Genomic DNA, 57470 nt, shown 5'->3' with positions numbered 1-57470 from the left:
TGACCAGTCGATCGCCCTGAACACCACCAACCTGATCACCTTCGACAGCGTAGGCACCACGCTGGCCGACGGCGATGACGTCCTGTCCTTCACCGGCCTGGGCGCTGGCGTTTACAACATCTACATCACCCTGAGCTCGCAGAACGTGAAGTGGGGTAGCTCGGTTCTGAGCGGTGGTTCGAGCAGCGTAGTCGGCACCATCTCGGGCGGCAAGCTGCAGTTCCTGGACTTCGACTACACCGGTTCCGGCCCATTCTCGCTGAGCCTGGTTGGCATCAAAACCCCTGGCTACACCGGCACCAAGTTCGGCTACTCGGGCGAAATCAGCGTGAGCGCTGTTCCAGAACCAGCAACCTACGGCATGCTGCTGGGTGGCCTGGCACTGGTTGGTGCTGTTGCTCGCCGCAAAGCCAAAAAAGCAGCTTAATTTCTGCTAGCGTAAAAAAACCCGCTTTTGAGCGGGTTTTTTTTCGTCCGGCGTTTTGTGGGCTTAGCGGGCGATGCGCTTGAAGTCGCGCAGGCGGAAGCCCATCGCCAGCAGCGCGCCAAAGTAGACCGCGCCGCACAGGCCGACCAGCAGCAGCAGGGCGCCCAGGCGCAGGAAGGCATGGTGCTGCAAGCCGATCCAATCGATTTGCTGCGAGCCGAACCATGCAGCCGCGCCCATCAGGCCGCAGCCGATCACCAGCTTGACGCAGAACAGCGGCCAGCCCGGCAGCGGGCGGTAGATATTGCGCTTGCGCAGGCCGGTGTACAAGAAAGCCGCGTTCAGGCAGGCGCCGAGGCCGATCGACAAGGCCAGGCCGGACACCCGCAAATAAGGCACGAACAACAGGTTCATCAGCTGGGTAGCGATCAGCACCACGATGGCAATGCGTACTGGAGTGCGGATGTCTTGCTGCGCGTAGAAGGCCGGCGCCAGCGTCTTCACCAGGATAATGCCAAGCAGGCCGGCACAGTAGGCAATCAGCGGGCGCGCCGATTGCGCCGCCGCCTCGTCGGTGAAGGCGCCGTAGTGGAACAGGGTGGCGATCATCGGCTCGGCCAGCACCGCCAAGCCCACCGCCGCCGGCAGCGCCAGCAGGAAGGTCAGGCGCAGGCCCCAGTCCAGCAAGTCCGAGTATTCCTGGGTGTCGTCGTCGGCCTTGGCCTTGGACAGGCTGGGCAGCAAGATGGTGCCCAGCGCCACGCCCAGCAGGGCTGTGGGGAATTCCATCAGGCGGTCGGCGTAGGACAGCCACGAGATGCTGCCGGTCTCCAGCCGCGAGGCGATGCTGGTGTTGATCATCAAGCTGATCTGCGCGGCCGAGACGGCAAACACGGCTGGCCCCATCTTCTTCAGCACGCGGCGCACGCCGGGGTCGCCCAGTCCTGCTGCCGGATTCCACGACAGCGTCGGCAGCATGCCGATTTTCACCAGCGCCGGCACCTGGATCGCCACTTGCAGCACGCCGCCCACGAACACGGCAATCGCCATGGCGTAGATCGGCTGGGCCAGGTGCTGTTGCAGGAACAGCGAAGCCAGAATCGACGAAATATTCAGCAGCACCGGCGTAAAGGCCGGGATTTTGAACTCGCGCCAGGTGTTGAGCACGCCGCCCGCCATGGCCACGAAGGCCATGAAGCTAATATATGGGAACATCAGGCGCGTCATCCAGACCGCCGCGTCGAACTCCTTGAGGCCGCTGGCAATCAGGTAAATAAACAGCGGCGAGGCTATAATGCCGATCACCGTGACGATCAAGGTGGCCCACACCAGTGTGTTGGCGACGTGGTCGACCAGCTTTTTGCTGGCTTCCTGTCCCTGCTGGTTCTTGTACTCGGCCAGGATCGGCACGAAGGCTTGCGAGAACGCGCCCTCGGCAAATAAACGCCGCAATAGATTAGGGATGCGGAACGCGACCGTGTAAGCGTCGGTCATGGCGCCGGCGCCAAAGGCGCGGGCGATCAAGGTTTCACGCAGGAGGCCGGTGATCCGGGACAGCATGGTCATGCTGGAGATGGCGGTAAGTGTCTTAAGCAAGTTCATGGGACGTGATTATAGTTGCTCCTGCCAATAAATATCGCTATAATCACAGGCTGTACAAAATTCTGTTGCGCAGACATTAATGTTTGGCAGGCAGTAGTTTGACTCACACGGTTCGCTCTTATGGCAACCTAGGACGCACCTGTTTGCCAAACATTAACGTTTGCAAACGCATCATTTACCTGTTTAGGAAATTTCATGGCAAATACCGCACAAGCGCGTAAACGCGCTCGTCAAGCAGTTAAGCAAAACGCTCACAACTCGGCTCAGCGTTCGACCCTGCGTACCGCTATCAAAGCTGTGCGTAAAGCGATCCAAGCTGGCGACAAAGCTGCTGCGACGACCATCTTCCAAGCTTCGGTGTCGACTATCGACAGCATCGCTGACAAGAAAATCATCCACAAAAACAAGGCAGCTCGCCACAAGAGCCGTCTGGCCGCTGCTTTGAAAGCACTGGCAGCTTAATTTTCCTTTTCAGGAAGACCAAGCGAAAAGCCGCGCTGGCATTGCCAGTGCGGCTTTTGTCGTTTGTGCGTTTGGTTTAGCCCGGGCGCAGGTGCTGAAGCAGCGCGTGCAGCGGTTGCGGCGACAGGCCTTGCAGCTCGGCCGAGCGGCGGTCGATCTCGTTGGCGAGGTCGAGTTGCAGCCACTCGATTTCATCGAGCATGGTGCGCAGTTCCAACAAGATGGCGGGATCGTCCTGGGCGATGAACAGCATGCTCTCGCTGCGGTCGGGATCGAAGCCCGCTTGCAGCACCAGCTGGCGGATGGTGTTCATGCGCTCGAACAGGAAGGCCAGCGGCGAGCGTTCCGGCTCGGCCGGCGCGACCATGTGCTCGAACACGCTGCGCTGGGCGAACCAGGCGCGCAGCACGTCGGACAGGTGGGCCAGCTTGGTGGCGGCGTCCAGCTGCTCTTGCGGCATCGGCAGGGCGTCTTCCGGGGTGGCGTGGATCAGGTCGCGCAGCGCGTCGGCGGCGGCGCGGTCGAAACGGTTCTGGTGCAGGCGCGCCAGCATGTCCAGGCGCGGCAAATCGAAGCGGCGAATCACGGTTTCGGCCACGTCGGCCACCGCCAGCAATTTGGCTAGCGGCGTGATCTTGTCGGCGCGCAGGCCGTGCGGATAGCCGCTGCCGTCCATCCTCTCGTGGTGCTGCAAGACCGCCTGCCGCGCCGCCGGCGGGAAGTCCTTGATCGCGTTCAGCACCATGTGGCTGGCGAGCGGGTGCACGTGCACGTAGCGGCGCTCGTCGGGCGTGATGGCATGGCCGCTGTCGAGCAGCATGGGGTCGGTGTGCATCTCGCCGAGGTCGTGGCATAGCGCGGCCAGCAGCAGCACCTGGCGCTCGGGCGGCGGCAGCTTGAGGCGCTGCGCCAGCGCATAGGCGATGATGGCGGTACGCAGGGTGTGCTGGAACATCTCCTGGCGCTGGTCGCGCAGCACGGTCAGCCGCATCAGCAGTGGCGGCGGCAGCTTGAGCGCGGCCAGGCCGTGCTTGACCGCCAGCGGATCGCCGCTGCGGTTGGCGAGGCGGGCGTAAATGGGATCGTGTTCCAGGATTTTGCCGGCCTCGATCGACAGGCTGGCGGCGTCGATGGCGCGCTCGCTGATCAGCATATTGTCGAGCGGCTCGTGGAGTTTGTGGCGGGCAAGGCGCTGGAATTGTTCTTCGCCCAGTTCGGTGCCCTTGGACACCAGCTTTATGCCGTTGTCGCAGTAGATGTCCTCGTGCGCGGTCACGGTCTGCCGCCGGGCCAGCGCGGCCACGGCTTGCAGGTAGTAGGGGGACTCGGTGTAGTCGGCGCTCGGTTCAGCAGGCATGGCATCCTCCAGGCGCGGCGGCGCCTAGCTGCCTAATAATAGAGCAAGTAATCGGGCAAGTGTTGTCGAGCTGCTAGCGGCTGAGGTCTTTGGGCGACACTTCCATCCACTCACCCGGCATCAGCGGGTGGCTTGCCAGGGAGATGTTGCCGATGGCGCTGCGCACCAGCCGCAGCGTCGGCAGGCCGACTGCCGCCGTCATGCGCCGCACCTGGCGGTTCTTGCCTTCTTGCAGCGTGATCGCCAGCCAGCTGGTGGGCTGGCCGGCGCGCTGGCGGATCGGCGGATTGCGCGGCCACAGCCACTCGGGCTCGGCAATGTGCACCGCGTGGCAAGGCTTGGTGACGAAATCGCCGAGGTCGATTGGGGCTTGCAGCCTGGTCATGGCGGCGGCGTCCGGCACGCCGTCCACTTGCACCAGGTAGGTCTTGCCGGCCTTGTGGTCGGGGTGGGCAATGGCGTGCTGCAGCTTGCCGTCGTCGGTCAGCAGCATCAGGCCTTCGCTGTCGTAGTCGAGCCGGCCGGCTGGATAGATGTTGGGGATCTTCAGGTGATCGGCCAGCGTGGCCTTGTCGTCTTGCGCCGAGAACTGGCACAGCACTTGAAACGGTTTATTGAATAAAATCAGGGGCATTATAGAAAGCGGAAATTGGTGTAGGCTTGAAAGTCATGGCGCCTCACTACATACTCGTGCATAATGTGAAACAACCGTCTTATATCTTATAGAAGACTTGGACTATCCCCTTCGGAGAATCATCAGATGTATCAACATATCAACGTACCGGCGGACGGCCAGAAAATCACCGTCAACGCGGATTTTTCCCTGAATGTACCAGATAACCCGATCATTCCCTATATCGAAGGTGATGGCACCGGTCTCGACATCACCCCGGTGATGCTGAAAGTGGTGGATGCCGCAGTGGCAAAGTCTTACGGTGGCAAGCGTCAAATCCGCTGGATGGAAATTTTTGCCGGCGAAAAATCGACCCGCGTGTACGGCCCGGACGTGTGGCTGCCGGAAGAAACGCTGGCGGCGGTCAAGGACTACGTGGTCTCGATCAAGGGCCCGCTGACCACGCCGGTCGGCGGCGGCATCCGCTCGCTCAACGTGGCGCTGCGCCAGCAACTCGATCTGTACGTTTGCTTGCGCCCGGTGCGCTACTTTAGCGGCGTGCCGTCGCCGCTGAAGGAGCCGGAAAAAACCAATATGGTGATCTTCCGCGAAAACTCGGAAGACATCTACGCCGGCATCGAATACACCCAAGGCAGCGAAGGCGCGAAAAAGCTGATCGATTTCCTGGTCAACGAACTGGGCGCCAACAAGATCCGCTTCCCTGAAACCTCGGCCATCGGCATCAAGCCGGTGTCGGTGGAAGGCACCGAGCGCCTGATGCGCAAGGCCATCCAGTACGCGATCGACAACGACAAGCCATCGGTGACCATTGTCCACAAGGGCAACATCATGAAGTACACCGAGGGCGGCTTCCGTGACTGGGCCTACGCGCTGGCGCAAAAAGAATTCGGCGCCGAGCTGATTGACGGCGGCCCATGGTGCAAGTTCAAGAATCCAAAGACCGGCCGCGACATCACCATCAAGGATTCGATTGCCGACGCGTTCCTCCAGCAGATCCTGCTGCGCCCCATGGAGTACAGCGTGATCGCCACCTTGAACCTGAACGGCGACTACGTGTCGGACGCGCTGGCGGCGCAAGTGGGCGGTATCGGCATCGCGCCGGGCGCCAACCTGTCGGACTCGGTGGCCATGTTTGAAGCGACCCACGGCACCGCGCCGAAGTACGCCGGCAAAAACTACGTCAACCCAGGCTCGATGATTCTGTCGGCCGAGATGATGCTGCGCCACATGGGCTGGACGGAAGCCGCCGACCTGATCATCAAGTCGATGGAAAAAGCCATCAACTCCAAGCAAGTGACCTACGACTTCGCGCGCCTGATGGAAGGCGCCAACCAGGTGTCGTGCTCGGGCTTCGGCGACGTGATGATCGAGCAGATGTAAAACCGGCTTTAGCCCTCTCTCAAAAGACCCACCGGAGCGATCCGGTGGGTTTTTTTATGCCTGGACGGTCGAAATATTTTGCGACGCACCATAATTATCTATATACTAAATATATTGCAAATATGTCATGTAAATAAAGTCATTTCCTGATCGGAGCTCCCATGTTTAGTCTAGAGCAGCAGTCTGTCCTTGCATCGCATCGTCCGACGGGTTTTGACTACCTGCGCATTATCTTGTCGGTAGCCATCATCGCGTGGCACTCCGTGATGGTTTGTTATGGCGCTGCAGCAGAACGGCCGTTCTATACCGGCCCGCTGCGCCCGCTCATCGAATTCCTGGTGCCGAGCTTCTTTGCCCTGAGCGGTTTCCTGGTCGCCGGCAGCCTGGTGCGTACTGAGCATTTGCCGACTTTCCTTACCTTGCGCGTGCTGCGCATCTTTCCCGCGCTGTGCTGCGAGGTGGTGATCTCGGCCTTGCTGATTGGGGTGCTGCTGACCTCGCTGCCGCTGTCGGAGTACTTTACCCATCCCACCTTCGCCCGCTATTTCCTGAATATCCTGGGCGAGATTCAGTACTACCTGCCGGGCGTGTTTGAGCAAAACAACTCGAAGGTGGTCAACGTACAGCTATGGACGATTCCTTACGAGCTGAAGTGCTACATCGGCATCTCGGTGGTGTTCCTGCTGTCGCTGCATCGCCGGCCGATGGCTTTCCTTTGCCTGCTGATTGCGGCAACCCTGGTTTTCACGGTAATGAACTTCACCTACTGGGAAATGCACTACGCGGGCCGGCCTAGCGGCCGCTCGGTAGTGTGGGCCTTCTTCTGGGGCGTGGCGATTTATCTGCTGCGCGAAAAAATCCCGCACAGTTTCTCGCTGTTCTGCGGCGCCGTGGCCGCCACCTGGCTGCTGTTGCAGCGGCCGGAGACCGATTTCCTGGCGGCGCCTACAGTGGCGTATGTGACCGTCTACATCGGCTTGCTCAATGTGCGCCGCACGCCGGTGCTGTGGGCTGGCGACATTTCGTATGGCATCTATCTGTACGGCTTCGCCATCCAGCAAGCGACTTACCAGTTGCTGCCGGAATTCCGGGCGTGGCATGAGAATTTCCTGATCTCGCTGGCAGTCGCTTCTGTGTTTGGCTATTTGTCGTGGAAGGGCGTTGAGTTGCCGGTGCTGAACCAGAAGAAGGTCGTCATCGCAGCCGTGAAAGCGTGGACGGATCAGTGCGTGGTGATCGTGCGCCGCTATGTCCGTCCATCTGCCTAGTTACTCGAACACCTCGGCATCGGCCAGCAGCACGCCTGCCTGGTCTTTCGCCGAGAGCATGACGTCGAGTTCCGGCGGCCATGCGTGGGCCACGGCTGGATCGTTCCACAGGATCGAGCGCTCGTACTCGGGCGCCCAGTAGTCGGTGGTTTTGTAGAGAAACTCGGCGGTCTCGGAGATCACGACGAAGCCATGCGCGAAGCCGGGCGGAATCCACAGCTGGCGCTTGTTCTCGGCCGACAGCTCAATGCTGTACGACTGGCCGAAGGTGGCCGAGCTCTTGCGGATATCGAGCACCACATCGAGCACCGTGCCCGCGGTGGCGCGCACCAGCTTGCCTTGCGCGTGCTGGATTTGGTAGTGCATGCCGCGCAGTACGCCTTTCTTCGAGCGCGAGTGATTGTCTTGCACGAACTCGGCAGTGACGCCGGTCAGCTCGGCAAAGCGCTTGGCGTTGAAGCTCTCAAAGAAGAAACCGCGGTCGTCGCCGAACACGCGCGGTTCCAGTACCAGCAAGCCTTCCAGTGGCGTTTTAATGACGTTCATCGTGGGATCACCTTATCTTCCAGGATTTGCAGCAGATATTGACCGTACTGGTTTTTCTTCAGCGGCTCGGCCAGCTTGCGCAGCTGGTCGCCGTTGATGTAACCCTTGCGGTAGGCGATCTCTTCCGGGCATGCCACTTTCAAGCCCTGGCGCTTCTCGATGGTGGCGATGAATTGGCCGGCTTCCAGCAGCGACTCGTGGGTGCCGGTGTCCAGCCACGCCATGCCGCGGCCCATCACTTCTACGTTCAATTGCTGCTTTTCGAGGTAGGCCTTGTTGACGTCGGTGATTTCCAGTTCGCCGCGCGCCGATGGTTTGATGCTGGCCGCGATATCGCACACTTGGCTATCGTAGAAATACAGGCCGGTGACGGCGTAGTTGGACTTTGGCTGCTGCGGCTTTTCTTCAATCGATACGGCAGTGCGGTTCGCATCGAACTCGACCACGCCGTAACGCTCAGGATCTTGCACGTGGTAGGCGAACACGGTGGCGCCCGAGGTTTGCTCGGTGGCGTGGCGGAGCAGGGCGTCCAGATCGTTACCGTAGTAGATGTTGTCGCCCAAAATCAGCGCCGACGGCGAATCGCCCACAAACTCTTTGCCGATGATGAAGGCTTGCGCCAGGCCGTCCGGCGAAGGCTGCACCGCGTAGCTGATGCTGATGCCCCACTGGCTGCCGTCGCCCAGCAAATCCTTGAAGCGCGGCGTGTCTTGCGGCGTGGAGATAATCAGGATCTCGCGCATGCCGGCCAGCATCAGCGTGGTCAGCGGATGATAGATCATCGGCTTGTCGTAAATCGGTAATAGCTGCTTGGAGACGCTCATCGTCACCGGGTACAGGCGGGTGCCGGAGCCGCCCGCCAGAATGATGCCTTTGCGCTTGTTGCTCATTACTGCCCCTCGCGATTGAAGTAATTGGTTTCCACCCACTTGGCGTAGCTGCCCGATTGCACGTCGGCTACCCAAGCCTGATTGTCCAGGTACCACTGCACGGTCTTGGCGATGCCGGTCTGGAAGGTCTCGGCCGGTTTCCAGCCCAGTTCGCGTTCCAGCTTGCGCGCGTCGATGGCGTAGCGGCGGTCGTGGCCCGGACGGTCTTTGACGAAGGTGATTTGATCGCGGTAGCTGCCGGCAGCTTTAGGCTTGAGCTTGTCCAGCATGTCGCACAGGGTGTGCACCACGTCGAGGTTGGCCATTTCGTTCCAGCCGCCGACGTTGTAGGTTTCGCCGAGGCGGCCGGCTTCCAGCACGCGGCGGATGGCGGCGCAGTGGTCGCTGACATACAGCCAGTCACGCACTTGCTGGCCGTCGCCGTAGATCGGCAGCGGCTTGCCCGCTTGCGCGTTGGCGATGATCAGCGGGATCAGCTTTTCCGGGAAGTGATACGGGCCGTAGTTATTCGAGCAGTTGGTCGTCAGCACCGGCAAGCCATAGGTGTGGAAGTACGAGCGTACCAGGTGATCGGATGCTGCTTTGGAGGCCGAATACGGGCTGTTTGGCGCAAACGCAGTGGTTTCGCTGAACGGCGCATCATCCGGGCCCAGCGTGCCGTACACTTCGTCGGTGGACACGTGCAGGAAGCGGAAGGCCGACTTCTCGTCTTCCGGCAGCGCAGACCAATAGGCGCGCGCCGCTTCCAGCAGGCTGAAAGTGCCGTTGATGTTGGTGTTGATGAATTCGCCCGGGCCGAGGATGGAACGGTCGACGTGGCTTTCCGCTGCAAAGTGCACCACCGCGCGCGGCTTGTGCTGCTGGAACAGGGCCAGCACCTGCGCCTGATCGCAAATGTCGCCGCGCACGAAGGTGTGGCGCGCGTCCTGCTTGAGTGTCGCCAAGTTGTTGAGGTTGCCCGCGTAAGTCAGCTTGTCGTAATTGAGTACTGGCTCGTCTGACTGTGCCAGCCAGTCAAGCACGAAGTTAGAACCGATGAAGCCGGCGCCGCCTGTCACAAAAATCATTTGTCGTTCCCACACAAAAAGTTGAATTAGTTATAAGGATGATTTTACGTCAAACCAATCTTGCACTGCACAAAAAGTTGTGCAGTGCGGGGGAGGCAAAATTGCAACAGACTGTGGCAGGTAGGGGCGAAAAAAAACCCCGCGTCGCGGGGTTTTTTCACATCAGGGCTTGGTAATTAAGCCGACTGGATGTTGGAAGCTTGCTTGCCTTTAGGGCCTTGCGTGACTTCGAACTGAACTTTTTGACCTTCTTTCAGGGTCTTAAAACCGTTCATGTTGATTGCGGAGAAGTGAGCGAACAAATCTTCGCCGCCGTCATCTGGAGTGATGAAGCCAAAACCTTTGGAATCATTGAACCACTTAACAGTACCAGTTGCCATAAAAAGAACTTTCTAAATTAAAACCTATCACACGAGCCATAAAAGCAAGAAGCTTCTTGCCCCTCTCCTCACGCCCACTTCTTATCACCTTGTACATTTCTGCACGCAGCCGATAACGCATTGTTAGCGCACCAAATTTGAAAGTCAAGCAGATTTGTGGGCATTTTGCTACTTTTAAGACGAATGACGAAAAAGCAACTCTTGATTTCGGGGAAAGGGGCGCCATCTGCGCCAAGTTGAGAAAGCGCGTAAGATGGAAAACAATTGGATATGTGCAGCGAAATGCACATTGCATCAACCACGAAAGCATTAGAATATAAGCGTATGGCAACCAAGCAAGATACCGAAACCCTCTTGGAGCGGCAAACGCTGAAGCCGCCACCGTTGTACCAGGTGGCGTTGCTGAATGACGACTACACCCCAATGGAATTTGTGGTCGCAATCATTCAAGAGTATTTCAACAAAGACCGAGAGACCGCCACGCAAATCATGCTCAGTGTGCACCGCTACGGCAAGGGGGTATGCGGCGTGTTCTCTAAAGATATAGCCTGTACCAAAGTGGAGTTCGTTTTAACGCATGCGCGCAAGGCAGGGCATCCCCTGCAGTGCGTGATGGAGGAAGTATGATTGCGCAGGAATTGGAAGTAAGTTTGCACATGGCGTTTGTCGAAGCCCGACAGGCACGGCACGAATTCATCACGGTAGAGCACCTGCTGCTGGCCTTGCTGGACAACCCTTCGGCCGCCGAAGTGTTGCGCGCATGCGCCGTCAACATTGAAGATCTGCGCAAAACCCTGACCAACTTTATTGGTGATAACACCCCGACCGTGCCTGGCACGGGCGAGGTCGATACCCAGCCGACGCTCGGTTTCCAGCGCGTGATTCAGCGCGCCATCATGCACGTCCAGTCGGCCTCGAACGGCAAGAAGGAAGTGACCGGCGCCAACGTGCTGGTGGCCATCTTCGGCGAGAAAGATTCGCACGCGGTGTACTACCTGCACCAGCAGGGCGTGACCCGTCTCGACGTGGTCAACTTTATCTCGCACGGCGTGCGTAAAGATCAGCAATCGGACACCGCCAAGGCGTCCGAGGGCGTGGAAGAGGGCGCACCGGCCGGCGAAGGCCAGAGCAAGGAAAGCCCGCTCGACCAGTTCACCCAGAACCTGAACAAATCGGCCGCCGACGGCAAGATCGATCCGCTGATCGGCCGCGAAGAGGAAGTGGATCGCGTGATCCAGATCCTGTGCCGCCGCCGCAAGAACAACCCGCTGCTGGTGGGCGAAGCGGGCGTGGGCAAGACGGCCATCGCTGAAGGCCTGGCTTACCGCATCACCCAGGGCGACGTGCCGGAAATCCTGCAAAACGCCGTGGTGTACTCGCTCGACATGGGCGCGCTGCTGGCCGGCACCAAGTATCGCGGCGACTTTGAGCAGCGCCTGAAGGCCGTCCTCAAGCAATTGAAGGACAATCCGAACGGCATTCTGTTCATCGACGAGATCCACACCATCATCGGCGCCGGCTCGGCGTCGGGCGGCACGCTGGATGCGTCCAACCTGCTGAAACCAGCCTTGGCCAACGGCCAGCTGAAGTGCGTTGGTGCGACCACCTACACCGAGTTCCGTGGCGTGTTCGAGAAAGATCACGCGCTGAGCCGCCGCTTCCAGAAAGTGGACGTCAACGAACCGACCGTCGAGCAGACCGTGCAAATCCTGCGCGGCCTGAAGTCGCGCTTCGAAGAGCACCACGGCGTGAAATATTCGTCGTCGGCGCTGTCGACTGCAGCTGAATTGGCGGCCCGCTTCATCAACGACCGCCATCTGCCGGACAAGGCCATCGACGTGATCGACGAAGCCGGTGCAGCGCAGCGCATCCTGCCGAAATCGAAGCAGAAGAAAACCATCGGCAAGAGCGAGATCGAGGACATCATCTCGAAGATCGCGCGCATCCCGCCGCAAACCGTCAACCAGGACGACCGCAGCAAGCTGCAAACCATCGACCGCGACCTGCGCAACGTGGTGTTCGGCCAGGATCCTGCGATCGAAGCGCTGGCCTCGGCCATCAAGATGGCGCGTGCTGGCTTGGGCAAGACCGACAAGCCGATCGGCTCCTTCCTGTTCTCCGGCCCTACCGGCGTCGGCAAGACCGAGGTGGCCAAGCAGTTGGCCTTCATCCTTGGCATCGAGCTGGTGCGCTTTGACATGTCGGAATACATGGAGCGTCACGCCGTGTCGCGCATGATCGGCGCGCCGCCGGGCTACGTTGGTTTCGACCAGGGCGGCCTGCTGACCGAAGCGATCACCAAGAAGCCGCACACCGTGCTGCTGCTGGACGAGATTGAAAAAGCCCACCCGGACATTTTCAACATCCTGCTGCAAGTGATGGACCACGGCACGCTGACCGACAACAACGGCCGCAAGGCGGACTTCCGCAACGTGATCATCATCATGACCACCAATGCGGGCGCGGAATCGCTGCAAAAATCGACTATTGGTTTCACCACCTCCAAGCAGGCTGGCGACGAAATGGGCGACATCAAGCGCATGTTCACGCCGGAGTTCCGCAACCGCCTGGACGCCATCATCAGCTTCCGCGCGCTGGACGAGGAAATCATCCTGCGCGTGGTCGACAAGTTCCTGATGCAGCTGGAAGAGCAGCTGCACGAGAAGAAAGTCGAGGCAGTGTTTACCGAGAAGCTGCGCGCCTACCTGGGCAAGAAAGGTTTCGACCCGCTCATGGGCGCACGCCCGATGTCGCGCCTGATCCAGGACATGATCCGCAAGGCCCTGGCCGACGAGCTGCTGTTTGGCCGCCTGGTCACTGGCGGCAAGGTGGTGGTCGATCTGGACGACAAGGATGTGGTCAAGCTGGACTTCCCGGAACCGCCGGATGCGGCGCCAAGCCAGCCGCCGGAAACGGTCGAAGTCGACTAAATACGGAACCCGCCACCCGGCGGGTTTTTTTCGTGCCGCGTGCGGGCAAGCTGTGCCAAAATTGTCGTTCCATTCGACAACCTTTGACCCTGTCCATGAACCTGTCCCGCCCGCTTGCCTTGATGTTGATGTCCGCCGGTTTGCTGTCGTCCGCGATGGCGGCCGAGGCTTATTACCGCTATCCCGCCATCCGTGGCGATAACGTCGTCTTCACCGCGGAGGGCGACTTGTGGAAGACCAGCGCCCACGGTGGCGCGGCCCAGCGCCTGACCACCCATCCGGCCGCTGAAACCAACGCCGCCATCTCGCGCGACGGCAAGTGGGTCGCGTTTTCCGCCGCCTACGAAGGCGCGCAGGAAGCGTACGTGATGCCGCTGGCGGGCGGCCTGCCCAAGCGCATCAGCTTCGAGAACGGCGCCGTCGCGGTGCTGGGCTGGAGCGCGCAGGGCGAGGTGCTGGTCAGCATGGCCAGCGGCACCGGGCCGGGACGCAGCATGGTGATTGCTGCCGTCAAGCCGGACAGTCTGCAACGCCGCATCTTCCCGCTGGCCGATGCGCACGACGCGGTGCTGGACGATACCGGCAACACGCTGTACTTCACCCGCAACGGCTTGGCGCTGACCAATGACAACGTCAAAGCGTATCGCGGCGGCGCCTACGCGCAGCTGTGGCGCTACGATGTGAGCGGCAGCGCCGAAGCGGTGCAGCTGCTGGCCTCCGATGCCGGCAACAACAAGCATCCGATGTGGTGGCAGGGCCGCGTCTACTTCATCAGCGACCGTAGCGGCTCGGCCAATCTGTGGTCGATGGCGGCCGATGGCAGCGACCCGCGCCAGCTCACCAAGTACACAGATTGGGACGTGCGCAATGCCGCCATCGGCGAAGGCCGCATCGTCTATCAGCTGGGCGCAGATTTGCACGTGCTCGATCTGCAAAGCAGCAAGGATGAACAGCTGGCGATTAGCCTGGTCTCCGACTTTGACCAGCAGCGCACGCGCCAAATCCGCTCGCCGCTGGAGAGCCTGACCAACGTGCAAATCGCCGGCAAGTTTGAACGCATCGTGCTGACCGCGCGCGGCCGCGTCAGCGTGGCCGGCACCGGCGCGCAGCGTCGCGTGGAAATCGCCATCCCGGAAGGTTCGCGCGCACGCCAGGCAGTCTTCAGCCATGACGACAAATCCATCTACGCGATCGTCGATACCACTGGCGAAAACGAAATCTGGAAATTTGCCGCCGACGGTTCGGGCAAGGGCGAGCAGTTGACCAAGGACGGCAACAACCACCGCTGGCAGCTCTACCCATCGCCGGACGGCCGCTGGCTCGGTCACACCGACAAGAAGGGCCGCTTCTGGTTGCTGGATCTGGCCACCAAGGCCAACATCGTGATCGATGACGCGGGCAAGGTCGGTCTCGGCGACTATGACGAAATCGCCTGGTCGCCGGACAGCAAAAACCTCGCACTGGTGCGCGCCGCCAGCACCGAGCAGCGCAACCAGATTGGCTTGTACAGCATCGACAGCAAACAACTGAGCTTCGTCACCAGCGACCGCTACACCTCGCGCGCGCCGGTGTTTTCGCCGGACGGCAAATGGCTGTACTTCCTCTCGGCCCGTAACTTCCAGCTGGCGAATGGCTCGCCGTGGGGCGACCGCAATATGGGGCCGGTGTTCGACAAGCGCACCGCCATCTTCGCGCTGGCGCTGCAACCGGAGAACCGCTTCCCGTTCAAGCCTGACGATGAGTTGAGCAAGCCGGGTGATAAACCAGCCGAAGGCGCAACCGAGCAGGCCGCAGAGAAGGCTGCCGAAAAAGCCGTCGCCAAGGCTGCGCCGAAAGCCGCCGTAAAAGGCTCGCCGGCGATTGTCTACGCCGGCCTCGCGGAGCGCCTGTATGAAGTGCCGCTGGCCGCCGGCAATTACCGCTCGCTGCAAGTGGACGATAAGCGCCTGTACTTCCTCGATGCCGATGGCGGCGACGGCAAAGCCAATCTGAAAACGCTGGCCATCGCCAGCAACGGCCCGCAGCCGGAATTGTTCGTGGCCGGTGTGCGCGAGTACGATCTGTCGCAGGATAAGAAGCACGTCTACTACCGCACCTTCGGCGCTGGCGCCGGCGAGATGCTGGTAGTTGATGCAGGCGCCAAGGCGCCGATGGATGTCAGCAAAGCCAAGATCAAAGTCGATGACTGGACGTTCACCTCCAATCCGCGCCTGGAATGGAAGCAGATGTTCAACGACGCATGGCGCATGCACCGCGACTTCCTGTACGACGTCAAGATGCGCGGCGCCGACTGGCCGGCCGTGCGCGCCAAGTACGCGCCGCTGGTGGATCGCGTGACTGACCGCGCGGAGCTGGACGATGTGCTGGGCATGATGATTAGCGAAGTCGGCGCGCTGCACTCGCAGATTCGTCCCGGCGATATTCGCCGTTCGGCGTCGGAAGGAACGCCGGCAGGTTTGGGCGCGCTGCTGTCGCGTACTGCCGAAGGCTATCGCGTGGATCACATCTACGCCAGCGAACCGGAACTGCCGTCCGAACGCGGCCCGCTGGCGCAAGCCGGCGTGGATGTGAAACAGGGCGACATCATCACCGCCGTCAACGGCAAGCCGGTGCTGGAGGCGCGCGATATCGCCGACCTGCTGCTCAATCAAGCCGACAAGCAAGTGCTGCTGCAAGTGAAGCGCAAGGCTGAAACGCGCTCAGTAATCGTGCTGCCGGTGAACATGACCAAGCATGCCGCGCTGCGCTACAGCGATTGGGAGCAGTCGCGCGCGCGCCAAGTGGAGGCAGTATCCAAGGGCCGCATCGGCTATCTGCATCTGCGCGCGATGGGGCCGAACGACATCGCCTCGTTTGCACGCGACTTCTACGCCAATGTGAACCGCGATGGCTTGATCATCGACGTCCGCCGCAACAACGGCGGCAATATCGATAGCTGGATCATCGAGAAGTTGCTGCGCAAGGCGTGGGCCTTCTGGGCGCCGCCGGGCGTGGCGCCGTCGCCGAATATGCAGAACACCTTCCGCGGCCACCTTGTGGTGCTGATCGATGAATACACCTACTCGGACGGCGAGACTTTTGCGGCAGGTATCAAATCGCTGGGCCTTGCGCCGCTGGTCGGCAAGCGCACTGCGGGCGCGGGCGTTTGGCTGTCCGATAACAATCGCCTGAGCGACAACGGCATGGCGCGCGTGGCCGAGATGGGCCAGTTCCACGTCGAAGACGGTCAATGGCTGATTGAAGGCGTGGGCGTGTCGCCGGACGTGGTGGTGGACAATCTGCCGCACGCCACCTACCAGGGCCAGGATCGTCAACTGGAAGTGGCGCTGGAGATGCTGGCTAAAAAAATGAAAGAGCAGCCAGTGAAACCATACGCGCCGCAGACCATTCCGGGACTGAATGTCCGAAATTGAACAGTAGCGCGTTCACTATCGGACAAAGCCGCGCCGTAAAACGCGTGGCATGGATGTTGCAGTTTGATGCGATAACTTCATAACAGGATTGAACATGGACTTTCGCATCGGCTGGCGCACCTTGATACAAGAACCGGCATACGCCTTGACGGCGATACTGAGCCTGAGCATCGGTTTGGCGGCGAGCCTGCTGCTGCTTGGCTTTGTGCGTTACTCGATGGAGTACGATCGCCATGTGCCGGAGGTGGAGCAGGTGTACGTGGTGAAGCATCACTTCAATGTGGAGCCGTCGTCACCGCTGTTCGATATCGCGCCGATGTTCTTGCGCGAGCTTGCGCTGAAGATGCCGGGCGTGGTTGACGCCACCAGCTACATCCCAGCGCGTCCCGAGATTACGCCGTTGACGGTGCGGGCAGGCCGTAATCTGCTGACGGTGCGCGGCTTGATTGTGCTGCCGGGTTTTCCATCGCTGCTCGGCATGCGCGCGCTGCAAGGCGATCTGTCTACAGCGCTGGAACGGCCGGATCGCTTTGTTATCACCGATGCCGCTGCCGTGCGCATGTTCGGCACGCGCGATGCGCTGGGCCGTACCATCACGGCGGAAGGGCATACCATGCAGGTGGGGGCGGTGGTGGCAGCGCCGCCGGCCAATACCACCATTCCGTTTGAGTTGCTGTTCGGCGTGAATGGCGCGGTGGTGGAGCCGGACATTCGCCACGAAATGCTGACCGGCGAACATGGCTGGATGACCAAGATGCTGCTGCGTCTACAGCCCGGCGCATCGCTGCCTGATATTCTGGCGCGCTTGCAACAGGCCGTCGACAGGGCGCCAAGCCTCAATCAATTCTCTCCTGAAGCGCGCGAACGGCTCGGCCAGCGCAAGGCCATCGAGCTAACCATCTCTCCGCTGCGCGACGCCTACTTCGATGACAAGATCGCCAATAGCTTTATTGCGCTGCCGGGTGACCGCGCCAATCCACGCGTGGTTGGCGGGCTGGCGCTGCTGGCCGCGTTGATTCTGCTGCTGGCTGCGATCAACTACGTCAACCTCACCACGGTACGCGTGCTGCGCCGCCAGCGCGAAATGGCGATGCGCAAAGTGCTGGGTGCGGGCGTGCCGCAGATTGTGCTGCAATTCCTGCTGGAGTCTTTGCTGGTGGCCTTGGCCGCGACCGCGCTTGGATTGTTGATGGCGTGGCTGGCGCTGCCGGTCTTTTCGCAACTGGTGAATCGCCAGCTGGACGGCTTGTTCTCGCCGCAGAATATCGCGCTGGCTTTCGGCATCGGCGCGCTGCTCGGTATTGTAACGGCGGCTTATCCTGCATGGATTGCGCTGCGCGTGCATCCAACGCAGGTGCTGGCAGGGCGGCCCGATATGGAATCGCGCGGCAGCATGCAGTGGCGGCGCGCACTCACCGTGATGCAGATCGCCACCGCGATGGGATTGGCCAGCGTAACCATCGCGGTCGCATGGCAGACCGATTACGCCATGCGCGCCGCGCCGGGCTTCGATCCATCGCCGCTGGTGATCGTCGACATGCCGGGGCACGTGAGAGATGCGGACAAGGCGCAGCGCTTCGTCTCCGCTTTGCAGGCGCAGCCCGGCGTGGCGGGTGTAGCGGTTTCCGAAGATCCAGTCGGCCGACTCGATTGGCTGTGGACACGAACACTCAAACGTCCCGGCGGCGCGGCAGCATCGATGGAGATGAAAATGGTCAGCGCCAATTTCTTTGAACTGTACGGCATCGCACCGGCGGCAGGGCGCTTGTTCCAATCCAGCGCGGACAAGGACAACGATGCGACGACGATGGTGCTGAACGCCGTCGCCGCGCGCGAACTTGGTTTCGCCAGCGCCGAACAGGCGGTAGGGCAGAGCGTGACCTTTACTGGATTCGATAATGCCGTCATCACCGCGCGCATCGTCGGCATCGCGCCGGAGCTGCGCTTCCGTTCACTGCACGAACAGCCTGCGGCGACTGCCTACGCCTTGGGCAACCAAGGCATGGTGCTCAGCGTACGGGCAGCCGGCGCACCGGCGGAAGTCGAGCGCGCCGCGCAAGCCCTGTGGCCTGGCTACTTCCCGGACGCCATCCCGAAAATCTACCGCGCTGAAGACGTACTAAAAGCCCACTACGCCGAAGACGCGCGCATGGCGAAATTGCTGGCAGTAGCAAGCAGCATAGCATTGGCGATTGCAGCCTTCGGCACCTACGTCCTCTCGGCCAACACGGTGCAACGCCGCGCCCGCGAAATCGTCCTGCGCAAACTCCACGGCGCGCGCCGCAGCGACATCGGTTTATTGGTCGTACGCGAAACCGGCGCCATGATCCTGATTGCCGCCGCCATCAGCCTGCCCATCGCCTTGGTGCTGATCGAGCGCCACCTAAGCAGCTACATCGACCGCGCCCCTATCGGCTACTGGACACTGGCCTTGGCACTGCTGCTTACCCTAAGCACCGCCCTCATCGCTATCACCCGCCACACATGGGCTGCCATGCGCCTACCGGCAGGGCAGGCCTTGCGTAGCTAGATGCTGGTCAGCGCCTTGAATTGCGGGGCGCGGCGGCGGGAGACTTCAATGGCGAGTTGATTGCGCAGGGTGAGATCCAGGCCACCGGCGTCGTTTGGTGCGGCTTGCTCGATGTGATCGAGATTGACGATGTGGCGGCGGCTGGCGCGGAAGAAGCGCTGCGGATCGAGCTTCTCTTCCAGTTGGTTCAAGGAGCGCAGCATCAGCGGTTGATTCTGGCCGAAGTAGACGCGCGTGTAGTTGCCGTCGGATTCAAACAGGCGGATGTCTTCCAGCGCCACGAACCAGCATCGCTCGCCGTCTTTGATGAACAGTTTTTTGCTAGCCGTTGATGCGGCCTCGCGGTGATGGCGCGCGGCGCAGCGTTGCAGGGCTGAGGCCATGCGCGCCGCCTGTATCGGCTTCTGCAAATAATCGAGCGCGTTCACTTCAAACGCTTGCAGCGCGTATTGATCGAAGGCGGTGGTGAAGATGACTTCCGGCGCCTCCTCCAATGCGGCCAGCATGTCGAAGCCGGAGCCGCCCGGCATTTGCACGTCGAGGAAAATCAAATCCGGCTTGAGTGCGAGGATTTGCTGCACGCCGTCTGCTGCGTTGACTGCTTCGCCCACAATTTCCACTTCGGGATGCGCCGCCAGCAGGCGACGCAATTCAGCGCGCGCAAGGCGCTCGTCATCGATCAGTAATGCGCGCATTACGCGGCCTCCGGTAAGGTGAGCGTGGCGCGTACCCAGCCACTGTTTTCCGATAAATCCAACTGCGCATTCGCGCCCAAGGCCAATGCCAGCCGCTTGCGCGTGTTGATCAAGCCGACCTTGGTGGAATTCGCAAACGGCACGATCGCACCGAGGTTGGCGATTTCGATATGCACCGAACCATCGTCCATGCGTTGTGCGCGGATGCGAATCTCGCTGCCGGTAGGACTGGTTTCAACGCCGTACTTGACCGCGTTCTCCACCAGCGTTTGCAGTGACATCGGCGGAATGCGCACCTGCTCCAATCCCAGCCCAATCTCCACGCTGACCCGCATCCGTTCTTCAAAGCGTATTTTCTCGATGGCGAGATAAGCCTGCACCGCTTCAATCTCTGCCGACAGCGGCACTGTATCGTGATGGCCCGACTGCAGCGCGTAGCGCATCACGCTCGCCAGTTGATCGATCATTTGCGCGGCGGCTTCCGGTTCTTCGTAAATCAGCGCACGCACGCTATTCATGCTGTTGAAGAAGAAGTGCGGATTGACCTGGGCCTGCAAGGCGCGCAGCTCCGCATCTTTAGCTGCGATCTCCAAACGCAGCGACTCTGCCTCCGCGCGGTTGGCGCGCCGCAGCGACAGCACCGCCATGTAGAAGACATTCCACACCAGGTAAATCGACCACCACGACATCAGCGCAGAAGGTATCCAGCTATAGCCGCGCACCATTTGGTTCGGCGTGAAGATCACAAAGCCCAGGAACTGCGCGGCCGTATGGATCGCACCCAGCGCCAGCACACCGCCCAGCACCATCTTCCAGCTGATACGCTGCCCATTGCGCTGCCGGTGTTTCAGCAACCGGTGCCACAAGCCGGAGATAATGATGCCGCTGCCGGCTCCCCACCACATCACCCAGATCAGGCCCGGCATCCGCGTCGCGCCCATGGCGCCGGCGAACAGGGGGAGGAAGCCCCAGCCGGCCAACTGGCAGATCCAGTACCAGTTCAAGCGGGCGAGCAGTGGACGGTCGTGAGTCATGGCTTAGTTCAGGAAGTTGTCGATACGATCATACATCCAAGCCGGATCGTCGTACATGATGAAGTGGCGCGCGTTGTCGGCGATTTCGATTTTGGCGCCTTTCAGCTGCGCGTACTGGGTGGTGTAGACGGCGGTGATGGCGGCTTTGGGCGCGTAGTCTTTGTAGGCGATCCAGGTGCCGAGAACCAGCGTTGGCGCTTTGATGCGGCCCACTTCTTGGCGCAGATCGGTGGCCGTCATATCGGCCATGGCGTCGATGACAGTGCGGCGATCCGACAAGCCACCGCGCACGATCGCTTTGTCGATGTCCTCTTGTCGCGTGATCATGGTGCGCATCATGCGCAGCTGTGCGGCCTTGAAGGTGGCCGGGTCTTGTCCTTCCATGTTGGCGCGCATGCCGGCCGCCATCTCTTTCAGTTGCGCCGGGGTGGCGCTGGGCATCTGCGCTGCGGCGACTGCGGGCAGGGTGTCGACGATCACCAGTTTGCCCACTTGTTCTGGGTGATTGGCCGCCAGTTGCATGCCGAGGAATCCGCCAAGGCTATGGCCGATGACGACTGGGCGGTCGAATTTGTTAGCCTTGATGTAGGCGCTCAGTTGTTGTTCGACGGCGGGCAGCAGCGGTTCGGCGATGGCGGGCTGGCCGGCGAAGCCTGCCAGCGTCAGGACGTGGCATTGGTATTTGCCGTCGGCGCAATAGTGAGCGACAGTGCCGTCCCACACATCGCCGCCCGAGCCGAGGCCTGGGATCAGGATGATAGGTGCGCCCTTGCCGGTGACGTCGACTTTGAAGGCGGGATGTTCGGCAGCGGCGGCGTGGCCCAGTGCGAAGGCGGCGGCGAGGGTGGCGATGATCTTGGTCAGCATGGCGTTCTCCGTTTGGTGAGTAAGTGCAGCCATGCTATCGGCGCGCCTCGGCGGCGGCGAGGGATTTGGGATGAGTGGTTTTGGCGCCGTGATGAACGGTAGCTAGCCCTCGGCTTTGAGTTTGCGCCAGAGAGTGGTGCGGCTAATGCCGAGATAATCGGCAGCGGCGTCGCGCCGGCCGCCAAAGCGGGCGAGCACGTCCGAGATGCGTTCGTCCGAAGGCGGCATGGCCGGAGCGGCCGCATCATGCAGCGCAGCGGGGCGGGCGGCAAGTTCCGGGGCGACGCTAAGGACGAAGGCGGGCGTCAGCGCCTGCAGCGGCTCGGCGGCGAGGAACAAGGCGAGGCGTTCGGTCAGATTGCGCAGCTCGCGCACATTGCCGGGCCAATCGTAGCGCTGCAACAGCGGCGCACACGCCATCATCTCCGCATGCAGATTCGGATGCGGCCGCGCGCCCAGCGACGCCAGCGCATTCTTTAGCGACCACTCAGCCAGCGACAACACATCCTCCGGCCGCGCGCGTAACGGCGGCAGCGTCAAACGCAGCACCGCCAGCCGATAGAACAAGTCCGCCCTGAAACGTCCCTCGCGCACGCGCTGTTCCAGGTCGCAATGCGTGGCGCTGATGATGCGCACATTGACGGGTATCGGCCGTGTGCCGCCGACCCGCACCACCTCGCGCTCCTCCAGCACCCGCAGCAAGCGGGTTTGCAGCGTCAAGGGCATCTCGCCGATTTCGTCGAGGAATAGCGTGCCGCGATTGGCCGCTTCAAATAGCCCAGCATGCCCGCCGCGCCGCGCACCGGTGAACGCACCTTCCTCGTGGCCAAACAACTCCGACTCTAGCAGCGACTCTGCAATCGCCCCGCAATTCACGGCGACGAAAGGCCGGTTCTGGCCCAGTGTGCGAGGCGCCTCGCGGTGGATTGCCTGCGCCACCAGCTCCTTGCCGCATCCAGTTTCTCCTTGTATCAGCACGGTCGCCGGCGATTTCGCATACAGCACCACCGATTGCCGCACCGTTTCCATCGCCGCCGAGTCGCCGCGCAGATCATGGATGCCATGCTTGGCGCGCAGCGTATCCGTGACTACCGCACCGCGCGCGCGGCTGCGGTTCGATTCCAGCTGCGTCAAGCGCGCCATCTCCAGCGCATCATCAAACGCGTGCCGGATCGACGCAGCCGAATACACAAACACGCCAGTCAATCCGGCTTCCTCGGCCAAGTCAGTAATCAAGCCCGCCCCGACAATCGCTTTAATGCCTGCCGCTTTCAAATCATTGATCTGCGCGCGCGCATCTTCCTCGGTCACGTAAGTACGTTGCGCTACGTCGAAACCGAAAGTGCTGGAGAACTCCGCCAATTCGGATAAGCGCTCTTGGTACGTGATGATGCCGATCCGCTCCGACACCCGCCGCGCACGCGCCAACGCCTGCATCACATCCAAGCCGCTGAACTTCGCAATCACCACCGGCACCGACAGGCGACCCTTCAGATAAGCCGCGTTGGAGCCGGCCGCAATCACCGCGTCGCAACGCTCGGTGGCGAGGCGTTCGCGTATGTGCTTGGCCGCTTCGTCGAAACCGAGATTGATCGGCTCAATGGTGGCGAGGCTGTCGTATTCCAGCGTGATATCGCGGAACAGGTCGGACAGGCGCGAGACCGAAACCGTCCAGATAACCGGCTTGTCGTTGGCGTCGAAGGGCAGGGGCGTGGAATGTCGCATGTTTCAATTATAGTTCAAATGCGTTTCAGTGTTTCATGTTGCAACATAGCGTGCGGCGTAAGTGATTGATTTGTATAGCTTGCTCATCTGGCACAGCCCTTGCACTAGAGAGCGCAACTTCAACGCATCACCGAAAGGTCACAACATGAGTCACTACTCCGCAGGCGCCGCGTTCCGCAAAGCCGTCCAGGAAGAATCCCCGCTGCAGGTCGTCGGCGCCATCAACGCCAATCACGCACTGCTGGCCAAGCGCGCCGGCTTTAAAGCGATCTACCTGTCGGGCGGCGGTGTAGCGGCGGGTTCGCTCGGCCTGCCGGATCTTGGCATCTCCAATCTGGACGACGTGCTGACCGACGTGCGCCGCATCACCGACGTGTGCGAGCTGCCGCTGTTGGTCGACTCGGACACCGGCTTCGGCGCATCGGCCTTCAACGTGGCCCGCACCGTCAAGTCGCTGATTAAATTCGGCGCAGCCGCTACCCACATCGAAGACCAGGTTGGAGCTAAGCGCTGCGGTCACCGTCCGGGCAAAGAAATCGTCAGCAAAGAAGAAATGGTCGACCGCATCAAGGCCGCTGTTGACGCGCGCACCGACGATCAATTCGTCATCATGGCCCGCACCGACGCGCTGGCCGTGGAAGGCCTCGACGCTGCCATCGAGCGCGCCGTCGCCTGCGTGGAAGCTGGCGCCGACATGATCTTCCCGGAAGCGATGATCACGCTGGAGATGTACAAGCAGTTCGCCGCCGCCGTCAAAGTGCCGGTGCTGGCCAACATCACCGAATTCGGTTCAACACCGCTGTTCACCGTGGAAGAATTGCGCAGCGCCGACGTGGGCCTGGTGCTGTATCCGCTGTCTGCTTTCCGCGCCATGAACAAGGCTGCCGAAAACGTCTACGGCGCGATCCGCCGCGATGGCACGCAGAAGAACGTGGTCGATACCATGCAGACCCGCGCCGAACTCTATGAGCGCATCAACTATCACGATTTTGAGCAGAAGCTGGACGCACTGTTCGCCGCACAGAAGAAATAAGAGGAGACATTAAAATGACCGAAGCTACTACCTTCAAGCCAAAAAAATCCGTAGCCCTGTCGGGCGTCGCCGCCGGTAACACCGCGCTGTGCTCCGTTGGTAAAACCGGCAATGACCTGCACTATCGCGGCTACGACATCCTGGATGTCGCCACCACCTGCGAGTTCGAAGAAATCGCCTACCTGCTGGTACACGGCAAACTGCCGACCGTTGCGGAACTGAAGGGCTACAAGGCCAAGCTCAAATCGCTGCGCGGCCTGCCGCAAGCGGTGAAGTCGGCACTGGAAGCACTGCCTGCATCGGCCCACCCCATGGACGTGATGCGTACCGGCGTGTCGGTGCTGGGCTGCGTGCTGCCTGAGAAGGATGACCACAACACGCCGGGCGCGCGCGATATCGCCGACCGTTTGATGGCGTCGTTCGGTTCCATGCTGCTGTACTGGTATCACTACAGCCATAACGGCAAACGCATCGAAGTGGAAACCGACGACGACTCCATCGGCGGCCACTTCCTGCACCTGCTGCACGGCGAGAAGCCGCGCGATTCGTGGGTACGCGCGATGCACACCTCGCTGATCCTGTACGCGGAACACGAATTTAACGCCTCGACCTTCACCAGCCGCGTCATCTCCGGCACTGGCTCGGATATCCACTCGGCGGTGACTGGCGCAATCGGCGCGCTGCGCGGCCCTAAGCACGGCGGCGCCAACGAAGTCGCTTTCGAAATCCAGAAACGCTACGATAACCCGGACGAAGCGGAAGCCGATATCCGCAACCGCGTCGCCAACAAAGAAGTGGTGATCGGCTTCGGCCACCCGGTGTACACCGTCTCCGATCCGCGCAACGTGGTCATTAAAGACGTGGCGCGCCAGCTCTCCGAGGAAGCCGGTTCGACCAAGATGTTCGATATCGCCGAGCGCCTTGAATCGGTGATGTGGGAAATCAAAAAAATGTTCCCGAACTTGGACTGGTTCTCGGCCGTGTCGTACCACATGATGGGCGTACCGACTGCGATGTTCACGCCGCTGTTCGTCATCTCGCGCACCTCCGGCTGGTCGGCGCACATCATCGAGCAGCGCATCGACAACAAGATCATTCGCCCAAGCGCCAACTACGTCGGCCCGGAAGACCTGAAATTCGTCCCGATCAAAGACCGCAAATAATCATGAACACCCAATTCCGTAAAGCCTTACCGGGCACCCAGCTAGACTACTTCGACGCGCGAGAAGCCGTCGATGCGATCCAGCCCGGCGCCTGGGCCAAGCTGCCATACACCTCGCGCGTACTGGCGGAAAACCTCGTGCGCCGCTGCGATCCGGCTACGCTGAACGCCTCGCTGTCGCAACTGATCGAGCGTAAGCGCGACCTGGACTTCCCATGGTTCCCAGCACGCGTGGTGTGTCACGATATTCTCGGCCAAACGGCGCTGGTCGATCTGGCCGGCTTGCGTGACGCGATTGCACTGCAAGGCGGCGACCCGGCGCAAGTCAATCCGGTGGTGCCGACGCAGTTGGTGGTGGATCACTCGCTAGCGGTGGAATGCGGCGGCTTCGATCCGCAAGCGTTCGAGAAGAACCGCGCGATTGAAGATCGCCGCAACGAAGACCGCTTCCACTTTATCGATTGGACGAAGAAAGCGTTCCAGAACGTGGACGTGATCCCACCGGGTAACGGCATCCTGCACCAGATTAATCTGGAGCGCATGTCGCCGGTGATTCAGGTCGCGGACGGCGTGGCTTATCCCGACACGCTGGTCGGCACCGACTCGCACACGCCGATGGTCGATGCGCTGGGCGTGATCGCCATCGGCGTCGGCGGTCTGGAAGCGGAGACCGTGATGCTGGGCCGCGCATCGTGGATGCGGCTGCCGGACATCATCGGCGTTGAACTGAGCGGCAAGCCGCAAGAGGGCATCACCGCCACCGACATCGTGCTGGCGCTGACGGAATTCCTGCGCAAGGAAAAAGTGGTGTCGGCTTATCTGGAATTCTACGGCGAAGGCGCGACCGCGCTGACGCTGGGCGACCGCGCCACCATCTCCAACATGGCGCCGGAATTCGGCGCCACTGCGGCCATGTTCTCGATTGACGAGCAGACCATCAAGTACCTCAAGCTGACCGGCCGCGATGACGCACTGGTAGCGCTGGTCGAGCATTATGCCAAACACACCGGCCTATGGTCGGACAGCCTGAAAACGGCGGAGTACGAACGCGTGCTGAAGTTCGACTTGTCGACCGTGGTGCGCAATATCGCCGGCCCGTCGAATCCGCACAAGCGCGTGCCAACCAGCGAATTGGCTGCGCGCGGTATTTCGGGCGTGGTGGAAAATGAGCCGGGCAAGATGCCGGATGGCGCGGTGATCATCGCCGCCATCACCAGCTGCACCAACACCAATAATCCGCGCAATATGATCGCTGCCGGTCTGCTGGCGCGTAACGCCAACAAGGCGGGGTTGCTGCGCAAGCCGTGGGTCAAGTCCTCCCTGGCGCCGGGCTCCAAGGCCGTCACCCTATACCTTGAAGAAGCTGGCCTGATGCCGGAACTGGAAAAGCTGGGCTTTGGCGTGGTGGCGTATGCCTGCACCTCGTGCAACGGCATGTCCGGTGCGCTGGATCCGGTGATTCAAAAAGAAGTAGTAGAGCGTGATCTGTACGCAACCGCTGTCTTGTCGGGCAACCGTAACTTCGATGGCCGTATTCACCCGTACGCCAAGCAGGCCTTCCTCGCATCGCCGCCGCTGGTGGTGGCGTACGCGATTGCCGGCACCATTCGCTTCGACATCGAGAAAGATGTGCTGGGCCACGACGCCAGCGGCAAAGCCATCACGCTGAAAGATTTGTGGCCAAGCGACGAAGAGATCGACGCCATCGTTGAATCTTCGGTCAAGCCGGAACAGTTCCGCAAAGTCTACATCCCGATGTTTGCGCGCAGCGAAGGCGAGACCGAACGTGCCGCGCCGCTGTACGACTGGCGCGCGCAATCGACCTACATCCGCCGTCCGCCTTACTGGGAAGGCGCGCTGGCAGGCGAGCGCACGCTGAAGGGCATGCGTCCGCTGGCCATCCTGGGCGACAACATCACCACCGACCACTTGTCGCCATCGAATGCGATCATGATGGATTCCGCCGCCGGCGAGTACCTGCACAAAATGGGCTTGCCGGAAGAGGATTTCAATTCCTACGCCACCCACCGCGGCGACCACCTGACCGCGCAACGCGCTACCTTCGCCAATCCAACCCTGAAGAACGAAATGGTGCGCGATGCAGATGGCAAGGTCAAAGCTGGTTCGCTGGCGCGCGTAGAGCCGGAAGGCAAAGTGCTGCGCATGTGGGAAGCGATTGAGACTTACATGGATCGCAAGCAGCCGCTGATTATCGTCGCTGGTGCAGACTACGGCCAGGGGTCGTCGCGCGACTGGGCGGCCAAGGGCGTTCGCTTGGCGGGAGTGGAAGTGATCGTGGCCGAAGGCTTTGAGCGCATCCACCGCACCAACCTGGTTGGCATGGGTGTGCTGCCGCTGGAGTTCCAGCCGGGTGTGAACCGCCTGACGCTGGCGCTGGACGGCACCGAGACCTACGATGTCATCGGCCAGCGCACGCCGCGCGGCACGCTGACGCTGGTGATCCATCGCCGCAACGGCGAGCGCGTGGAAGTGCCGGTGACCTGCCGTCTGGATTCGTCGGAAGACGTGTCGATCTACGAAGCGGGCGGCGTGCTGCAACGCTTCGCGCAAGACTTCCTTGCATCGGCAAAGGCGGCATGATGGCGCACCAACCTCAAATCAAAATCCCCGCCACGTATATGCGCGGCGGCACCAGCAAGGGTGTGTTCTTCCGCTTGCAGGATTTGCCGGAGGCTGCGCAGCAGCCGGGCGCCGCGCGCGACCAGCTGCTGCTGCGCGTGATCGGCAGCCCAGACCCGTACGGCAAGCACATTGACGGCATGGGCGGCGCAACGTCGAGCACCAGCAAAGCGGTGATTCTGTCCAAGAGCACGCGCTTTGGCCACGATGTTGACTATCTGTTCGGCCAGGTTTCCATCGACACAGCGTTCGTGGACTGGAGCGGCAACTGCGGCAACCTGTCCGCCGCAGTCGGCGCGTTCGCTATCAGCGGCGGTCTGGTTGATCCGGCCCGCGTGCCGCACAACGGCGTGGCTGTGGTGCGCGTGTGGCAGGCCAACATCGGCAAGACCATCATCGCGCACATCCCCATCACCAACGGCGAGGTGCAGGAGACCGGCGACTTTGAACTGGACGGCGTGACCTTCCCAGCGGCGGAAGTGCAGCTGGAGTTCATGGATCCGGCGGCGGAAGAAGAGGGCGCTGGCGGTTCGATGTTCCCAACCGGCCAGCTGGTGGACGATCTGGAAGTCCCCGGCGTTGGCACGCTGAAGGCGACCATGATTAACGCCGGCATTCCGACCATCTTCATCAACGCCGATGCCATCGGCTACACCGGCACGGAATTGCAGGACGCGGTCAACGGCGACGCCAAGGCGCTGGCGATGTTCGAAACCATTCGCGCTTACGGCGCGCTGCGCATGGGTCTCATCAAGGAACTGAGCGAAGCGGCCAGGCGCCAGCACACGCCGAAGGTGGCGTTTGTGGCGCCGCCAACATCCTACGTTGCATCGAGCGGCAAGCAAGTAGCGGCGGGCGATATCGATCTGCTGGTGCGCGCGCTTTCGATGGGCAAGCTGCATCACGCCATGATGGGCACCGCTGCTGTCGCTATCGGCACTGCCGCCGCGATTCCCGGCACGCTGGTGAACCTGGCGGCGGGCGGCGGTGAACGCGGCGCGGTGCGCTTCGGCCATCCATCCGGCACCTTGCGGGTCGGCGCGGAGGCGATGCAGCAGAACGGAGAATGGAGCGTGACAAAAGCGGTAATGAGCCGCAGCGCGCGGGTACTGATGGAAGGCTGGGTACGCGTACCCGCTTAAGCAGTCACAAAAAACCGGAGGAGACATGAAGTACGCTGATTTTTATCAGCGCTCTATCGTCACGCCCGAACAATTCTGGCAAGACGAAGCTGCGCTCATCGATTGGAACACGCCGTTTACGCAAGTGCTGGATTATGCAAATCCGCCGTTCGCCCGCTGGTTCGTGGGCGGGCGCACTAATCTGTGTCACAACGCGGTGGATCGGTGGTGCTTGCCGGGTGGGCAGGGCGATAAGCCGGCGCTGATCGCCGTCTCTACCGAGACCAACACGGAGCGTAGCTACTCCTTTAAAGAACTGCACGCGGAAGTCCAGCGCTTCGCAGCGATGATGCAATCGCTCGGCGTGCGCAAGGGCGACCGTGTGCTGATCTATATGCCGATGATCGCCGAAGCAGCATTCGCCATGCTGGCCTGCGCGCGCATCGGCGCGGTGCACTCGGTGGTGTTCGGCGGCTTTGCGGCCAACAGTTTGGCAAGCCGCATCGACGACGCCAAGCCGGTGCTGATCGTCTCCGCCGATGCAGGTTCGCGCAATGGCAAGGCGATTCCGTACAAGCCGCTGCTCGATGAAGCAATCGCGCTGTCGTCAGCCAAGCCGTCGCGCGTGCTGCTGGTGGATCGTGGCCTGGCACCGATGGAACGTGTTGAAGGCCGTGATGTCGATTGCGCCGCGCTGCGTGCTTCGCACCTGGCCGCGCAAGTGCCGGTAACGTGGCTGGAATCGAACGAGCCTTCCTACATTCTTTACACCTCCGGCACCACCGGCAAACCGAAAGGCGTGCAGCGCGACGTTGGCGGCTATGCGGTGGCGCTGGCGGCGTCGATGAAGTACAACTTCTGCGGCAACGCAGGCGAGACCTTCTTTGCCACTTCCGATATTGGCTGGGTAGTGGGGCACTCGTACATCGTCTACGGCCCGCTGATCGCCGGCATGGCGACCATCATGTACGAGGGCTTGCCGATCTGTCCCGATCCCGGCATCTGGTGGAGCATCGTCGAAAAGTACAAAGTCACGCGCATGTTCTCGGCGCCGACAGCAATCCGGGTGCTGCGCAAGCAGGAACCGCAGTTCATGCGCAAGTACGACAAGTCTTCGCTGAAGGCACTGTATCTCGCCGGTGAGCCGCTCGATGAAACGACATCAAGCTGGATCGCCGGAGAACTCGGCGTACCGATCATCGACAACTACTGGCAGACCGAAACCGGTTGGCCGATACTCTCCATCGCCAAGGGCATTGAAGATGCGCCGACCAAGCTGGGCAGCCCCGGCGTGGCCATGTACGGCTACAAGGTCAAGCTGGTGAACGAATCCACCGGTGTGGAATGCAGCGCCAACGAAAAAGGCGTGGTGATGATTGAAGGCCCGCTGCCGCCCGGCTGCATGCAGACGGTGTACGGCAACGACCAGCGTTTCGTCGACACTTACTGGACTGAGTCGAACGGCAAGATGCTGTACTCGACTTTCGATTGGGGCGTGCGCGATGCGGACGGCTACTACTTCATCCTCGGCCGCACCGATGATGTGATCAATGTCGCCGGCCATCGCCTCGGCACACGCGAGATTGAAGAGTCCATCACCAGCCATCCCAACGTGTCCGAGGTCGCCGTGGTGGGCGTGGAGGATAAGCTGAAAGGGCAGGTGGCTGTGGCGTTCGCAATTCTCAAAGACGCCAACGCCGCCACCAGCGAACAAGACGTGATGGCGGTAGTAGATCGACAACTGGGCGCTGTGGCGCGGCCTGCGCGCGTGTACTTCGTTACGCAACTGCCGAAGACGCGTTCCGGCAAGCTGCTGCGCCGTTCGATACAAGCGATCTGCGAAGGCCGCAACCCCGGCGACCTGACGTCAATTGAAGATCCAGCATCGCTACAGCAAATTCAACGCGCACTGGAAAAATAAGGGGTACTTCGAACGAGCTATCGTTGGCGCGTAGCAGGTGTGCTTTTATTTGTACCCCTAACGAAAGGGTCTGACCCCGTACGGGGTCAGACCCTGGCCGCAGCGGTGTGCGGGTTGGGTTGGTGCCGCGCGTTTTTACGGCGACCAGCAGCGTCAACCCCATCAAAAAAATGAGCGCGCGTAAGCGAGTGGTAAGCCTCCGGTTTTAATCTGCAAGCACATTAAAAAAGGAGACACCTCATGCACGACGACCTCGTACAACAAATTAAGCGCGATCCTAGCTATCACAAGTTAGTGAAATCGCGCTCCCGTTTCGGCTGGGCGCTCACCGCGCTGATGATGCTGGTCTACTACGGCTACATCCTGCTGATCGCGTTCGATAAAGAATTCCTCGCCACGAAAACCGGCGACGGCGTTATGACGTGGGGCATGCCGATAGGCCTGTTCGTGATCGTGTTCACCGTGCTGATTACCGGCGTCTACGTGCGCCGCGCCAACAACCAGTACGACCAACTGACCCAAGCCATCCACGACAAGGTGAAACCATGAGCGCCCTGAAACGCCTGATGGCGCCTGCCTTGCTGGCTACTTGCGGTGCGGCGCTGGCCGCCGGCGGCGACCTTGGTCAAGCCGTTAAACAGCCGACCAACTGGACCGCTATCATCATGTTCGGCGTGTTTGTGCTGTTCACGCTTTATATCACCAAGTGGGCCGCCGCCAAAACGCGCTCCGCTTCCGATTTCTACACCGCCGGCGGCGGCATCACCGGCTTCCAGAACGGCCTTGCGATTGCGGGCGACTTCATGTCGGCGGCATCCTTCCTCGGCATCTCCGCATCGGTTTTCCTGAATGGTTACGATGGCCTGATCTACGCCATCGGCTTCCTGGTCGGCTGGCCGGTCATCACCTTCCTGATGGCGGAACGCCTGCGTAACCTGGGCCGCTACACTTTTGCCGACGTGGCTGCGTACCGCTTCAAGCAAGCGCCAATCCGCATCTTCTCCGCTTCCGGCACGCTGGTGGTGGTGGCGTTCTACCTGATCGCGCAGATGGTCGGTGCGGGCCAGCTGATTAAACTGCTGTTCGGCCTCGAATACTGGGTCGCCGTGGTGCTGGTTGGTACGCTGATGATGGTGTACGTGCTGTTCGGCGGTATGACTGCCACCACCTGGGTGCAGATCATCAAGGCCATCATGCTGCTGGGTGGCGCAAGCTTCATGGCGATCGTGGTGCTGGCGCAGTTTAACTTCAGCCCAGAGGCGCTGTTTGCCAAGTCGGTTGAAGTGCACGCCAATAAAGAAGCCATCATGGGCCCTGGCACCTTCATCAAGGATCCGATTTCCGCAATCTCGTTCGGCATGGCGCTGATGTTCGGCACCGCCGGCCTGCCGCACATCCTGATGCGCTTCTTCACCGTGCCTAGCGCGAAAGAAGCGCGCAAGTCGGTGTTCTGGGCGACTACCTGGATCGCTTACTTCTACGTGCTGACCTTCATCATCGGTTTCGGCGCCATCGTTTTGGTGAGCACCAATCCTGAGTTCAAGGACGCAGCGGGCAAACTCCTTGGCGGTAACAATATGGCGGCGGTGCACTTGGCCAAGGCCGTTGGCGGCAACGTGTTCCTCGGCTTTATTTCGGCAGTGGCGTTTGCGACCATCCTCGCGGTGGTGGCCGGCCTGACCTTGTCCGGCGCATCGGCCGTGTCGCACGACTTGTATGCGACCGTGATCAAGAAGGGCCAGGCGACCGGCGCGAGCGAACTGAAAGTATCGAAGATCACCACCATTGCCTTGGGCGTTGTGGCCGTGGTGCTGGGCATCGCGTTTGAAAAGCAGAACATCGCCTTCATGGTATCGCTGGCGTTTGCGATTGCGGCGTCGGCCAATTTCCCGGTACTGTTCATGTCCGTGCTGTGGAAGGATTGCACCACGCGCGGCGCCACCATCGGCGGCTTTGTCGGCCTGACCATGGCGCTGGTGATGACGGTGCTGTCGAAGTCCGTGTGGGTAGACGTGCTGGGTCACGCGCAAGCCGTGTTCCCGTATGCGTCGCCGGCCATCTTCTCCATGCCGGCGGGCTTCTTCTGCATCTGGCTGTTCTCGATGCTGGACAAGAGCGGACGCGCGCGCATCGACCGCGCTGGCTTCGAGGCGCAGCAGATGCGTTCCGAGACTGGCATCGGCGCTGCCGGCGCTACTGCGCACTAGTAAAAAAATAGCAAGTGGTACGACAATGCCCGGTTTGCCGGGCATTGTCGTTTTTACGCGCGCACGAATACACTTTAATAGCAGATGCCACTAATGTGGTTTATGATCTGCCAACTATGTTGCCTAGGTATCGTGTGCCCACCACTCCTGATTTCGTAGCTGACGCGCTGGCGTTGATCGGCGTGCCTGCCTGCGCCTGTAGCGCGGACGGTGCCGTGCTGGCCGCGAATACGGAATTGATTGCGCTGCTGGGCCTTGATCCTGGCGGCCGTCCGGTCGGTGATCTATTTGCGCGCCATGTGCGCGCTGCCAGTTTGGCCAGCCTGCAAAGCGCGGCGCGCTGGGATAGCTGCCTCACTTGCGCCGACGGCCAATACATCTCGGTGCAGGCATGGGCCAAGCCGCTGCCGCCTGGCGCCGGCGTTGACGGCTATACCATCGTCTTCCACGACATCACGGAAGCCCAGCGTGACCAGCGCGCGCTGCGCAAAACGCTGTTGGAGCAGCAGGCCATTCTGGAGAATGCGGCAGTCGGCATCTTGTTCAGCAAGGACGGCGTCATCGTCGAGTGCAATATCCGCTGCGCTGAAATGCTGGGCTACAGCCGCCATGAACTGGAAGGTGCGCCCAGCGTAATCGTCTATCCGAGCGAGGAAGCGTTCATCAAGCTGGGACAGGAGGCCGGGCCGCCGCTGTCGCAAGGGCAGTCCTATGCCGCCGAAATCCAGGTGCGCCGCAAAGACGGTTCGCTGTTCTGGGCGCGTCTGTTCGGCCGCGCCATCGATCCGCTGCACACCGCTGACGGCACCATGTGGATCATGGAAGACATCAACGAGCATAAGCTGGACGAAGAAAAGCTGCGCCGCATGCTGCTTGAGCAGAAAGCGATTCTCGACAACGCCTCGGTCGGCATCCTGTTTACCAAGGCGCAGCTAATGTTGAGCTGTAATGCGCGCATGGCCGAGATGTTCGGCTACGCGCCGGGCGAGATGGAAGGCCAGCCGGCGGTGGTGCTGTTCCAATCGGCGCAGCATTACGAGGACTTCGGCAAGGAAGCCGGGCCATCGCTCAGCGCCGGCCAGCCGTATGAAAAACACGCCTACGAATTCCGGCGCAAGGATGGCAGCTTGTTCTGGTGCCGGGTGCGTGCCCGCGCGGTCGATGACCAGCGGCGTGGCGGCGGCACCATCTGGATTCTGGAAGACGTGACGCACTCGCTGCAAACGCAGATGGAGGTCGAGGCGATCATGACCAACGCCTCGATGAGTATCCTGTTCACCAAGAACCGCGTCATCACGCGCTATAACCGCGGCTTCGCCGAGATGTTCCGCTACGATGAGCACTCGGGCCTTAACCTGCCGGGCCGCGCGCTGTATCCATCGCAAGAAGCATACGAGCGCTTGGGCGCGGAGGCTTATCCCTTCCTCTCCGTTGGCAAGCCGTTCCAGACCGAGATTGAGATGCGCCGCGCCGACGACACCACCTTGTGGGCGCAGTTGATCGGCTACGTGGTCAACCCGGACGATCCAAGCGCCGGCACCATCTGGGTGATTGAAGACCGCACCGAACAAAAACGCGCCGAGGAAGCGCTGCGCAATGCACTGCTGGAGAACCAGGCGATTCTCGACAGTGCGGTGCTGGGCATTTCGGTCGTGGAGAACGGCCGCAACTTGCGCTGCAACCGCAAGATGGAAGAGCTGTTCGGCTACGGCCCCGGCGAGATGAATAATCTGAGCGTGCAGGCCTTCTACGCCGATACCGATGCCTGGGATCGGGCGCGCAACGAAACGGCGCGCGACTTCCGCGCCGGCCATGTCAACGTCGCCGAATATCAGCTGGTACGCAAGGACGGCAGCACTTTCTGGGCACGCTTGTCCGGCCGTCCGTTCGATCTGGCGGAGGCCACCGGACGCTCGGTGTGGCTGGTGGACGACATCACCACGCGGCGCGAGGCCGCGGAAGCCGTGGCCCGCGCGCGTGATGAACTGGAATTGCGGGTGCAGGAGCGCACCGCCGAACTGGCCGGCGCCAACGCCCAGTTGCAAGGCGAGATTGTCGAACGCCGCCAGGCGGAAGCGCGCGTGCACCACATGGCGTACCACGACAGCCTGACCGGTTTGCCGAACCGCGCGCTGTTGTCGGATCGCCTGGATCGCGCCATGCTGGCGGCGCAGCGCACCGAGCGCAAACTGGCGGTGATGTTCATCGACCTGGACCGCTTCAAGATGATTAACGATTCGCTTGGCCACATGACCGGCGACCAGCTGCTGAAAGAAGTGGCCAGCCGCTTGTGCCGCGCGGTACGCGCCAGCGATACCGTGGCCCGCTTGGGTGGCGATGAATTCGTGGTGCTGGTGCCGGGCATACGCGCCGCTGATGAAGCGAGCCAGGTAGCCGAGAAAATCATTGAAGCCTTGTCCGAGAGCTTCCCGCTGGAGGGCCGCAACCTGCACATCACGCCATCGATCGGCATCAGCGTCTACCCGGATGACGGCGGCGACGTTGAAACGCTGATGCGCAACGCCGACGGCGCCATGTACCACGCCAAGGCCAGCGGCCGTAACAACTACCAGTTCTTCAAGGAGGCCATGAACCAGACGGCGGCGCGCCACTTCGAGCTGGAGTCCAGCTTGCGCGGCGCGCTGGCGGCCGATGAATTCGAGCTGTACTTCCAGCCCATCATGGACATCGGCACGCGCCGCCTGCATGCGATGGAAGTGCTGCTGCGCTGGCGCCGTGGCGGCGTGGAGCTGATTACGCCCGACCAGTTCATCCCCATCATCGAAGAAAACGGCATGATTGTGCCGATCGGCGAATGGGTGATCCGCCAAGCCTGCAAGCAAAGCATGGCGTGGCAGAGCCAGGGCATGACGCCGGTGCCGCTGGCGGTCAACCTGTCGCCGCGCCAGTTCATGCACCGCGGGCTGGTGGAATCGATTCGCGGCATCCTCGACGACACCGGCATCGACCCGGCGCTGATCGAATTCGAAATCACCGAGACAGCGCTGATGCAGCACGGCGAGCAGACGCTGGAAATTCTCGGCCATATCAACGCCATGGGCATCCGCTTGTCGATCGACGATTTCGGCACCGGCTATTCGTCGCTGGCTTACCTGAAGCGCTTCCCGGTCAAGAAGATCAAGATCGACCGCGCCTTCATCAAGGACTTGGAAGAGAGTGCGGAAGACCGCGCCATCGTGGCGGCGATCATCGCATTATCGGACAGCTTGCAGCTGTCGGTGGTGGCGGAGGGCGTGGAGACCGAGGCGCAGTACGCGCTGCTGCAGCGCCACGGCTGCCAATTCGCGCAAGGCTATTTGTTCTCGCAGCCGGTGCCGCACGCGACGGCCCAGCTGCTCTTGCCGCGCTGCTGATCAGCGGGGGGCATCGCATGAATCGGTGTTGGCGCTTGATTGGTGTGCTGATGTTAGTACCCCAAACGAAAGGGTCTGACCCCGTACGGGGTCAGACCCTGGCCGCAGCGGTGTGCCGGTTGGGGTGGTGCCGCGCGCTTTTAAGGCAACAGGCAGCGTCAACCCCATCATTCTTTTAGTCCAGCGTGGCGACTACCGGTGCGTGGTCGGACGGCTGTTCCCACTTGCGCGGTACGCGGTCGATGATGCAGGCGCTGCAGCGCTTGACCAGGGCTGGCGACAGCAGGATGTGATCGATGCGCAAGCCTTTGTTCAAGCGGAAGCCCAGCGCGCGGTAATCCCACCAGCTGAACGATTTTTCCGGCTGCTCGAACAGGCGGTAGGAATCGGTCAGGCCAATCTCCAGCAGGCGGTTCAGCGCCGCGCGTTCCTTGTCCGACACCAGCACCTGGCCTACCCACGCGGCCGGATCGTGCACGTCGCGGTCTTCCGGCGCGATGTTGTAGTCGCCGACCACCGCCAGCTGCGGGTGCTGCGCCGCTTCTTCCTTGATCCAGTCGTGGAAGGCCGACAGCCAGGCCAGCTTGTACTCGTACTTGTCCGAGTCGACGCTTTGGCCGTTCGGCACGTAAGCGCATACCACGCGCACGCCATCAATCGTTGCAGCGAGGATACGCTGCTGCGGATCTTCGAATTTTGGATTGTTTTTTACAACATCGGCAATCGGCTGCTTGGAAATGATGGCCACGCCGTTGTAAGTCTTCTGGCCGCTGTACACGACGTGGTAGCCGGCAGCCTCGATTGCGGCCGCAGGAAACTTGTCGTCAGTTAATTTTGTTTCCTGAATACATAGCACATCGGTGGGGTTCTCCTCTAGCCACTTCATAACGTGCGGCAGTCTTACGTTCAAAGAGTTAACATTCCAGGTGGCTAATTTCATGATGCTGAGGTTCCTTGCGGGTTCGGGGAGGGGCGTTTGCCCGATGTGGCTTGCATCTTACAGCATCCCGATTTAACACATCTACTTATCGACTTGTAAAGTTGTATGAAAAAACATGAAAAATGCTTCCGTCAACAGGCTTGGAGGGCCTAAAATGTTGCAAAATCTGTGAAATCAAAAAAAAATTGCCAATAGTGTCTCGTTGTTGTCAAAATAGAACGGAAAGGCAAGACAAAGTAAGTAAATTAGAAATATACTGGTACAAATTAGGCGGATAATGATTGTTTCCGTTTAGCAACTGCAAAATACAAGCCGATGTATATTTATGTGTTGTGGTGACGCAATAAATGATACTATACGGAAATAGTTAGTCGTTTTTACAGTAAATGGCGCTTGGCGCATTTGCAAAGGAATAAAAAATGCGAACTGCATTTGAGGCATGGGCACAGCGCGACGGTCACATCGTTCGACGCCGTGAAGATAAGCCAGACGAGTATCTGGTCTTCGAAACGCAACGCCGCTGGGTGATCTGGCAGGCGGCGCTGGAACATGGCAAAACGCCGGGCGGCCGCAAGACCGCCGCACAGAAAGAAGCTGCCGCCGCTGAAAAGCGCGCCGCCGAAGCTGTGCAGCGTCCGGCGGCGATCAATTCCGACGAAGCCGCCGTGCGCAACCAGGTGTTGAACGAAGTGCTGGACGCTTTCTCGTCGCTGGGCGGCGCGGGTGGCATGGATGACATCCTGAAAGTGGTGCAGGGTCTGAAGAAGAAGCAGCAAGAACAGGCTGAAACGCCGGTCGCTGCCAAAACGCCGGATCGCCACAACGCGTAAAAGTGCAACGCTTTACGCCGCTTGATCAAGCAAATAAAACCGACGGCGGACTGCTACACTGGGCCTGACTCCATTTTCCGGGACAGACCATGTACTTCCGCTCCGCCGTCGCGGTAACTGCGCTATTGGCCGCCATGGCTGGTTGCGCTTCCCTGACTGAATCCACTCAGCAAAACGTGCTGGTGCAAACCGTGCTCGATCACCGCGAGATCGCCGGTGTCGGCTGCGTGCTGTATAACGACGTGGGCAAGTGGTTTGTCACGACGCCGGCGCGCGTCACGCTGCGCAAGAGCGCGGGGCCGCTGCGCATCGATTGCCAGAAGGCCGGCAAGGGCTGGGCGTATGAGAAGGTCGAGTCCAAGGCGGACGGCAATCTGTGGGGGAATCTGGCGCTGACGGCCGGTGTCGGCTACGTCATCGATAAGAATACCGGCGCAGGTTACGACTATCCGGCCACGCTGACGGTGGTCATGCATCCTGCGCAGGAAAAAGAAGAAGGGCCAGCGCCGGCGCCCGGCGTGACCCTTTTCTAAATTACGAACGCGCTTTAGGCACGATTAATCAGGAAGTTCGACAGCAGCGGGACTGGACGGCCAGTCGCGCCTTTTGCGCCGCCCGATTTCCACGCGGTGCCGGCGATATCCAGGTGCGCCCAGGTGTACTTGCGGGTGAAGTTTTCCAGGAACGCAGCAGCGGTGCACGATGCGCCGCCCGGGGTGCCGATGTTGGCCAGGTCGGCGAAGTTCGACTTCAACTGCTCGTTGTACTCTTCGCCGATCGGCAGGCGCCATGCGGTGTCGCTGGCGTTTTTGCCGGCAGCCAGGATCTCGTCGGCCAGCTTGTTGTGCGCTTCGTCGTCGCGGGTGAACAGGCCGCTCTTGTGGTGGCCCAGCGCCACGATGCAGGCGCCGGTCAGGGTGGCGATGTCGATCACGGCGGCCGGGTTGAAGCGCTCGGCGTAGGTCAGCGCGTCGCACAGAATCAGGCGGCCTTCGGCATCGGTGTTCAGGATCTCGATGGTCAAGCCGTTCATCGAGGTGACGATGTCGCCCGGCTTGGTGGCGCGGCCCGACGGCATGTTTTCGCACGAAGCGATAATGCCGATCACGTTCAGCTTCAGGTTCATCTCGCCGATGGCGCGGAAGGTGCCCAGCACCGAGGCGGCGCCGCCCATGTCGTACTTCATCTCGTCCATGCCAGGGCCGGGCTTCAGCGAAATGCCGCCGGTGTCGAAGGTGATGCCTTTACCGACCAGCACCACTGGCGCGTCCTTGGCCTTGCCGCCCATGTGCTTCATGACGATGAATTTCGGCGGCTGCTCGCTGCCGTTGGTGACCGACAGGAAGCTGTTCATCTTCAGCGCTTCCAGCTGTTTGCGATCCAGTACTTCAACGTCGAACTTGTAGTCCTTGCCCAGCTTCTTGGCCACGTTCGCCAGGTGGGTCGGGGTGCATACGTTGGCCGAGGTGTTGCCCAGCTCCTTGGTCAGATCCATGCCGTTGGCGATCGCCACGGCCTGGGCCAGCGCCAGCTTGGTCGCGGCGGTGTTAGGTACGGCCAGGGCGATTTTCTTGACGCCGGCGGCGGCCGGATCCTTCTTGCTCTTTTGGCCATCGGTGCGGAACACCGATTCGTGGGCGCTCTGCACCACGTTGCGGATCGCCCAATTCACATCGCGCTCTTTCACTTCGGTCAGTGGCAATGCGATAATAGCGTCGCTCGTGCCGAGGGAGGAGAATGCCTTGAGTGCCGCAGCCACGCCGCCGGCGAAGCTTTTCTCGCTAACGGTTTCGTCGCTGCCCAGGCCGACCAGCAGCACGCGTTCGGCGGCGGCGCCTTTCAGGCCGCGCAGCAGCAGGGTGGTGCCGGATTTGCCGGTAATGTCGCCGGACTTCAGCGCAGCGGTGATTTCACCAGCGCCGTCCAGCGCCTTGGCAGCTTGCGACAGCTTCTTGTTCTCGAAGACCGCGACGGCGATGACGCCGGCTTTGGCCGTAGCGATGGTGTTTTTTGTGTCGAATGCTTTTATGCTAAAGTCCATTTGATTCTCCGTGTCGTATACGTACTTAAAACTGTGGCCCCGCATAAGGTATATGCGGGCCAAACTACCGAATTATAATCTTCAATGATCTTCCAACGCGCCCTACGACGTGAAATGGCTGCTACAGCCGGCGCTTCCTTCACGGTCTTGTTCAGCATTTGCGTGACCTGGACACTGATCGCTGTCCTCGGCAAGGCCGCAGGCGGCAAGGTGGCGTCCAGCGACGTGATCGCGCTGATCGTGTTCGCAACGCTGAATTATCTGCCAACTATCCTCATCCTCACCAGCTTTATTTCAGTGCTGATGGTGGTCACGCGCACCTACCGCGATTCCGAGATGGTGGTGTGGTTTGCCTCCGGCCTGTCGCTGACGCGCTGGATCATGCCGGTGCTGACCTTCGGCCTGCCGATCGTGTTCTTGACCGGCGTGCTGAGTTTTGTCGCCACGCCGTGGGCCAAGCAGAAAAGCTCGGAGTACGTGGAACGCTTTGAAAAGCGCGAAGACCTGCAAAAGGTCTCGCCGGGCCAGTTCAAGGAATCGGCGTCGGCCAACCGCATCTTCTTTGTAGAAGGCGTGGCCGGTAAAACGGCCGTGGTGCAGAACGTGTTCGTCAACACCGTCGACGAGAAGGGCACCGCCGTCATCGTCGCGCGCGAGGGCGTGATCAACACCGGGCCGAAAGGCGAGCGCTATCTGGTGCTGAAGAACGGCCGCCGCTACCAGGGCGTGCCGGGACAGGCCGACTTCCAGACCATGGAATTCGAAAGCTACAGCATGCGCGTCACCAGCCAGAATCAGGAACTGGAGGGCGACCGCGATACCGACAGCACGCCGACCATGCAGCTACTCGACGACACCAGCAACGGCGCGCGCGCAGAACTGCTGTGGCGCGCGGCCTCGCCGCTCACTTGCCTGGTGCTGATTTTACTGGCGATTCCGCTGGGCTTCGTCAATCCGCGCGCCGGCAGTTCGGCCAACTTGATCATCGCGCTGCTGATCTTCTTCAGCTATAACAACTTCGTCAAACTGCTCGAGGCCAGCGTCCGCCAGGGCAAGGCGACGTTTGCCGTGTCGTGGTGGCCGCTGCACGCGGCGGCCATGCTGCTGGTATTTGGCCTGTTTGCATGGCGTTTGTATTTGAATCACCGTTATCACCCGCTGGCGTTGCTGGCTGCGCTCAAGCGCAACCGCCACGCTAATAAGAAGGCTGTCTCGCAATGAAAATCCTGCAACGCTATTTCGCAGTCTCGATACTGCAAGCCGTCGCCTTTGTGCTGGTGGCCTTCCTGGCGCTGCAAGCCTTCATGGATCTCACCGGCGAACTGCCCAAGGTCAGCAAGAATGGCTACGGCGTGCAATATGCATTCATGTATGTGCTGGTGCAGATTCCCGGCCACGTGTACGAAGTGATGCCACTGGCGGCGCTGATCGGCACTATCTACACCATGGCGCAGTTTGCGGCCACGTCGGAATTCACCATCATGCGCGCGTCCAGCATGTCGACACAGATGGTGGCGTGGATGCTGGCCAAGATCGGCCTGGTGCTGGTGGTGCTGACGTTTATCGTCGGTGAACTGGTGGTGCCGCGCACGGCGCCGCTGGCGGAGAAGTTCAAGCTGTCGTCGCGCGGCACGACCATCTCTACCGAGTTCCGTTCCGGCCTGTGGACTAAAGATATCGTCAAGTCGGAAGGCATGACCGGCACCGTGACCGGTTCGCGCTTCTTCAACGTGCGCGAAGTGGGGGCCGACGGCACGCTGAAAGATGTGAAGCTGTACGAGTTCGATACCAGCTTCCGTTTGCGCTCCATCACGCAGGCCAAGACCGGCACCTTCCAGGGCAATAACAAGTGGCTGCTCAGCGATGTGACGGAGAATATCTTTACCAATCCTGAACTGCTTAAGCCTGGCATTGAAGCCACGCTGGCTAACAACTATGCTCAGGAATCGAGCATGATCGAAACCCGCCGTAGCGCCACCAAGGATTTGCTGTCCGAGATTACGCCTAAGATTTTGTCGGTGTCGCGTTCAGACCCGGAACGCATGTCGGCGAATGAGCTGGCGGTGTACACCCGCCACCTGCAAGAGAACAAGCAGGAGACCGAGCGCTTCAAGATCGCGTTCTGGAAAAAGCTGTTCGACCCGCTGGCGATTTTTGTGTTGATGGCGCTGGCGCTGCCGTTTGGTTACCTGCACACGCGTAGCGGCGGCGTGAGTTTGAAGATTTTCCTCGGCATTATGCTGGGGGTGAGTTTCCTGCTGGTGAATACGCTGTTCTCGCACCTTGGCGTGCTGAGTACCTGGCCGGCGGTTCTGACGGCGATTGCGCCGAGCTTATTATTCCTGCTGCTGGCGATATGGGCCATGTGGTGGGTGGAGCGGCACTGATGAATCATCAACGCGCACTGGTCTTGTTTGCACACGGCGCCCGCGCTGCATCGTGGGCGGCGCCGTTTGAGCGTCTGCGCGATTTGACGCAGGCGCGCGAGCCGCAAGTGCGGGTGGAGCTGGCTTTTCTTGAGTTGATGTCGCCGCGTTTGCCGGAGCTGGTGGCGTCATTGACTGCCGGCGGCGTTAACGACATTACCGTGGTGCCGGTGTTTTTAGGGCAGGGGGGCCATGTGCTGCGCGACCTGCCGTTGATGCTGGATGAGTTGCGCCTCCAGTATCCGCAGGCCGCTATCAAGGTCGTGGAGGCGGCCGGCGAAAACCCCGCCGTCCTTAAAGCACTTTCTGACTACTGCGTATCCGCTCTTCTTTAGACCCGCACTGCCACACGGGGTCTGACCCCGTACGGGGTCAGACCCCTAAGCGGTGACGCATGCGTATCGCTAAAAGCGTGCGGGGTAGTTATTTGCGTGGAATGATTTTTACTTCGTAGATTTTCGGCCAGAGTTTGCCGGTGACGAACAGGCGCTTTTTCTCGGCGTCGTAGGCGATGCCATTCATGACGTTTTCGCCGTTTTGGCCTTTGCCTGCCTCGGGATAGAGTTTGCTGAAGTCGATCCAGCCGAGGATTTTGCCAGTCGCGGGATCAATCCGTGCAATCGTATTCGTGTGCCAGATGTTGGCGTAGATTTCGCCTTCCACCACTTCCAGTTCATTCAGCTGATCGACGGCGATGCCGTCCGCCGTTACCTTCACGCGGCGCACTTCGAGGAAGGTTTTCGGATCGAGGAAGCGCAGCGTGGCGGTGCCGTCGCTCATGATCAGTTCTTTGCCGTTCTGCGTCAGACCCCAGCCTTCGCCTGGATAGGCGAACTGGCTTTTGAATTCAAACGTCTTCAAATCGAACACGAAGCCGGTCTGCGTTTGCCAGGTCAGGCCGATCAGCGTATCACCCCATGCAGTCAAGCCTTCGCCGAAGTACTGCGGCGGGATGTCTTTGCTTTGCAGGATTTTGCCAGTCGCCAGATCGACTTTGCGGATCGATGATTTGCCGTTCAAGCCCGTGCTCTCGTACAGAACGCCGTCGCGGTACAGCAGGCCTTCGGTGAAGGCTTGCGTGTCGTGCGGGTAGCTGCGTACCACTTTGAAATCGTAGGTGGGCAGGGCGGCCGATGCCGTAATGGCGGCCGGCAGCAAGGCAGAGAGGAGGAGGGCTTGCGCGACAATCTTGTTCACTATGCAGTCACCGAATTTTGTAGTTCAACCATGGCGTCCAGCGTGGTGCCGGGAGCATCGAGCTCCGCTTGCACGCATGCGCGCGCTTCGGGCGCTTGCACCAGCGAGACGGCTTGCTGGCGCGCGATCGCCGCCGCAGCAGTATCGCCGCAGCCGTTCAGCAAGTCCAGTACCAATGCAACTTCGGTGGTGTAGTTGAATACGTCGGCCAGCAGTTCGGCCATGCCTTCGGTGGTGAGGACGTTGGCCTTGTTCTTCAGTTCATTGAGCTGCATCGCTGCCAGCGCCAGGTGATGCTCGGGATGCGGCAGGTAGCGGCGCGCCAGTTCAAAGTCGCCGCATGCCATGATCGACGGCAGGGCGGCGCGGGCGTTTTGCTGCGCCAGCGCTTCCGGCAGGCTTTGGAACAGGTGGTAGGTGTTCTGCAAGTCGCCCAGCTTGTCGTTGATGACGCGGATGTCGTGGAACAGCTGCGGTGCAGCCGGCAGTTCAGCGGTCAGGCGGTCACGCAGGGCGACCAGCGCCTGGCGCGCCGGCAGGTATTCTTCCGCCAGCTTGGCCCATGCGGCCAGCACGTAGGACAGGCGCAGCGCAGCGGCATCGGCTTCGTCGAACAGCGCGCTATATTCCTGCAAGGCGGCTTCAAAATGGCCGTCGGCGTGGGTTTGCCAGGCGCTTTCCAGTCTTTGAACAATGTCCATTCAAACCTCTTATGGTGGGAGTGGACATTCTAGTACGGAAAATTGAAATTCAGGCGCGGAGTTGAGCGGCTATTGTCTTGCTAATCTCGTTGCTAATCTCGTTGCTAATCCCGCTGATGCACACGTACGCGCATGGCTTCACCGATCATGACCAGCACCGGGCCGTGCGGCGTGCCGAGGCCCTGCGTCAGCTGGGCGATGGTGATGCGATGGATTAGTTGATCCGGGCGGCTGACGTTTTCGATGACCACCACCGGCGTATCCGGCGCGTGGCCGTGCGCCAGCAAGCGCTCTGCGGTGGCGATGGCTTCGCGCCCGCCCATGTACTGGATCAGCGTATCGGTTTCTGGAATGGCGTCGTGATCCGAGTGTTCGGGCGCGGTGGAGGAGGTGAAAAAGCCCACGCTGCGCGCCACGCCGCGCTTGGTCAGCGGCTGCTTGGTGGCGGCTGCTGCGGCCAATGCGGTGGTGATGCCGGGGACGACTTCGACTTCAATGCCAACTTCTTCCAGCGCGCGCAGTTCTTCATCGGCGCGGCCGAACATCATCGGGTCGCCGCCTTTTAAACGCACTACCAGCTTGGCGCGTTGTGCTGCTTCGACCAGCTGCTGATTGATGACTTGCTGCGCCACCGAGCGTTGGCCGCTGCGTTTGCCGACGGAGATTTTCTCCGCCTGCGGGCAGAGTTCCAGCATCTCGGGGATCACCAGTGCGTCGTGCAGCACGATGTCGGCTTGCGCCAGCAGGCGCGCACCGCGCACGGTGATGAGGTCTTGGGCGCCGGGGCCGGCGCCGATCAAATACACTTTTCCGAGAGTGGCCATGGCGGATAGCTTTGACTTCGTCATCCCGGCGCAGGCCGGGATCCATAGACAGTATGCGGGATGCTCAGTATGGATTCCGGCTTTCGCCGGAATGACGAGGTTTGGGTTACAGGCGAATCATACCTGCTGCAACGGTCTGGTGGGTCACTTCATCGATCAGGATAAAGGCGCCGGTAGCGCGGATGTCGCTGTAGGCGTCGGCCGCCAATGGCTGCTGCACGCTCAGTTCTATCGTTGCGATGTCGTTCAGCTTCAAGCCTTCGGCGCTGTGGCGCTGCTGGGTGTTGATGTCCAACAGGGACTCGATGGTCTTCACTTTGGCCGAGGTCTGCTTGGTGCCGTGCTTGATCCAGTACTTACGGCGCACGTCCAGCGGCTCGTCGGACATCCAGCACACATCGGCTTTCAGCTGCTTGAGCTGCGTGGCCGGCTTGCCGGCGCTGGACAGCAGATCGCCGCGCGAAATGTCGAGATACTCGTTCAACAGCAGCGTGACCGATTGGCCTACCACCGCCGATTGATGCGAGCCTTCCAGCGTCAGGATATCTTTCACGGTCGCGCTTTGGCCCGATGGCTGCACCACCAGCTGATCGCCCACCGACACTTTGCCTGCTTCGATGCGGCCCATGTAGCCACGGAAGTCGTTGGCTTCGTGGCCGTTGTGGCGCGCCACCAATTGCACCGGGAAGCGGAACGGCGCGTCGTGCGATTCGTCGTACACCGACAGCGATTCCAGCAGCTCGATCAGGGTAGGGCCTTGATACCAGCCCAGTTTCTCGCTTTTCTCCACCACGTTGTCGCCGGTCAGGGCGGACAGCGGAATCGGCGTGATGTCCTTCAAACCCAGCGACGCAGCAAACTCGCCGTAGGCTTTAACGATGCGGTTGTAGATGTCCTGATCGTAGTTCACCAAGTCCATCTTGTTGACAGCAACGATCACGTGCTCGATCTGCAGCAGGTGGGCGATGGTCGAGTGACGCTTGGTCTGGATCAGCAGATCAACGCCACCATCTTCGCGCAGCTTCACTTTCGATACGTCCACCAGGATGATGACGGCATCGGCGGTCGAAGCGCCGGTCACCATGTTGCGGGTGTATTGCTCGTGGCCCGGCGTGTCGGCAATGATGAACTTGCGCTTGGGCGTGGCGAAATAGCGGTAAGCCACGTCGATGGTGATGCCTTGTTCGCGCTCGGCTTCCAGGCCGTCGGTCAGCAGCGACAGATCGACGGTGTCGCCCACGGTGCGCTTATGCTTGGAGCGCGACATGGCGTCCAGCTGGTCGGCAAAGATGCCCTTGCTGTCGAACAGCAGGCGGCCGATCAGGGTGGACTTGCCGTCGTCGACGGAACCGGCAGTGATGAAACGCAGCAGGCTTTGTTCGTTCGCGTTGGTATTCGTACTCGTAGTCATTAGAAGTATCCTGCTTTTTTACGTTTTTCCATCGAGGCTTCGGACGTCTGGTCGTCCATGCGGGTGGCGCCGCGTTCGGTCACTTGGGTGATCGCGGTTTCAGCGATGATCTGCTCCACGGTCGCGGCGTCCGAGGACACGGGGCAGGTGCAGGAGATATCGCCCACGGTACGGAAGCGCACTACCTGGGTCTCAACGGTTTCGCCTTCGCGCGCCGGGGTCAGATCGGTCAGCGGCACCAGCAGGCCGTTGCGCGGAATGACCTGGCGCTCGTGGGCGAAGTAGATCGGCGGCAGTTCCAGCTTTTCGCGGGCGATGTACTGCCACACATCCAATTCAGTCCAATTCGAAATCGGGAACACGCGCATGTTTTCGCCCGGGTGGACGCGGGTGTTATACAGATCCCACAGTTCCGGGCGCTGCGACTTCGGATCCCACTGGCCGAATTCATCGCGGAAGGAGAAGATGCGCTCCTTGGCGCGGGCCTTCTCTTCGTCGCGGCGCGCGCCGCCGATGCAGGCGTCGAAGCCATGTTCGGCGATGGTTTCCAGCAGCGTCACGGCTTGTGCGGCATTGCGCGAATCGGTTTGCGGATTACGCAGGCGCACGGTGCCCTTGCGGATCGATTCTTCCACCGAGCCGACGATCAGGCGTTCGCCCAGTTCTGCCACGCGCTTGTCGCGGAAGGTGATGACTTCTTCAAAATTGTGGCCGGTATCGACGTGCACCAGCGGGAACGGGAATTTACCGGGACGGAAAGCCTTCTCGGCGATGCGCAGCAAGACCACCGAGTCTTTACCGCCCGAGAACAGCAGGGCAGGGTTGCTGCATTCGGCCGCGACTTCGCGCATGATGTGGATCGCTTCCGATTCCAGTGCATCGAGGTGGCGCGAGTTCACGTGCGCGTTGTTTTCTACTAAAGCGTTCATTTGGACTTAGCCTTTTTTAATGCGTATCAGTTTGCCGTCGACTACGTGCAGGCCGCACTCTTTCGACTCCGGGTTTTCCCACCACCAGCGGCCGGCGCGGACATCTTCGCCTGGCTCGATGGCGCGGGTACACGGTTCGCAGCCGATCGATGGATAACCCTGGTCGTGCAGCGCGTTGTATGGCACGCCGTTTTCACGGATGTAGTTCCAGACGTCTTCCTCCGACCAGTCGGCCAGCGGATTAAACTTGGTCATCAGGTGGGCGGCGTCATCTTCTTCCACCTGCAGCGAGCCGCGGGTGGCTGCTTGCGCGCGGCGCTGGCCGGTGACCCAGGCCTTGTTGCCGGCCAAGGCGCGACCCAGCGGCTCGACCTTGCGGATGCGGCAGCATTCCTTGCGCATCTCGACGCTGTCGTAGAAGGCGTTGAGGCCATTCTGCGCCACGTAGGCCTCTACCGCTTCGGCTTGCGGCTTGTAGACCGCGATGTCGTAGCCGTAGTGGGCTTTCACCTTGTCCAGCATGTCCAGCGTTTCCTTGTGCAGGCGCCCGGTTTCAAGCGAGAAGATGCCGATACCGTACTGGCCCTTCAGGATCAAATCAGTCAGCACCATGTCTTCCGCCGCCAGCGAGGAGGCAAAGACGGCCGGGGAAAAGTCGCTGGCGATGCGGGACAGCGTGGCGCGCGTGTCCGCAATCAGCTTGCTCAGGTCACTCATTGCAGCTCCAATCAGATGCCGGCGCCGTCGTTGTTGGCCGCAACCGGCGCAGGGCGCGCGTGGCGGCGGAACAGCGGGACTTTCTGATCGACCGAAGCCTGGTAGGTTTCAGAGAAATCGGACAGGCCTTTCAGTGCATCGTGCGGATCGCGGTCGGCGCGCACGGCGTAAGCGTTGAAGCCCACGCGCTGCATCGAGAACAGCTGGTCGCGCAGCACGTCGCCGATGGCGCGCAATTCGCCTGTCCAGCCCAGGCGGGTGCGCAGGTTGTAGGCGATCGAGTAGCCGCGGCCATCGGTGAATTTCGGGAAGTCGACGGCGATCAGCGGGAACTGATCCAGCAGGCCTTTCAGTGTGTCAGGACGTTCATCGGAAGCGATCCACACCGCGATTTCGCCTGCGGCGGTGCGCGCTGCCAGCACGTCGCGCTGCACCAGCCACAGGCTCAGTGGCACGATGAATTTGCCCTCAGGGACGGCCACGGTGGCCGGATCGTGCGCAGGCGCGCCTTCGACCGGCTCGGCCAGTCGCAGTACCTGCCAATCGTCTGCCACTACTTCACGGCCCTTGATAATCAAATTCTTAGACATATTCATCCTCTCCAACCAGGCGGCCGCCTTTTTCAGCGATCGGCGTGGCGTACACAAATTCCTTGAACGGTGCGACGCCCAGGCGCTGCGCGCAGGCGGCAAACGATTCATCTTCAAAACGCTCGCGCAGGTAGACTTGCAGCAGGCGGTCGATCACTTCCGGCATTTGCAGCGCGGAGAACGATGGGCCGATGATCTTGCCGATGGCGGCGTTATTGCCTTGCGCGCCGCCGATCGACACTTGATACCATTCGCTGCCGTCTTTATCCACACCGAGCACGCCGATACTGCCGACGTGATGGTGGCCGCAGGCGTTGATGCAGCCGGAGATATTCAGTTCGATCTCGCCGATGTCGTGCTGATAGTCGATGTTGTCGAAGCGCTCCGCGATGGCGGCCGCAATCGGGATCGACTTGGCGTTGGCCAGCGAGCAGAAGTCGCCGCCAGGGCAGCAGATCATGTCGGTCAGCAGGCCGATGTTCGGCGTCGCCAGGCCGTGGGCCTTGGCTTCCTGCCACAGCGCGAACAACTGCGACTGCTCGACGTCGGCCAGGATGATGTTCTGTTCATGGGTGACGCGCAGTTCGCCGAAGCTGTAGCGATCCGCCAGGTCGGCCATGAAGTCCATCTGCTCGGCGGTGGCGTCGCCCGGCGGCACGCCGGTCTTCTTCAGCGACAGCGCCACGGCAGCGTAGCCCGGCACCTTGTGCGGCTTGACGTTGCGCTTGAGCCAGTTGGAGAAGGCCTTGTTATCCGCAGCTTGCGCCTGCAAGGCGGCATCGCTGTCATCCAGCTGCTTGTAGGCCGGCGGCTGGAAGTAGTCGATCACGCGCTGCATCTCTTCGATGGTCAGGGTTTCAGGGCCGTCTTTCAGGTCGGCCCATTCCTCTTCCACCTGGCGGGTAAACTCTTCCACGCCGATGGCTTTCAGCAGGATCTTGATGCGGGCCTTGTACTTGTTGTCGCGCCGGCCGTACTGGTTATACACGCGCATCACGGCTTCGGTGTAGGTCAGCAGGTGCTGCCACGGCAGGAACTCGCGGATCACGCTGCCGATGATCGGCGTGCGGCCCATGCCGCCGCCGGCCATGAATTTGAAGCCGATCTCGCCGGCGTCGTTGCGCACCACGGTCAGGCCGATGTCGTGAATCGCAATCGCGGCGCGGTCTTCGACGGCGCCGTTGATCGCGACTTTAAACTTGCGCGGCAGGGCGATGAATTCAGGGTGGAAGGTCGACCACTGGCGCAGCACCTCGGCGTATGGACGCGGATCGATGATCTCGTCGGCAGCAACGCCGGCGTACGGATCGGAGGTGGTGTTGCGGATGCAGTTGCCCGAAGTTTGGATGGCGTGCATCTCGACCGAGGCGAGGTCGCTCAGGATATCCGGGGTCTGCTCCAGCTCAACCCAGTTAAACTGGATGTTTTGGCGGGTGGTGAAGTGGCCATAGCCGCGGTCGTATTTGCGGGCGATATGTGCGAACATACGCATTTGCTTAGATGCTAACAAACCGTAGGGCACGGCAATGCGCAGCATATAAGCGTGGCGCTGCATGTACAGGCCGTTCTGCAAGCGCAGCGGCAGGAATTCGGCTTCGGTCAGCTCATCGGACAGGCGGCGGCGCACTTGGTCGCGGTACTGGGCGATGCGCTCGCGGACGATGAGGTGGTCGTATTGGTCGTATTGATACATGAATATTCTTCCTGGATAGTCGCTGATTCCCCAAACTAGCGCTAATAGTAATAAACTTCGTCTTTATTCCATACGACTTAGTCTTTATTTGCTTATATAAGGATTGGGCATAAGCATGGACGCTAATAATTTTAAGATGGGCCAAGACCTGCAATGAACCTTCACCAACTGCGCTTCGTGCGCGAAGCAGTACGCCAGAATTACAATTTGACTGATGCCGCCAAGGCCTTGTTCACCTCGCAACCGGGCGTCTCCAAGGCGATTATCGAGCTGGAAGAAGAGTTGGGTGTCGATATCTTCACCCGTCACGGCAAGCGTATCCGTGGCCTGACCGAGCCGGGGCGGCTGGTGCTGTCGTCGGTAGAGTTGATTATGCAGGAAATCGACTCCCTCAAGCGCATCGGCAAGGAATATGCGGCGCAGGATAGCGGCAGTTTTACCATCGCCACCACGCACACGCAGGCGCGCTACACCTTGCCCAAGGTGGTGCAGGCCTTCATGGTCAAGTTCCCGAAGGTAAGATTATCTTTATTGCAAGGCAATCCGCAGCAGATCGCCGAGATGGTGCAGCGCGACCAGGCCGACTTGTGCATTGCCACCGAGTCGATTGCCGGCGTCACCGGTCTGGTGACCTTGCCGTGCTACCAGTGGGAGCACGTGGTGGTGGTGCCGCCCGACCATCCGCTGCTGCGCAACAAGCAGCCGACGCTGGAAGAGATCGCGGCTTTCCCGATCATCACGTATGATGGCGCCTTCGCCGGCCGCAGCAAGATCGACCACGCGTTTTCCCTGCGCGGCCTGAAGCTGGACGTGCTGCTGGAAGCCATCGACGCCGACGTGATCAAGACTTATGTGGAGTTGGGCATGGGGATTGGTATCATAGCGGGCATGGCCTTCGACGCCGAGCGCGACAAGAATCTGCGCGCCATCCCTGTGGGCCACCTGTTCGGCATGAATGTGTCGCGGGTGGCGGTCAAGCAGGGCGCCTACCTGCGCAGCTATATTTACACCTTTATCGAACTGCTGGCCCCGACGCTCAACCGCAAGTTGATCGAACAGGCTATGAGCGGCGAAAAAGAGAACTACGAACTATAAAGAAAGCATCATCATGATTACCAACCAGTTGACACAATACTACGCCGTCAACGCGGACAATTACGACCAAGTCTATGCGCAGGAAGCGCGCTACGACGATCTGGACGATCTGCAGGAAATGGTCGCCGAGCTGTTCCAAGACCATAAAGTGCTGGAACTGGGCTGCGGCACCGCCTACTGGACTGATTTGATCTCGGAAACGGCCGAATCGGTGCACGCCACCGATATTTCGCAGGAAATGCTGGATCTGGCCGAAACGCGCGGCCTCGACGAAGACATCGTCACCTTCGGGCAAATGGACGCCTTCAACCTGCCGGACGGGCTGGAAGGCCAGTACACGGCCGTGTTCATCGGCAACCTGTGGTGCCACGTGCGCCGCGAAGACCAGGAAAAGTACCTGAAAACCCTGCGCGCCAAGCTGGGCAAGGATGTGCTGCTGGTGATCCTTGATGAATCCTACGTCGACGGCAGTTCGACGGTCATCGCCCGCACCGATCAGGAAGGCAACACCTTCCAGTTCCTGACCGCCGACGATGGCCAGCGCTATGAAATCATGAAGAATTACCTGACCGACAGCACCCTGCGCAAGCGCTTTGCCAACCACACCAAGCAGATCCGCATCGAGCGCCTGGAGTACTACTACCTGCTCAGCTGCCGCTTGAAATAAATAAATCACTTGATGTTGATTTACAACAAATGACTGATGTCACATTGTTGAAGTAATTGATAGGCATGATCTCGGCCGTGAACTCCAACGTGCAGTTTTCATCAACCTTAAGTAGAGAACATCAAGTGAAAAAACTTACTCTGGCAGCAATGATCATCGGCGGCTTCGCTGCACAAGCCCAAGCTCAATCGAACGTCACCATCTACGGCCTGGTGGATGTCGGTGTCGTTAGCGAGCGCGGCGGTGCAGCCGGCTCCCTGACCAAAGTGACCAGCGGCATCGGCGGCCAGTCCCGCATCGGCTTCCGCGGCACCGAAGACCTGGGCAACGGCCTGTCGGCTATCTTCACCCTGGAAACCGGCTTCAAGGCCGACGACGGTACGCTGGACAGCACCAACACCATCTTCAACCGTCAAGCCTTCGTGGGTCTGAAATCCAAAGACGCCGGCCAGCTGACCATCGGCCGCCAGTACACCCCGCTGTACCTGGCACAAAGCCAGGTGGCTGACCCATTCGGCGCCGGCTATGCTGGTTCGATCAAAAACCTGTTCCCATCGGCTGGCGCCAACACCCGCGTAAGCAACGCGCTGGTGTACTCGACCCCAGTGGTGGAAGGCTTCAGCGGCGACGCCCTGTACGCGCTGGGCGAGCAAGCTGGCAGCAACACCGCCGGCCGTCAGTTCGGCTTTGGCCTGAACTACGCCCAAGGCCCGCTGAACGCGCGCCTGGTCTACAACAACAAGAACAACGACACCGCTGCTGTCGGCACCACTCCTGCCAAAGTTCAGGACACCGGCCGCACCACTATGTTCGCCGCCAACTACGATTTCAAAGTCGTGAAGGCCTACTTCGCGTACGGCGCCAACAAGGGCGTGAACAGCTCCCAGATCCCAGTGGCCAACGCTTACGGCTACACCGTGGCGCCAAAGCCTAGCCTGGACAGCAACGACGTGCTGATCGGCGCGACCATCCCAGCCGGCAATGGTTCGATCATGACTTCTTACATCCGTAAGAACGACAAGACCGTCAACAATCAGGACGCCGACCAGTGGGCACTGGGTTACCTGTACTCGCTGTCGAAGCGTACCGGCGCCTACGTTGCTTACGCCAAGATCAAGAACAAGAACGGCGCCGGCTACACCGTTGGCAACAACAACGAAGCTGGTAGCGGCGACAAGGCCTTCAACATCGGCCTGCGTCACTCGTTCTAAGCGGTTGCAGAAGGCGGCAGCGGCAATCGGATCATGATCCGGGTGCCGCCGTCGTTGATGATGGCGATATCGCCATGCAGTGCCCAGACGCGCTCGCGCATCCCGATCAGGCCGAAGGACGAAGCCTTGTCCATGTCCTGTTCGGCGATGCCGCGCCCGTCATCATGGATGGTGATGTGCAATGCCCCATCCTGGCGATACAGCGACAGCGCTACCTTGCGCGCTTCGGCGTGGCGGGTGATGTTGGTCAGCGCTTCCTGCGCAATGCGGAAGATGGCGGTGCTGTAATCGTCGTCCAGCGTTAATTCCTCCTCATTGGCGTCCAGCGTGCACGCAATGCCGTTGCGCTGTTCAAATTCATGGCGCAGGCTTTCCAGCGCAAAATACAAACCTCCTTCATCGAGCGCGCGTGGGCGCAGGTTGCCGGCAATGCGGCGCAGCGAAGTGATGGCCGACATCAGCAGTTCATCCATGCCGCGCTGCAGCTTGCGGGCGGCGGCGCTGTTGTTGCCTTGGCGTTGCAGCAGCGCGAGGTCGCCGCGCAGCGTGGCCAGCAGTTGACCAAGGTCGTCGTGCAACTCGCGCGCGATGTGCTTGCGTTCTTCTTCGCGGATGGTTTGCAGCGCCGCCGACAGTTCGCGCAGCTGTGAATACGATTGTTCCAGTTGTTCCTGCACGCGGGTGCTGCGCGCGTATTGCTGGCCCATGCGCCAGGACAGGCGGATGGTGACGGCCAGCGCCGAGAGAAGGAGGATTGTTTGTATGCTGCGGCCCATGTGTGTCTCCCTGCGGCCGAGGGCCGCCTGGAGTCACACTAAGTCAGGAGCGGGAGAGGGGAGTTGATGTAGCTCAGGCGTGTACCGCTGGCGCTTACATTTGCTTGAACAAGTGCAGGAAGCTGCGGCTCACTTCCAGCTTGTCGGAGCGGCCTTTGATCATGACGAGGTGGCGGCCGCGGATGTCGCGCGTCACGCCTTCGATGGCGTTGACGTTGACCAGGGTGGCGCGGTGGATTTGCCAGAACAGCGCCGGATCGAGTTCCTCGGCCAGGTCGCGCACCGGCTTGCGGATCAGCGCCTCGTATTTCTCGGTCTGCACGCAGGTGTATTTTTCATCCGAGCGGAAGAACAGGATTTCCTCGACTGGAATCATGCGCAGGTCTTGGCCGATGCTGGCCTGTATCCATTGCAGGTGGGCCGGCTTGGGCGCGGCGATCTTCTCGGTCAGCTGGGCCAGCATGGCGGTCACGCTGGCGTTGACGTCGGCTGCGGCGGCCGGCTTGTTCATGCGGGTTTTCAGGCGATCGACCGTGACTTGCAGGCGCTCTTGCTCAGGCGGTTTCAGCACGTAGTCGATGGCGCCGCGCTCAAACGCTTCCACCGCGTAGGCGTCGTAGGCGGTCACGAACACGATGTTGCTCTTGTTGCCGATGACTGAGGCCGCTTCCATGCCGGTCTTGCCGGGCATGCGGATATCGAGGAAGGTGAAGTCCGGCTTGAGGCTGTCGACCAGTTCGATGGCTTCGTCGCCGTTCTTGGCTTCGCCAATAATTTCCAGCTCGGGCCAGACTTGGCCAAGGCGCATGCGCAGTTGGTCGCGCATCAAACGTTCGTCATCTGCAATGATTGCTGTAGGCATCTTGTTCGGGTGTGAAGGTTGTTTAAATTATTATTCAACGAATTGCCGTAATTAGCAATCAGCTTGATTTAGCCAACTGGTAAGGCACCTCGATGGTGACGATCACGCCGCTTGGGCTGTTGGCGGCGATCAGCAGCTGGCCTTGTTCGCCGTGCAGCAGTTTCAGGCGCTCGCGGATGTTGCTCAGGCCGAGGCCGGTGCCGTCGCTGGGCTTGGCGCCGAAGCCGAGGCCGTTGTCGGTGACAATCACGCGCAGCTTGTTGTGGGCGACGTCGGCGCGCACTTTCAGCGTGCCGCCCTCGGGCTTGCCTTCGAGGCCGTGCTTGATGGCGTTTTCCACCATTGACTGGAGCATCATCGGCGGGAAGGCAGCGGTGCGCAGGCCGTCGGGGATGTCGAAATCGATGGTCAGGCGTTCTTCCATGCGCATCTTCAGCAGGGCGAGGTAGGCCGCCACCATGTCGGCTTCGCGGCCGAGGTTGGTAATCAGGTTGTTATCGCGCATTTGTGGCAGCACCGCGCGCAGGTATTTGATCAGGCTGCGCTGCATGGCCGAGGCGCGCGGCGGGTCGGTCTCGATCAGGTGTTCGACCGATGCCAGCGTGTTGAACAGGAAGTGCGGCTCAACCTGGGCTTGCATCATTTGCATCTTGGCTTCGCTGAGCTGGCGCTGCATGGATTCGCGCTCGGCGACGGCGGTAGCGGTCTGGGTTTCCGCCTCGGCGCGCTTTTTGCTGCCCATCAGGAACTTGGTGGCGAACAGGGCCAGCACCAGCAGGGTCACGAAACTCTTGAACCAGGTGGAGGCCTGGCCGTGGTAGCGGGCCACTTTCTGCTCGGCGGCGGTGTCTACCGCTTCTTCAATAGCGTTGGACAATTCCTCGCCGATCTGCGGCGGCAGGTCGATATGGACTTCTTCGCCCGGCAGCGCCGGTAGCGATGGCACCGAGGCAGCGCCAGACTTGGTTGGCGCTGACGGCGCTTCCGGCGCCTCGGGCGCGGCCGGGGCTTCCGGTGCTTCCGGCGCGGCCACAGGCGGTGTGCCGTCTTCGTTCTTGTCCTTGTTGCGCAGTTTGCCGCGCGGGTTGAAGTGAATGCCGCTGTCGTCGATCAGGATATTGGTATCGCCGCTTTTGCGCTTTTGCATACTGTGCTGCTCGCCGCGATCGATGTCGTCCTGTATCGGATTGGAGGAGAACAGCTCGTCCTGCAGAATGGAGCCGGCGGCCAGCATCAGGGCTGCAAACACCAGGAACTTCCACCAGGACAGCTGGGTGACCCAGGTGGCGGTCGCATCAAAGCCGCGATGCAGCAGGCTGCCGGCGGTTTTCAGGGTGTCTTGCACTTTAGGCGTAGGAAACATGAACGGCTTTCAACTCACTCTTAACATGAAGCAAGTGTACCCAGCATCGCTCTTATAAGCCATGCGATTGCGACAGTCTGCAAAAAACGGGGATTAGACGGTAATTGGCAAAGAAGCCCTTGCCAAAGGTGGCTAGCGTTTGCTATAGTTCGGTCCCTCGCAGAACAACGCAGACGCTGCAAAGCGAAACGATAGAAAGCGAGGGGTTGACGAGATAAATCAAATGCTTCATAATCTCGCTTCTGTGCTGATGAACACAACGCTTCAACAGCAAGCAATACGGTCTTTAAAAAATTACAGTCGATAAATGTGGGCGTTTGATGCTGCAACAAAAAGCATTAAATGCTCAAGCAATAAATATTCAGTAGAAATACTGTCAGTATTTTGAGTAAGAGCGAACCATCCCGGTAAAACGGGATAAAACAGAGATTAAACTAAAGAGTTTGATCCTGGCTCAGATTGAACGCTGGCGGCATGCCTTACACATGCAAGTCGAACGGCAGCACGGAGCTTGCTCTGGTGGCGAGTGGCG

Annotated in this window: 48 protein-coding genes and 1 rRNA gene (1 of these 49 running past the window's edge); 25 read left to right on the top strand and 24 right to left on the bottom strand. The window is 60.6% G+C overall.

The genetic code is table 11. The annotated features are described in order from the left end of the window. Positions 1 to 427: the 3' portion of an FxDxF family PEP-CTERM protein gene (locus tag GTP45_RS00245; protein ID WP_161011893.1), read on the top strand. It extends 65 nt beyond the left edge of the window; the window shows 427 of its 492 coding nt (coding positions 66–492); the start codon falls outside the window, past its left edge; the stop codon is at positions 425 to 427. Between the two features lie 63 nt (positions 428 to 490). Here the strand turns inward: GTP45_RS00245 and murJ are convergent, their stop codons facing one another. Then, complete coding sequence (gene murJ, locus GTP45_RS00240; RefSeq protein WP_161011892.1) at positions 491 to 2029, bottom strand: murein biosynthesis integral membrane protein MurJ; 1539 nt, start codon at positions 2027 to 2029, stop codon at positions 491 to 493. 195 nt (positions 2030 to 2224) lie between these two features. Between murJ and rpsT the strand changes: the two genes are divergently transcribed. Next, a complete protein-coding gene (rpsT, locus tag GTP45_RS00235) occupies positions 2225 to 2491 on the top strand; it encodes a 30S ribosomal protein S20 (protein ID WP_092281579.1) in 267 nt (88 codons plus the stop codon). Between the two features lie 76 nt (positions 2492 to 2567). Here the strand turns inward: rpsT and GTP45_RS00230 are convergent, their stop codons facing one another. Both GTP45_RS00230 and GTP45_RS00225 read right to left on the bottom strand, forming a co-directional pair. Continuing rightward, positions 2568 to 3848: an HD-GYP domain-containing protein gene (locus tag GTP45_RS00230; RefSeq protein WP_161011891.1), complete on the bottom strand. Its 1281-nt coding sequence runs from the start codon at positions 3846 to 3848 to the stop codon at positions 2568 to 2570. Positions 3849 to 3921: 73 nt separating this feature from the next. Beyond that, positions 3922 to 4482 carry a pseudouridine synthase gene (locus GTP45_RS00225; protein WP_161011890.1) on the bottom strand — a complete coding sequence of 187 codons (561 nt, stop codon included), beginning with the start codon at positions 4480 to 4482 and terminating at the stop codon, positions 3922 to 3924. Between the two features lie 126 nt (positions 4483 to 4608). Here GTP45_RS00225 and icd point away from each other — a divergent pair, with 126 nt between their 5' ends. Next, entirely contained in the window at positions 4609 to 5862 is a 1254-nt protein-coding gene (gene icd / locus GTP45_RS00220; RefSeq protein ID WP_161011889.1) for an NADP-dependent isocitrate dehydrogenase, read from the top strand. A 161-nt stretch (positions 5863 to 6023) separates the two neighbouring features. Continuing rightward, the gene (locus GTP45_RS00215; RefSeq protein ID WP_161011888.1) at positions 6024 to 7130 is read left to right on the top strand and encodes an acyltransferase family protein; all 1107 of its coding nucleotides are present in this window, start codon (positions 6024 to 6026) and stop codon (positions 7128 to 7130) included. On the opposite strand, the gene rfbC is transcribed toward GTP45_RS00215, so the two are convergent. The 4 genes from rfbC to cspE all read right to left on the bottom strand — a co-directional run bounded on the left by rfbC (position 7131) and on the right by cspE (position 10013). Next, positions 7131 to 7676, bottom strand: a complete 546-nt coding sequence (gene rfbC / locus GTP45_RS00210; protein WP_161011887.1) for a dTDP-4-dehydrorhamnose 3,5-epimerase — start codon at positions 7674 to 7676, stop codon at positions 7131 to 7133. Beyond that, complete coding sequence (gene rfbA, locus GTP45_RS00205) at positions 7673 to 8566, bottom strand: glucose-1-phosphate thymidylyltransferase RfbA (RefSeq protein WP_161011886.1); 894 nt, start codon at positions 8564 to 8566, stop codon at positions 7673 to 7675. Before rfbA ends, rfbC begins: the two co-directional genes overlap by 4 nt. Beyond that, positions 8566 to 9633: a dTDP-glucose 4,6-dehydratase gene (gene rfbB / locus GTP45_RS00200; RefSeq protein WP_161011885.1), complete on the bottom strand. Its 1068-nt coding sequence runs from the start codon at positions 9631 to 9633 to the stop codon at positions 8566 to 8568. Before rfbB ends, rfbA begins: the two co-directional genes overlap by 1 nt. A gap of 176 nt (positions 9634 to 9809) precedes the next feature. Further along, complete coding sequence (gene cspE / locus GTP45_RS00195) at positions 9810 to 10013, bottom strand: transcription antiterminator/RNA stability regulator CspE (RefSeq protein WP_008446468.1); 204 nt, start codon at positions 10011 to 10013, stop codon at positions 9810 to 9812. Positions 10014 to 10337: 324 nt separating this feature from the next. Between cspE and clpS the strand changes: the two genes are divergently transcribed. The 4 genes from clpS to GTP45_RS00175 all read left to right on the top strand — a co-directional run bounded on the left by clpS (position 10338) and on the right by GTP45_RS00175 (position 18886). Then, positions 10338 to 10640: an ATP-dependent Clp protease adapter ClpS gene (clpS, locus tag GTP45_RS00190; RefSeq protein WP_092281587.1), complete on the top strand. Its 303-nt coding sequence runs from the start codon at positions 10338 to 10340 to the stop codon at positions 10638 to 10640. Then, positions 10637 to 12943, top strand: coding sequence for an ATP-dependent Clp protease ATP-binding subunit ClpA (gene clpA, locus GTP45_RS00185; protein WP_161011884.1), 2307 nt, complete (start codon positions 10637 to 10639; stop codon positions 12941 to 12943). Before clpS ends, clpA begins: the two co-directional genes overlap by 4 nt. Before the next feature lie 95 nt (positions 12944 to 13038). Beyond that, positions 13039 to 16356 carry a S41 family peptidase gene (locus tag GTP45_RS00180; RefSeq protein WP_229258282.1) on the top strand — a complete coding sequence of 1106 codons (3318 nt, stop codon included), beginning with the start codon at positions 13039 to 13041 and terminating at the stop codon, positions 16354 to 16356. Between the two features lie 94 nt (positions 16357 to 16450). Beyond that, positions 16451 to 18886: an FtsX-like permease family protein gene (locus GTP45_RS00175; RefSeq protein WP_229258281.1), complete on the top strand. Its 2436-nt coding sequence runs from the start codon at positions 16451 to 16453 to the stop codon at positions 18884 to 18886. On the opposite strand, the gene GTP45_RS00170 is transcribed toward GTP45_RS00175, so the two are convergent. The 4 genes from GTP45_RS00170 to prpR form a co-directional block, all read right to left on the bottom strand. Beyond that, positions 18883 to 19581: a LytR/AlgR family response regulator transcription factor gene (locus GTP45_RS00170; RefSeq protein ID WP_161011882.1), complete on the bottom strand. Its 699-nt coding sequence runs from the start codon at positions 19579 to 19581 to the stop codon at positions 18883 to 18885. The two genes, GTP45_RS00175 and GTP45_RS00170, sit on opposite strands and share 4 nt — an antisense overlap. Continuing rightward, the gene (locus GTP45_RS00165) at positions 19581 to 20615 is read right to left on the bottom strand and encodes a sensor histidine kinase (RefSeq protein WP_161011881.1); all 1035 of its coding nucleotides are present in this window, start codon (positions 20613 to 20615) and stop codon (positions 19581 to 19583) included. The genes GTP45_RS00170 and GTP45_RS00165 overlap by 1 nt, the downstream gene beginning before the upstream one ends. Positions 20616 to 20618: 3 nt before the next feature. Next, positions 20619 to 21515: an alpha/beta fold hydrolase gene (locus GTP45_RS00160; protein WP_229258280.1), complete on the bottom strand. Its 897-nt coding sequence runs from the start codon at positions 21513 to 21515 to the stop codon at positions 20619 to 20621. 69 nt (positions 21516 to 21584) lie between these two features. Next, positions 21585 to 23207: a propionate catabolism operon regulatory protein PrpR gene (gene prpR, locus GTP45_RS00155; protein ID WP_161011880.1), complete on the bottom strand. Its 1623-nt coding sequence runs from the start codon at positions 23205 to 23207 to the stop codon at positions 21585 to 21587. 145 nt (positions 23208 to 23352) lie between these two features. On the opposite strand from prpR, the gene prpB reads away from it, so the two are divergent. From prpB to GTP45_RS00115, 8 genes are all read left to right on the top strand, one after another. Beyond that, entirely contained in the window at positions 23353 to 24240 is an 888-nt protein-coding gene (gene prpB / locus GTP45_RS00150) for a methylisocitrate lyase (protein WP_161011879.1), read from the top strand. A gap of 14 nt (positions 24241 to 24254) precedes the next feature. Then, positions 24255 to 25403 (top strand): bifunctional 2-methylcitrate synthase/citrate synthase, encoded by a 1149-nt coding sequence (gene prpC / locus GTP45_RS00145; RefSeq protein WP_161011878.1) that lies wholly within the window; start codon positions 24255 to 24257, stop codon positions 25401 to 25403. Positions 25404 to 25405: 2 nt separating this feature from the next. Further along, positions 25406 to 28003, top strand: a complete 2598-nt coding sequence (gene acnD / locus GTP45_RS00140) for a Fe/S-dependent 2-methylisocitrate dehydratase AcnD (RefSeq protein ID WP_161011877.1) — start codon at positions 25406 to 25408, stop codon at positions 28001 to 28003. Next, positions 28003 to 29184 carry a 2-methylaconitate cis-trans isomerase PrpF gene (prpF, locus tag GTP45_RS00135; protein WP_161012659.1) on the top strand — a complete coding sequence of 394 codons (1182 nt, stop codon included), beginning with the start codon at positions 28003 to 28005 and terminating at the stop codon, positions 29182 to 29184. Before acnD ends, prpF begins: the two co-directional genes overlap by 1 nt. Before the next feature lie 25 nt (positions 29185 to 29209). Further along, complete coding sequence (locus tag GTP45_RS00130) at positions 29210 to 31084, top strand: propionate--CoA ligase (RefSeq protein ID WP_161011876.1); 1875 nt, start codon at positions 29210 to 29212, stop codon at positions 31082 to 31084. A 240-nt stretch (positions 31085 to 31324) separates the two neighbouring features. Continuing rightward, entirely contained in the window at positions 31325 to 31633 is a 309-nt protein-coding gene (locus GTP45_RS00125) for a DUF485 domain-containing protein (protein WP_161011875.1), read from the top strand. After that, entirely contained in the window at positions 31630 to 33291 is a 1662-nt protein-coding gene (locus GTP45_RS00120; RefSeq protein ID WP_161011874.1) for a cation acetate symporter, read from the top strand. The genes GTP45_RS00125 and GTP45_RS00120 overlap by 4 nt, the downstream gene beginning before the upstream one ends. A gap of 116 nt (positions 33292 to 33407) precedes the next feature. Continuing rightward, positions 33408 to 36665: a bifunctional diguanylate cyclase/phosphodiesterase gene (locus tag GTP45_RS00115; protein WP_161011873.1), complete on the top strand. Its 3258-nt coding sequence runs from the start codon at positions 33408 to 33410 to the stop codon at positions 36663 to 36665. A 175-nt stretch (positions 36666 to 36840) separates the two neighbouring features. Here GTP45_RS00115 and xth read toward each other — a convergent pair whose 3' ends face one another. Continuing rightward, positions 36841 to 37605, bottom strand: coding sequence for an exodeoxyribonuclease III (xth, locus tag GTP45_RS00110; RefSeq protein WP_161011872.1), 765 nt, complete (start codon positions 37603 to 37605; stop codon positions 36841 to 36843). Between the two features lie 419 nt (positions 37606 to 38024). On the opposite strand from xth, the gene GTP45_RS00105 reads away from it, so the two are divergent. Beyond that, positions 38025 to 38435, top strand: coding sequence for a phiTE_015 family protein (locus tag GTP45_RS00105; protein WP_161011871.1), 411 nt, complete (start codon positions 38025 to 38027; stop codon positions 38433 to 38435). 89 nt (positions 38436 to 38524) lie between these two features. Beyond that, on the top strand, positions 38525 to 38968 hold the full coding sequence (locus GTP45_RS00100; RefSeq protein WP_229258279.1) for a hypothetical protein: 444 nt from the start codon (positions 38525 to 38527) through the stop codon (positions 38966 to 38968). Between the two features lie 14 nt (positions 38969 to 38982). Here GTP45_RS00100 and GTP45_RS00095 read toward each other — a convergent pair whose 3' ends face one another. Then, positions 38983 to 40476 (bottom strand): leucyl aminopeptidase, encoded by a 1494-nt coding sequence (locus tag GTP45_RS00095; protein ID WP_161011870.1) that lies wholly within the window; start codon positions 40474 to 40476, stop codon positions 38983 to 38985. 114 nt (positions 40477 to 40590) lie between these two features. On the opposite strand from GTP45_RS00095, the gene lptF reads away from it, so the two are divergent. From lptF to GTP45_RS00080, 3 genes are read left to right on the top strand one after another with little or no spacing between them, the layout of a single operon-like run. Continuing rightward, positions 40591 to 41697 (top strand): LPS export ABC transporter permease LptF, encoded by a 1107-nt coding sequence (gene lptF / locus GTP45_RS00090; protein ID WP_229258278.1) that lies wholly within the window; start codon positions 40591 to 40593, stop codon positions 41695 to 41697. Continuing rightward, positions 41694 to 42863, top strand: coding sequence for an LPS export ABC transporter permease LptG (gene lptG, locus GTP45_RS00085; protein WP_161011868.1), 1170 nt, complete (start codon positions 41694 to 41696; stop codon positions 42861 to 42863). Before lptF ends, lptG begins: the two co-directional genes overlap by 4 nt. Beyond that, a complete protein-coding gene (locus GTP45_RS00080) occupies positions 42863 to 43237 on the top strand; it encodes a sirohydrochlorin chelatase (RefSeq protein WP_161011867.1) in 375 nt (124 codons plus the stop codon). The genes lptG and GTP45_RS00080 overlap by 1 nt, the downstream gene beginning before the upstream one ends. An 88-nt stretch (positions 43238 to 43325) precedes the next feature. Here the strand turns inward: GTP45_RS00080 and GTP45_RS00075 are convergent, their stop codons facing one another. The 8 genes from GTP45_RS00075 to GTP45_RS00040 all read right to left on the bottom strand — a co-directional run bounded on the left by GTP45_RS00075 (position 43326) and on the right by GTP45_RS00040 (position 50964). Beyond that, positions 43326 to 44099: a glutaminyl-peptide cyclotransferase gene (locus GTP45_RS00075; RefSeq protein WP_161011866.1), complete on the bottom strand. Its 774-nt coding sequence runs from the start codon at positions 44097 to 44099 to the stop codon at positions 43326 to 43328. After that, positions 44099 to 44800, bottom strand: a complete 702-nt coding sequence (locus GTP45_RS00070) for a hypothetical protein (protein ID WP_161011865.1) — start codon at positions 44798 to 44800, stop codon at positions 44099 to 44101. The genes GTP45_RS00075 and GTP45_RS00070 overlap by 1 nt, the downstream gene beginning before the upstream one ends. A gap of 104 nt (positions 44801 to 44904) precedes the next feature. Continuing rightward, positions 44905 to 45624: a uroporphyrinogen-III C-methyltransferase gene (gene cobA, locus GTP45_RS00065; protein WP_161011864.1), complete on the bottom strand. Its 720-nt coding sequence runs from the start codon at positions 45622 to 45624 to the stop codon at positions 44905 to 44907. Positions 45625 to 45730: 106 nt separating this feature from the next. Continuing rightward, complete coding sequence (locus GTP45_RS00060; RefSeq protein WP_161011863.1) at positions 45731 to 47035, bottom strand: sulfate adenylyltransferase subunit 1; 1305 nt, start codon at positions 47033 to 47035, stop codon at positions 45731 to 45733. Further along, entirely contained in the window at positions 47035 to 47964 is a 930-nt protein-coding gene (cysD, locus tag GTP45_RS00055) for a sulfate adenylyltransferase subunit CysD (protein WP_161011862.1), read from the bottom strand. Before cysD ends, GTP45_RS00060 begins: the two co-directional genes overlap by 1 nt. 6 nt (positions 47965 to 47970) lie before the next feature. Further along, positions 47971 to 48681: a phosphoadenylyl-sulfate reductase gene (locus GTP45_RS00050; protein WP_161011861.1), complete on the bottom strand. Its 711-nt coding sequence runs from the start codon at positions 48679 to 48681 to the stop codon at positions 47971 to 47973. 11 nt (positions 48682 to 48692) lie between these two features. Continuing rightward, entirely contained in the window at positions 48693 to 49277 is a 585-nt protein-coding gene (locus GTP45_RS00045; protein WP_371874399.1) for a DUF934 domain-containing protein, read from the bottom strand. Then, on the bottom strand, positions 49264 to 50964 hold the full coding sequence (locus tag GTP45_RS00040; protein ID WP_161011859.1) for a nitrite/sulfite reductase: 1701 nt from the start codon (positions 50962 to 50964) through the stop codon (positions 49264 to 49266). Before GTP45_RS00040 ends, GTP45_RS00045 begins: the two co-directional genes overlap by 14 nt. A gap of 153 nt (positions 50965 to 51117) precedes the next feature. On the opposite strand from GTP45_RS00040, the gene GTP45_RS00035 reads away from it, so the two are divergent. The 3 genes from GTP45_RS00035 to GTP45_RS00025 all read left to right on the top strand — a co-directional run bounded on the left by GTP45_RS00035 (position 51118) and on the right by GTP45_RS00025 (position 53937). Continuing rightward, a complete protein-coding gene (locus tag GTP45_RS00035; RefSeq protein WP_161011858.1) occupies positions 51118 to 52059 on the top strand; it encodes a CysB family HTH-type transcriptional regulator in 942 nt (313 codons plus the stop codon). A gap of 13 nt (positions 52060 to 52072) precedes the next feature. Next, the gene (locus tag GTP45_RS00030) at positions 52073 to 52726 is read left to right on the top strand and encodes a class I SAM-dependent methyltransferase (protein ID WP_161011857.1); all 654 of its coding nucleotides are present in this window, start codon (positions 52073 to 52075) and stop codon (positions 52724 to 52726) included. Positions 52727 to 52851: 125 nt separating this feature from the next. Then, positions 52852 to 53937 carry a porin gene (locus GTP45_RS00025; RefSeq protein WP_503826742.1) on the top strand — a complete coding sequence of 362 codons (1086 nt, stop codon included), beginning with the start codon at positions 52852 to 52854 and terminating at the stop codon, positions 53935 to 53937. On the opposite strand, the gene GTP45_RS00020 is transcribed toward GTP45_RS00025, so the two are convergent. From GTP45_RS00020 to GTP45_RS00010, 3 genes are all read right to left on the bottom strand, one after another. Further along, positions 53934 to 54713, bottom strand: a complete 780-nt coding sequence (locus tag GTP45_RS00020) for a sensor histidine kinase (RefSeq protein WP_308494573.1) — start codon at positions 54711 to 54713, stop codon at positions 53934 to 53936. The genes GTP45_RS00025 and GTP45_RS00020 overlap by 4 nt on opposite strands. A 94-nt stretch (positions 54714 to 54807) precedes the next feature. Further along, entirely contained in the window at positions 54808 to 55575 is a 768-nt protein-coding gene (locus tag GTP45_RS00015) for a LytR/AlgR family response regulator transcription factor (protein ID WP_161011856.1), read from the bottom strand. A gap of 58 nt (positions 55576 to 55633) precedes the next feature. Further along, the gene (locus tag GTP45_RS00010; protein ID WP_161011855.1) at positions 55634 to 56938 is read right to left on the bottom strand and encodes a sensor histidine kinase; all 1305 of its coding nucleotides are present in this window, start codon (positions 56936 to 56938) and stop codon (positions 55634 to 55636) included. A 431-nt stretch (positions 56939 to 57369) separates the two neighbouring features. Between GTP45_RS00010 and GTP45_RS00005 the strand changes: the two genes are divergently transcribed. After that, positions 57370 to 57470 (top strand): 16S ribosomal RNA (locus GTP45_RS00005); the annotation flags it as partial.

Origin of the sequence: Duganella rivi (assembly GCF_009857435.1) — a bacterium.
Classification (GTDB): Bacteria; Pseudomonadota; Gammaproteobacteria; order Burkholderiales; family Burkholderiaceae_D; genus Rugamonas; species Rugamonas rivi.
Note: the sequence above shows the minus strand (reverse complement) of the source record. Positions and strands in the feature narration are given on the sequence as shown.

Excerpts from the sequence above, each read along its gene's own strand:
- murJ (WP_161011892.1), bottom strand. The coding sequence starts at position 2,029 with ATGAACTTGCTTAAGACACTTACCGCCATCTCCAGCATGACCATGCTG.
- rpsT (WP_092281579.1), top strand. The coding sequence starts at position 2,225 with ATGGCAAATACCGCACAAGCGCGTAAACGCGCTCGTCAAGCAGTTAAG.
- GTP45_RS00230 (WP_161011891.1), bottom strand. The coding sequence starts at position 3,848 with ATGCCTGCTGAACCGAGCGCCGACTACACCGAGTCCCCCTACTACCTG.
- GTP45_RS00225 (WP_161011890.1), bottom strand. The coding sequence starts at position 4,482 with ATGCCCCTGATTTTATTCAATAAACCGTTTCAAGTGCTGTGCCAGTTC.
- icd (WP_161011889.1), top strand. The coding sequence starts at position 4,609 with ATGTATCAACATATCAACGTACCGGCGGACGGCCAGAAAATCACCGTC.
- GTP45_RS00215 (WP_161011888.1), top strand. The coding sequence starts at position 6,024 with ATGTTTAGTCTAGAGCAGCAGTCTGTCCTTGCATCGCATCGTCCGACG.
- rfbC (WP_161011887.1), bottom strand. The coding sequence starts at position 7,676 with ATGAACGTCATTAAAACGCCACTGGAAGGCTTGCTGGTACTGGAACCG.
- rfbA (WP_161011886.1), bottom strand. The coding sequence starts at position 8,566 with ATGAGCAACAAGCGCAAAGGCATCATTCTGGCGGGCGGCTCCGGCACC.
- rfbB (WP_161011885.1), bottom strand. The coding sequence starts at position 9,633 with ATGATTTTTGTGACAGGCGGCGCCGGCTTCATCGGTTCTAACTTCGTG.
- cspE (WP_008446468.1), bottom strand. The coding sequence starts at position 10,013 with ATGGCAACTGGTACTGTTAAGTGGTTCAATGATTCCAAAGGTTTTGGC.
- clpS (WP_092281587.1), top strand. The coding sequence starts at position 10,338 with ATGGCAACCAAGCAAGATACCGAAACCCTCTTGGAGCGGCAAACGCTG.
- clpA (WP_161011884.1), top strand. The coding sequence starts at position 10,637 with ATGATTGCGCAGGAATTGGAAGTAAGTTTGCACATGGCGTTTGTCGAA.
- GTP45_RS00180 (WP_229258282.1), top strand. The coding sequence starts at position 13,039 with ATGAACCTGTCCCGCCCGCTTGCCTTGATGTTGATGTCCGCCGGTTTG.
- GTP45_RS00175 (WP_229258281.1), top strand. The coding sequence starts at position 16,451 with ATGGACTTTCGCATCGGCTGGCGCACCTTGATACAAGAACCGGCATAC.
- GTP45_RS00170 (WP_161011882.1), bottom strand. The coding sequence starts at position 19,581 with ATGCGCGCATTACTGATCGATGACGAGCGCCTTGCGCGCGCTGAATTG.
- GTP45_RS00165 (WP_161011881.1), bottom strand. The coding sequence starts at position 20,615 with ATGACTCACGACCGTCCACTGCTCGCCCGCTTGAACTGGTACTGGATC.
- GTP45_RS00160 (WP_229258280.1), bottom strand. The coding sequence starts at position 21,515 with ATGGCTGCACTTACTCACCAAACGGAGAACGCCATGCTGACCAAGATC.
- prpR (WP_161011880.1), bottom strand. The coding sequence starts at position 23,207 with ATGCGACATTCCACGCCCCTGCCCTTCGACGCCAACGACAAGCCGGTT.
- prpB (WP_161011879.1), top strand. The coding sequence starts at position 23,353 with ATGAGTCACTACTCCGCAGGCGCCGCGTTCCGCAAAGCCGTCCAGGAA.
- prpC (WP_161011878.1), top strand. The coding sequence starts at position 24,255 with ATGACCGAAGCTACTACCTTCAAGCCAAAAAAATCCGTAGCCCTGTCG.
- acnD (WP_161011877.1), top strand. The coding sequence starts at position 25,406 with ATGAACACCCAATTCCGTAAAGCCTTACCGGGCACCCAGCTAGACTAC.
- prpF (WP_161012659.1), top strand. The coding sequence starts at position 28,003 with ATGGCGCACCAACCTCAAATCAAAATCCCCGCCACGTATATGCGCGGC.
- GTP45_RS00130 (WP_161011876.1), top strand. The coding sequence starts at position 29,210 with ATGAAGTACGCTGATTTTTATCAGCGCTCTATCGTCACGCCCGAACAA.
- GTP45_RS00125 (WP_161011875.1), top strand. The coding sequence starts at position 31,325 with ATGCACGACGACCTCGTACAACAAATTAAGCGCGATCCTAGCTATCAC.
- GTP45_RS00120 (WP_161011874.1), top strand. The coding sequence starts at position 31,630 with ATGAGCGCCCTGAAACGCCTGATGGCGCCTGCCTTGCTGGCTACTTGC.
- GTP45_RS00115 (WP_161011873.1), top strand. The coding sequence starts at position 33,408 with ATGTTGCCTAGGTATCGTGTGCCCACCACTCCTGATTTCGTAGCTGAC.
- xth (WP_161011872.1), bottom strand. The coding sequence starts at position 37,605 with ATGAAATTAGCCACCTGGAATGTTAACTCTTTGAACGTAAGACTGCCG.
- GTP45_RS00105 (WP_161011871.1), top strand. The coding sequence starts at position 38,025 with ATGCGAACTGCATTTGAGGCATGGGCACAGCGCGACGGTCACATCGTT.
- GTP45_RS00100 (WP_229258279.1), top strand. The coding sequence starts at position 38,525 with ATGTACTTCCGCTCCGCCGTCGCGGTAACTGCGCTATTGGCCGCCATG.
- GTP45_RS00095 (WP_161011870.1), bottom strand. The coding sequence starts at position 40,476 with ATGGACTTTAGCATAAAAGCATTCGACACAAAAAACACCATCGCTACG.
- lptF (WP_229258278.1), top strand. The coding sequence starts at position 40,591 with ATGGCTGCTACAGCCGGCGCTTCCTTCACGGTCTTGTTCAGCATTTGC.
- lptG (WP_161011868.1), top strand. The coding sequence starts at position 41,694 with ATGAAAATCCTGCAACGCTATTTCGCAGTCTCGATACTGCAAGCCGTC.
- GTP45_RS00080 (WP_161011867.1), top strand. The coding sequence starts at position 42,863 with ATGAATCATCAACGCGCACTGGTCTTGTTTGCACACGGCGCCCGCGCT.
- GTP45_RS00070 (WP_161011865.1), bottom strand. The coding sequence starts at position 44,800 with ATGGACATTGTTCAAAGACTGGAAAGCGCCTGGCAAACCCACGCCGAC.
- cobA (WP_161011864.1), bottom strand. The coding sequence starts at position 45,624 with ATGGCCACTCTCGGAAAAGTGTATTTGATCGGCGCCGGCCCCGGCGCC.
- GTP45_RS00060 (WP_161011863.1), bottom strand. The coding sequence starts at position 47,035 with ATGACTACGAGTACGAATACCAACGCGAACGAACAAAGCCTGCTGCGT.
- cysD (WP_161011862.1), bottom strand. The coding sequence starts at position 47,964 with ATGAACGCTTTAGTAGAAAACAACGCGCACGTGAACTCGCGCCACCTC.
- GTP45_RS00050 (WP_161011861.1), bottom strand. The coding sequence starts at position 48,681 with ATGAGTGACCTGAGCAAGCTGATTGCGGACACGCGCGCCACGCTGTCC.
- GTP45_RS00045 (WP_371874399.1), bottom strand. The coding sequence starts at position 49,277 with ATGAATATGTCTAAGAATTTGATTATCAAGGGCCGTGAAGTAGTGGCA.
- GTP45_RS00040 (WP_161011859.1), bottom strand. The coding sequence starts at position 50,964 with ATGTATCAATACGACCAATACGACCACCTCATCGTCCGCGAGCGCATC.
- GTP45_RS00035 (WP_161011858.1), top strand. The coding sequence starts at position 51,118 with ATGAACCTTCACCAACTGCGCTTCGTGCGCGAAGCAGTACGCCAGAAT.
- GTP45_RS00030 (WP_161011857.1), top strand. The coding sequence starts at position 52,073 with ATGATTACCAACCAGTTGACACAATACTACGCCGTCAACGCGGACAAT.
- GTP45_RS00020 (WP_308494573.1), bottom strand. The coding sequence starts at position 54,713 with ATGGGCCGCAGCATACAAACAATCCTCCTTCTCTCGGCGCTGGCCGTC.
- GTP45_RS00015 (WP_161011856.1), bottom strand. The coding sequence starts at position 55,575 with ATGCCTACAGCAATCATTGCAGATGACGAACGTTTGATGCGCGACCAA.
- GTP45_RS00010 (WP_161011855.1), bottom strand. The coding sequence starts at position 56,938 with ATGTTTCCTACGCCTAAAGTGCAAGACACCCTGAAAACCGCCGGCAGC.